We start from the raw sequence: 56,513 nt of genomic DNA on the forward strand, positions 1-56,513 counted from the left end.
AGAGCATAAATTCCATACGCGTCGAGCATCGACACGCAAACTTCGGCCTCGGGTCGATTGTCGTATATGACAGCCGTGACGAGTTTACCGCTCATTGCGCGGTATTGCCCTTTACGCCGCGCCGACCACTTTCGCCGACTTCTCAAAACGCTTGCGCTCATTCGGATCGAGATAGAGCTTGCGCAGGCGGATGGTCTTCGGCGTCACTTCGACCAGCTCGTCGTCCTGGATCCAGGCCAGCGCGCGTTCCAGCGTCATGCGGATCGGCGGTGTCAGCTTTACCGCCTCGTCCTTGCCGGCGGCGCGGATGTTGGTCAGCTTCTTGCCCTTGAGCACGTTGACTTCGAGGTCGTTGTCCCTGGAATGGATGCCGATGATCATGCCCTGATAGACCTTGACGCCCGGGTCGATGACCATCGGGCCACGGTCTTCCAGGTTCCACATGGCGTACGCCACCGATTCACCCTGTTCGTTGGAGATCAGCACGCCGTTGGTACGGCCCGGCAGCTCACCCTTGTAAGGTTCATAGGCATGGAACAGCCGGTTCATCACAGCGGTGCCGCGCGTGTCGGTCAACAGTTCCGACTGGTAGCCGATCAACCCGCGCGTCGGCGCGTGGAAGACGATGCGCTGGCGATTGCCGCCCGAAGGGCGAAGCTCGACCATCTCGGCCTTGCGCTCCGACATCTTCTGCACGACGACGCCGGCATGCTCCTCGTCGACGTCGATGACGACTTCCTCGACCGGCTCCAGCAATTCGCCGCTATCGCCCTTCTGCATGACGACGCGCGGCCGCGACACGGCGATCTCAAAACCTTCGCGGCGCATCGTCTCGATCAGCACGGCCAGCTGCAATTCGCCGCGGCCGGAAACGAAGAACGAATCCTTGTCAGGTGATTCCTCGATCTTCAGCGCGACATTGCCTTCGGCCTCGCGCAGCAGGCGGTCGCGGATGACGCGGCTGGTCACCTTGTCGCCTTCGGTACCGGCCAGCGGCGAATCGTTGACGAGGAAAGACATCGTCACAGTCGGCGGATCGATCGGCTGCGCGTGCAGCGGCTCGGTCACCGACAGGTCGCAGAAGGTGTCGGCGACAGTGCCTTTCGACAGGCCGGCGATGGCGACGATGTCGCCCGCCTGCGCCTCGTCAATGGGCTGGCGCTCGAGCCCGCGGAAAGCAAGGATTTTCGAGATTCGGCCGGTTTCGACCTGGGTGCCGTCATGGTGCAGCACCTTGACCGCCTGGTTGGATTTCAGCGTGCCGGATTCGATACGGCCGGTGATGATGCGGCCGAGGAAAGGATTGGCTTCCAGGATGGTGCCGATCATGCGGAATGGGCCGGGATGAACGGTCGGCGCCGGCACGTGCTTGATGACGAGGTCGAACAGCGGCGCCAGAGCCTGGTCCTTCGGACCTTCGGGGTTTTCCGAGACCCAGCCGTCGCGGCCTGAACCGTAAAGGATAGGGAAGTCGAGCTGCTCGTCGGTAGCGTCAAGTGCTGCAAAAAGATCGAACACCTCGTTCACCACTTCGACGTGGCGGGCATCTGGCCGGTCGATCTTGTTGATGACGACGATCGGCTTCAGTCCAACCTTGAGTGCCTTGCCGACCACGAATTTGGTCTGCGGCATCGGCCCCTCGGCGGCGTCGACCAGCACGATGGCCGAATCCACCATCGACAGAATGCGCTCGACCTCGCCGCCGAAGTCGGCGTGGCCGGGCGTGTCGACGATGTTGATGCGGGTGTCCTTCCAGTCGACCGAGGTCGCCTTGGCCAGGATGGTGATGCCGCGTTCCTTTTCGAGGTCGTTCGAATCCATGGCGCGCTCGGCGACGCGCTGGTTGTCGCGGAACGAGCCGGACTGTTTCAGAAGCTGGTCGACGAGGGTGGTTTTTCCATGGTCGACGTGCGCGATGATCGCGATATTGCGGATTTTCATGTTTTGGTCTCGGGAGCGTTGCAGGCAGCAGGCCAAAAGGCGCTGCCTCTTTCGGTTGGGCGGCTCATACAGGGTTTTTCGCAATTGCGAAAGAGGAGGCGAGCCACCAAATAAAGTCACCGAATCTTAAATGTCTTGGTGTGAAGTGGAATTATTAACCAAGGCGGAACCTTTCATGGTCCGGACAGTTCGAATTTCATGATCGAGATAGGCATCAAACTCCGGCCGATTTTGGCATGTACCGCGCTTGCCGTCCTCCTCGCGGCCGGCGCGGCGCAATCGGCGGCGTCGTTCAAGGAGACGCGGTCTGCTTTGCCGTCCGACAAGCCGTCGGCGGAGCAGCTTTTTGCCGATGCTCCCGATGGCGTCGATCCGGTGGTGACCGGGCCGGTCAGCGCCGCCTTCAAGCAGCGGCAGCAAAATGCCGGATGCGACAGCGCCGTCTGGCCCAACATTCCCGTCGTCTGCTATCCCGATTGATATACGTTCCTACCCTCGGGCTGGCCCGAGGGTAGTGGCGCCGTCGCTCACGCCGACCGCACCGGATCAAGCGTGACCTTGTAGAGTTCGCTGTCGTCGCGATCCATCAGCCGCACCGTCAACTGTTCGGTGGCGCCATCGATCTCGACGAGCCCGAAGAACTGCAGGCCGGCCGAAGGCGCCAGGTTTTGACCCTGTTCGGCAGTTGGTGCCTTTATGAACTTCAGCTCCGGGCCGAATGTCATATCGAAACCATTAGGCCCGAACGTCCCGGAATGGATCGGACCCGAAACGAATTCCCAAAACGGATCGAAGTCCTGGAACTGCGCCTTGTCCGGATTGTAGTAATGCGCGGCTGTGTAATGCACGTCTGCGGTGAGCCAGACAGTGTTGCTGATACCCGCATTCTTTATATAGCGAAGAAGGTCGGCAATTTCCAGCTCACGCCCTTTGGCCGGGCCATTGTCGCCATTGCTGACCGCCTCGGCCCCTACCTTCTTGGTGCCGTCGTTCCAGACGATGAGGCCGAGCGGCATGTCGGCGGCGATGATTTTCCAGGTTGCGTTGGAATTCGCCAATTCACGCTTCAGCCACTTGATCTGCTGTTCACCGAGGATGCGCGATTGCGGCGTCATCGTCTCCTGCATATCCGGACCGTTGGGGCCGCGGTAGGAACGCATGTCGAGGAAGAACACGTCGAGCAGCGGACCATAGGCGATCTTGCGGTAGACGCGGCCGGGCTCCGACGGCTCGTAACGGATCGTCGTCATTTCGTGGAAGGCGCGCGCCGCACGTGCCGCCAGCACATGGATGGATTTTTCAGTGTAGCGATCGTCGGCGCTCAGGTCCTTCGAGTCCGACCAGTTGTTCAGCACCTCGTGGTCATCCCACTGATAGAAGGTCGGACAGATGGCGCTGAGCGCCAGCACATGCCTGTCCATCATGTTGTATTTCCACTGCGCCCGGTATTCGTCCAGCGTCTCGGCAACCTTGCGCTTCTCGTCGATCAGCACTTTGTTTTCCACTTGCCGCCGTTGGGCAGGTCGACCTCGTCCTTCATCGCACCATCGGCATAGATCGTATCGCCCGAATGCAGGAAGAAGTCGGGCGTGTGCTTGGCAATGGTGGCGTAGGTCTTCATGCCGGTCTCGTCGATGCCCCAACCTTGGCCGGCGGTGTCGCCCGACCAGGCAAAGCGAATGTCGCGCTTCGACGCAGGTGCCGTGCGGAAGCGGCCGACGACCGGCTCGGAAACGGCGTTGATGTCGGCAAGATCGGCCGCGACCATGCGGTAGAAGATGTCCTGGTCGGAGGCGAGATCGGTAAGCAGCCGCTTCACCGTATAATCGCTGGCCGGCGAGCTATCGAGCGGCGCCAGGCGGACGGCATTGGTGAAGCTTTCGGTCGGCGACACCTCGAACATGACGCGCGACGGCCGGTCGGTGCGTGTCCAGACCATGCCGCTGGTGGCGTCGACGTCGCCGGACTGGATGCCATGGGTGAACGCCGGGCGCTGATTGGCGCGCGAGTAATAGGGAAGGGCGAGGCCCGAGGCGCCGACCAGGCCAACGGCGCTGGCCGACGTGACGAAAGCGCGCCGCGTCATCGAAATCTTGTTCATGGCTGTCTCCTGGATGGCATTGAACGTCGCCGCCAAGCTCCAGCTTCAATGTTTCAGGCACATTTCGAAACGATGAAGGTTTGATAACAGTGAACAGGCTGGCGAATCTCCCTCGTTGAGGGGGAGATGTCGCCGAAGGCGACAGAAGGGGGTCGTCTTGCGTGGAGCACCGACCTCTTGCATCGGCGATAAGGGGCCGAGCCCGGTTGGACCGACCCCCTCTGGCCGCTTCGCGGCCATCTCCCCCTCAAGGGGGGAGATTAGCACGGCCGATTGCGCCCTACGCCGCCTGCGGTTCCGGATCAAACGCCGGGCGGCTGGTGTTGATCAGCAGCGAGATGCAGGCGGCGGCTATTGCCGTCATACCGGCGATCAGGAAGGCAAGCTCGTAATTGCCTTGCAGCTCGCGCATGGTGCCGCCGAAGAAGGCCGCTGTCGCGGCGCCAACCTGATGGCCGGCGACGATCCAGCCGAAGACGATCGGTCCGCTGCAGTCGCCGAACGCCTCGTTGGAAAGCCTCAGCGTCGGCGGCACCGTGGCGATCCAGTCCAGTCCGTAAAACACCGCGAAGATGATCAGGCTGGTTGCCGAAAAGCCGGAATAGGGCAGATAGATCAGCGACAGGCCGCGAATGCCATAATAGACGCCGAGCAGCTTGCGCGGGTCGAAACGGTCGGTGAGCCAGCCGGACAGTGTCGTGCCGATAAGGTCGAAAATGCCCATCATCGAGAGCAGGCCTGCGGCCTGCACTTCGCCAATGCCCATATCGCCGCAAAAGGCGATCAGATGCGTGCCGACCAACCCGTTGGTGGTGAAGCCGCAAACGAAGAAGGTGGCGAACAGATACCAGAAGACGCGCGTGCCGGCGGCGCGGCGCAGCGTGCTCAATGTATGCGAAAGGAAATTGCCTTGCGAGGCTGACGGCACCGGCGGCACGTCGTCGGCATCGGCGCCATAGCGGACCATGCCGATCGACGCCGGGCGCTCCGGCACCAGCATATAGACCAGCGGCACCAGGCAGGCGGTGGCCACGGCAATGGCGATGGCGACCGGCTTCCAGCCGCCCGACTGGGCGAGCGAGGCGAGCAGCGGCAGGAAGACCAGCAGCCCGGTGGCACTGGACGCCGACATCAGTCCCATCACCAAGCCGCGATTGGTCTTGAACCAGCGGTTGACGATGGTCGCGCCGAGCACGGTGGCGACGGCGCCCGAACTGACGCCGGAAAACACGCCCCAGGTGAGGAGCAGATGCCACGGTTTGGTCATCAACAGGCTGAGCGCGGTCGATCCCGACATCAAGAGCAGCGCGGCAAGCAAGGTGCGGCGCAGCCCGATCCGCTCCATCAGCGCCGCGGCAAACGGCCCGGTCAGGCCATAGAGGAAGATGCCGGTGGCCGCCGCCAGCGACACCACGTCGCGCCGCCAGCCGAAACTGTTCTCCAGCGGCAGCATCATGACTGCCGGCGCCGAACGCAGGCCCGCTGCGATCAGCAGGCAAAGGAAGATGACGGCGACCACGACGAAAGCGTAGCGCTGGCCAAACGGGCGGGGTTGAGCTATCATGTTACTGACCGGTACGTTGCAGGAGCCCGAAACATACGTACCGACCGGTAACATTGTCAACCAGCTAATCGGCAGGCCAGGCATGAAAAGCATTGAACCAACGATCAAGGCCAATGACGCACCGCCGCCTCGCGCCGCCGAACGGATTCTCCAGGTGGCGCGAGACCTGTTCTACCGGCAAGGCATCAGGGCGATCGGCGTCGACGAGATCGTGCGGCGTGCCGGCGTCACCAAGCCCAGCCTCTACCGCAGCTTTCCGTCCAAGGATGAGCTGGCCGCATCCTACCTCCGGCACTATGACCTCGAATTCTGGGAGCGCTTCGACGAGGCGGTGAATGCCCATCCCGGCGATCCGCGCGCGCAGATCGTCGCCTTCCTGACGCGTGTCGGCAAGCGTACGCAAAGGCCCGATTATCGCGGCTGCGGCATGACCAATGCCGCGGTCGAATATCCCGAACATGGCCATCCGGCCCGCGTCGTGAGCGAAGCCAACAAGCAGGAACTGCGCCGCCGCCTGCGTGCCATGGCGGCAGAGATGGGCGCGGGCGATGCCGACACGCTGGGCGACGGGCTGCTGCTCCTGATCGAGGGCGCCTATATTAGCGGCCAGCTGTTCGGTGCCGGCGGGCCGGCGAAGTCGGTGGCCCGCAACGCCGATCTTCTGATAGAGGCAAGCTTGAAGAAATAGTGGTCCGTTTTACAAGACCACTGTGCGCAGCCTGACTTCCTCTAGGCTGCCGCTAAATTTGACGGTACGCTGCGCCCCCCGAACTGAGTTGTTCCGCCATGCGCGCTCTCTTGATCCCGCTTGCCCTCGCCGGTTTCTGCCAGGCGGCCCGGGCCGGCGACATATCCAGCGTCTATACCGATCTCGATTGGGAGAAGGACTGCGTCACCTATGCCCAAGCGGAAGAAGGCGACGGCGACTGGGCCGATCTCGCCTGTTCGGGCTACCGCGGCTACCCGGTGATGGTTTCCTATGACGACGCGCGGGAATCGCTGTTCTACGGCTTTCCACCTGGCGACATGACCACGGTCTGGGAAAGCTTTTCCGGTCTCAATTCGGCTGGACCCAAGGTCGAGTGGCGTATCGAAACCAACGGCAAAACTGCCATTCCTTTCGCCGTCATCCATCGTCGCTCGATCAGCGATAGCGAGGGCGAGAACAAGTCGACGGAAGTGCTGATTGTGGCCAAGGTTGCCCAGCCTGACGCCCACGAAGGCTGCACGATCGGCCTTGTGCTCGCCACCAGCAATCCCGCCGCCAACGATCAGGCGCGCAAGCTTGCCGACGAGAAGGCACGCACCTTCGCCTGCGGCAAGGACAAGCGTGAAGTGCTGGGCGACGCGCCCGCTTTCGGCCGCGTCGACAACTGATTATTTGCGCCCGATAATTACTTGCGCCTGGCCCGCTCGATTGCCTCGACGATCATCTTCTTGGCATAGGCCGCATCGTACCAGCCTTCGATCTTGACCCATTTGCCGGGTTCGAGATCCTTGTAGTGCTCGAAAAAGTGCTGCACTTGCTGGCGGGTGATGTCGGGCAATTGCGTGTATTCGTGGACGTCCTCGTAGCGCAAGGTCAGCTTGGGCGAAGGCACCGCGATCACCTTCTCGTCCTGGCCGGCATTGTCCTCCATCACCAGCACGCCGATCGGCCGGACATTGATGACGCAGCCTGGCACCAGCGCGCGCGTGTTGCAGACCAATACGTCGATCGGGTCACCGTCGCCCGACAGCGTGTGTGGTACGAAACCGTAATTGCCGGGATAGCGCATCGAAGTGTGCAGGAAGCGGTCGACGAACAGCGTGCCGGCCTCCTTGTCCATCTCGTACTTGATCGGCTCGCCGCCGATCGGCACCTCGATTATGACGTTGACGTCCTCGGGCGGGTTCTTTCCGCTGGCAATCGCTTCGATACGCATCGCTTTATCCCTCTCTCGATTGGAGATCGATAGCGGGCGACGGCGAATGGTGCAATGCGGCGAATGGTACGGGGAGATCGTCCGAACCGAAAACCGGCCGGATCATGCGCTGGCCGTCATTCCCAGACGAAAGCGACCTTCTTCAGCGCCTTCTGCTCGAATATCTCGACGCCTTCGGCAACATCGCGGCCACCGGCGCCGGCATAGAAGGCAAGTGCGTTCTGATTGTCTTCCAGCGCCCAGACCACCATGCCTTTCAGGCCATGGTCGGCCAGCCGTGCCCGCGCGGCCGAGAACAGCCGGCTGCCGAGCCCGATGCCTTGATATTCCGGCCGCAGGTAAAGTTCGTAGATCTCGCCCTGCTGCCTGAGTTCGCGGGCGCGGTTCTTGCCGATCGTCGCATAGCCGGCAATTTTGCCGCCGATTTCGACGACCAGGACGGTGGCAGCGCGGCGAATGGCATTCGCCCACCAGTCGGCGCCGCGGCGGTTGATCATCGATGTCAGCGTGCGGTGCGGGATGATGCCCGAATAGGCGCCGCGCCAGGCCTCGAGATGCACGTCGGCGATGGCGGCTGCATCGCGCGGTTCGGCTTTCCTGATGTCGATGCTCAGCGTATTCATGATTGGTTAACCATAAACCCGCCGCGCCCGATTGCAAGAGTCCGGTCAACCGCCGCGATGCTTTCACACAGCCGGACGGTGCGTTCTTGAGACGCTGCGAAACCGCTTTTGGCGAGATCAAATCTCGACCAGATGGTCGTCCAGTTCGTTGCTGTCGCCAGTCGAGACCGGAAAATGCTCGGCCAGTACCGCACCGACTGCTTGGATCGCCTTGACGAACCCGTCGGCAAGCCGATCGTCGCCGGCATGCGCCGTAAGGTCGCGGACGACACCGTCCCAGACATGCTGGCCGACACGAGAATCGATGCCGCTGTCGGCGACCACCTCGGCATAGCGCTCGGCAATCGAGACGAACACCAGCACGCCGGTGCGCGCCGTGGTGCGGTGGACGTTGCGGGCGAGGAACTGCTTCATCGCATTGGCGTGGGCGGCCTGGTAGCGCAGCCGCCTCGGCACCAAATGGATGCGCAATGCCGGCAAAGCCCACAACAGGATGAGCACACTGGCAAGCGCCAGAAGCTCTGCGATGACGAAATGCGGCAAGCGGATCGACAGCCACCAGGCTTCCAGCCCATAACCGACGGCGAGGCTGACGACGAGCATGCCGAGCATCGCCATGAAGGCGGCCGGGAAGAAATAGCCGTCGCTGGCATGCGCCACGACGCAGTAGATCTCGCCGTCGGTCTTTGATTCGGCAGCGCGGATCGCATCGGCGATGCGCTCATGATCCTCGGGGCTGATCGGTCGTGTTGCCATGATTGATGTCTCACCAGCTTCCTGAAGAACCGCCGCCGCCGGACGAGCCGCCGCCGCCTGAAAACCCGCCGCCCGAACTTCCGGACGACCAACCGCTGCCGGAACTTCCAGACGACCAGCCACTGCCTGACGAGGTCCCGGACGTCCAGCTACCGCCGCCGGAAGATGACGAAGCTGGCCCACGGCCGTAGCGGAACGTCATGCCCAGCCACTTGTACACGCCCGGCGACAGCTTCGTGCCGAAGATCGGCGGCAGGAACGCCATTGCCAAGCCGCCGAAGAACATCGTCGCCCACAGGACGATGAACAGCATGAAGATGGGATCGACAGGATTGTCATTCGCCGGATTGCGCTTGCCGCGCGCCTCCAGCTCTTCGGGATTGCCTTCCAGCACCATGATCATGTCGTCGACGGCCTTGCTGATGCCGCCTGAGAAATCGCCGGCACGGAAGGCCGGCACCATGTCGTTTTCGATGATCAGCTTGGTGTGCAGGTCGGTCAGCGTGCCTTCAAGCCCATAGCCGACCTCGATGCGCATCTTGCGGTCGTTCGGCGCCACCAGAAGCAGGACGCCGTTGTTCTCCTTCGCCTGGCCGAGTCTCCAGGCGCGAAACAGCCGGTTGGCGTAAGGCTCGATCTCCTCGCCGTCGAGGCTGGGAATGGTCGCGACGACGATCTGGTCGGACCCTTTGGTCTCGAACTCGGCAAGCTTCTGCGTCAGCGCCGTCTCGGTCGCGGCATCGATGATGCCGGCGTTGTCGACGACCCGTCCGGTCAGCGCCGGCAGTGCGGCGGCGAAGGCCGCGAAGCCGACCAGCAGCACCGCCATGGCCAACAGCGCGGTGCCGATCGTTTTGGTGAAACGGCCGGATTCCACCGGGCTGACGGCGTGTCTTGTCATCTCGTCACCAACTTCCCGAGGAGCCGCCGCCGCCGGACGAACCGCCGCCGCCGGAAAACCCGCCACCGCTTGAACCCGACGACCATCCCCCGCCGGAACCTCCCGACCAGCCGCCGGACGACCGCCGGTTTGGCTCGAAGGTCATGCCCAGCCAGCGATAGCGGCCGGGACCGATCTTCTGGCCGAAGATCGGCGGCAGGATGGAGGCTGCGAGGCCGCCGAAAAAGATGATTGCCCAGATGGCTATGAAGATCGTGAAGAACAGATCGTCGCTGTTGAACGGCGGCTGCTGGTTGCGTTCGCCGCGCGCCTCCAGTTCTTCGGGATTGCCTTCCAGCACCATGATCATGTCGTCGACGGCCTTGCTGATGCCGCCGGAGAAATCGCCGGCACGGAAGGCCGGCACCATGTCGTTTTCGATGATCAGCTTGGTGTGCAGGTCGGTCAGCGTGCCTTCCAGCCCATAGCCGACCTCGATGCGCATCTTGCGGTCGTTCGGCGCCACCAGAAGCAGGACGCCGTTGTTCTCCTTCGCCTGGCCCAGTTTCCAGGCGCGGAACAGCCGGTTGGCGTAAGGCTCGATCTCCTCGCCGTCGAGGCTGGGGATGGTCGCGACGACGATCTGGTCGGACCCTTTGGTCTCGAACTCGGCAAGCTTCTGCGTCAGCGCCGCCTCGGTCGCGGCATCGATGATGCCGGCATTGTCAACGACCCGTCCGGTCAGCGCCGGCAGTGCGGCGGCAAGGGCGGTGAGCGGGAGGAGGAGAAGGCTTTGGAAGACGAGCAGGAAGGCCAGGCTGGCGTTCTGTCGCGCCCCCCTCTGTCCTGCCGGACATCTCCCCCTCAAGGGGGGAGATCGGCTGTCAGGGCTGTTTTCGCCAATCTCCAACGATGCAGGATGGGCGGTGAAGCCAAAGCTGCCAATCTCCCCCCTGGAGGGGGAGATGCCCGGTAGGGCAGAGGGGGGCGCTACGGAGTGCAAGGCCAATAGGGACCACGCTCACCGGCTGTTCTTCACCCGCCTTGCGTGGTGTTGGTGCCGAAATCGACCTTTGGCGGCTGCATCTTGTCCTCTTCGATGGTGAAATTCGCAAACGGCTGGTTGCCGCGGAACCACAAGGTCGCCCAGATCACCGACGGGAAGGTCCTCAGCGTCAGATTGTACTCTCTCACTGCTTGGATATAGTCGCGGCGGGCGACCGTGATCCGGTTCTCGGTGCCTTCGAGTTGTGCTTGCAGCGCCAGAAAGTTCTGGTTGGCCTTGAGATCGGGATAGTTCTCCACCACCGCCAGCAGGCGCGACAGCGCGCTGGTCAGGCCGGCCTGGCTGTCCTGGAATTTCTTGAAGGCTTCCGGATTGTTCAGCGTTTCCGGCGTCACGGTCACCTGCGTCGCCTTGGCGCGCGCTTCGACCACGGCATCGAGCGTGTCCTTCTCGTGCGCCGCGTAGCCCTTGACCGTGTTGACCAGATTGGGGATGAGATCGGCGCGGCGCTGGTATTGATTCAACACCTCGCTCCATGCGGCCTTGGCGTTTTCCTCAGCTGTTGGAATGGTGTTGTAGCCGCAGCCGGCAAGCAGCGGCAGCATGACGGCCATAACTAGGAACGCAGCTAAATTACGGAAGATTGGCGGCGAAGAAAGGCGCTGGGCAAGCATGATAAGTCCCCTCGATAGCATTGGCAGGCGAAGCATTAGCACAATCCTTGCGTAAGAAAATGACTTCGGCCGAGAAGTGTTACTGGTTTCTGCCATTCGCCGTCGGGCCCTGTGACAGACGAGGCGAACGGGTTAAGCTCGGCATAAAACGGGACATCACCATGGCGAAACGCCACGACAGCGACGCGGAATCGCGCCGCATCATCGAACGGGTGGCGCGCGAGACCGACCCGGGGGGCACCTCGTTCCTTGCACGAACGACTAAAGGCGCGCGCGACCACGTCACTGCGGCCGATGCCGACCGGTCGGACCCGATCGAATATTGGGGCACCCGCATCGGTCGGGCAGCGGGCTTGCTTATTGCCATCGGCCTGTTGATCTGGCTCGTGCTTTTCGTCACCAGGGGCAGTTAGGAAAAATCAATGAGTGCCGAAAAAACCGACGCGCCGCGCGCGGTCATCGTCGTCTCCAGTCATGTCGCCCGTGGCTCGGTCGGCAACCGTGCAGCTGTCTTTGCGCTGGAGACACTCGGCTTTCCGGTTTGGGCGGTACCGACCGTCATCCTGCCCTGGCATCCGGGCCATGGCCGGGCCACCCGCATCGTGCCGCCGCTGGACCAGTTCAAGGCGCTGATGGCCGACCTCGAGCGCGCGCCGTGGCTGGGCGAGGTCGGCGCCGTGCTGTCCGGCTATCTCGGCGAGGCTGGCCAGGCCGAAGCCGTCGCTTCGCTGGTCGGCGCGGTCAAGGCGAAGACGCCGGACGCCCTCTATATCTGCGATCCGGTGATGGGCGATTCGGGCGGGCTCTACGTACCTGAGCCGACCGCAATCGCCATGCGCGACCGGCTGATGCCGATCGCCGATATCGCCACGCCCAACCGCTACGAGCTGGAATGGATGGCCGGAGCGCCGCTGCCCGACTTGAAATCGGCAATGGCTGCAGCCCTGCAGGCCGGCCCACCGGCCATGCTGGTCACATCGGCGCCGGCGATGATGGCCGGCGGCACCGGCAATTTGCTGCTCGCCGGCAGGGAGGCACTGCTTGCCGAACACCGGCTCATCGATAAGCCGCCGAATGGGCTCGGCGACCTGACGGCTGCCGTCTACCTGGCGCGGATCCTGTCCGGCCAGCCGGCCGCCAAGGCGCTGCAATCGACCACGGCGGCGGTCTACGAGATCCTGGCGCGGACCGCCAAGCGCGGCGGCGACGAGTTGCAGCTCGAGACCGATGCCCAGAGCCTGTCGCACCCGATGGCGATGGTGCAGCTTCGCCATCTCCTGCATCCGGAACGGGACCGCCGGGCGTGACGCAGGCCGAAGACGCCGTGCCCCAGGATGATGCGCCCGAGGATGTTGCGCCCGACGATGTTATGCCCTGGGGTGTTGTGCTTGTCGGCGTCGACGGTTGCAAGGCCGGCTGGATAGCCGTCCGCCGCGATCCCGGTGCGGCACCGTCGACAGCCGTTTTCCCGAGCTTCGCGGCGTTGCTCGACCGACTGCCCGCCGACTCGTTGGTAGCGGTCGATATGCCAATCGGCCTGCCCGATTTCTCGCAACGAGGCGGTCGCGGCCCGGAGGCGCTGGTGCGGCCGCTGCTCGGGGCCCGGCAGTCCAGTGTCTTTGCCATTCCCTCCCGCGCCGCGCTCTACGCGGAGGTCGAAGCCTTCACCACGGTCGATGCCTGGTACGCCGCACATCGCAAGGCAAGCGAGGTGGCCAGGACGACCTCAGATCCGCCGCGCGGCGTCTCGATCCAGGCCTTCGGCATCTTCGCCAAGATCCGCGAGATCGATTCGCTGCTGATCGCGCGGCCCGAACTGCGCAGCCGTGTCTTCGAATCGCATCCGGAAGTTGCCTTCTGCAAACTGAACGGCGACCGCGCTATGCGCTTGCCGAAGAAGATCAGGGGCAACATCAATCCGGCCGGCATGGCCGAACGCAAGGCGCTGCTTGCCCAGCATGGTTATAGCCAGGATTTTCTCGACCAGACGCCGCCGCGCGGCGCGGCCGCTGACGATTTCCTCGACGCCGCGGCGATGATGGTGGTTGCCGGACGCATCGTCAGAGGCGAGGCAATGCCGTTTCCGGATCCGCCGCTCGCCGATCGTTTCGGCATTCCGGTCGCCATTTGGGCCTGAGGACCGGGGCGTCAGGAGCGTGATCTGAGCGCCTCGTTGAGTGCCCACATATCCTTCTCCTCGGGCGCGGTCTCCAATCCGAGCACGGGAACTTGCTTACGCAAATGGTCGTGGTGGGTGCGCACGCCATATTCGAGATCGGAGAGGTAAAAACCTCCGAAGGCTTCGGACAGCATGGATTCGTTGGACCATATCGAAAGCTGTACATCCTCGGCCAGCGTGTCGCGGTCGATGCGGTAGGATAGGTAGCGGGCTGCCGCCTGTTCCCTGGTCTCGTCGCGATAGCGGTAGATGGCGCCGCGCAGCAGCGTCTCACCCGTCGACAGCGGAAATTCCTGATAGAACTGCACCGATTCCGGCATGAGCGACAGCACGTTGTTCGGGAAGATGCCGTAGTAGATCCAGGCCTTGCGCAGGTGTTCCGGCAGGTGCTTCGCCTCGGGTGCGAGCTTGATGTACTGCGCGACGCTCCAGCGCCGTCCGGCATGCGGATTGTAGGTGGCGAACGAGCGCGACACGCCGTTGACGAACGGCTCGTCGAAATAGGTCGCACCGTAAAGATCCTGCAGCGCCGGATGCGCCATGGCGACATGGTAGCCTTCATTGTCGACATCGCGCACCGATTTCCAGTTGACCGGCGTCTTTTGGGTCCAGATGCCCCAGGACGGCACCATCTCGGCGACGCCGTAATGGGCAATCTCGGCTTCGATCGGCTTCAACAGCTCGGCGACCGATGGCTGCGGCCCACCCTTGCGGAAACGGATGAAGATGAAGCCCATCCAGATTTCGAGCTCGAGCGGCATCAGGCCGAATTCGGTCTTGTCGAGGTCGGGGAAGGAACGGGGGCGGGCAGCACCGCGCAGCGTGCCGTCGAGATTGTAGACCCAGCCATGAAAGGGGCAGACCAGCGCATTCTTGCAAGTGCCCTGGCTGTCGGCAACGACGCGACTGCCGCGGTGGCGGCACATATTGTTGAAGGCGCGCACAACGCCATCCTTGCCGCGCACGATCAGCGCCCGCTCGCCGACCACATCCATCGTCAGATAGTCGCCGGCGTTCGGCACGTCGCAGACATGGCCGGCGATCTGCCAATGGTTGCGGAAGACGTGCTCTTTCTCGAGTTCGAGCAAGGCGTCGGAATGATAGCTCCAGCCCGGCAGCCCCCGCCGATCCCAATCGTTGGGGATTGCCACGTCACGCAGATGCGGGTTCATAAAGGCTCTTTATTTATTGAATGGTCGTTCAATAAAAGCATATTTTCCATTGAAATGCAATGGCTTGGAAAAATGGGGCGAAGTCTTGACGGGAAATCGAACGGGATTCGAGAGCCCGGTCCGAACGATCGAAGCCGGGAAAATCCCGGGAATTCCAGACGTTAATCCCCTTACACTTGTTGAGCGCCCGACGCTCCGTGGGCCTGGAAAGGCGACGTGGATCTGGTGCCGTGGGTAGCGCAAAACGAGCAGAGAATGCCACCGGTGCTGCCAGCTACGCCGGATCGGTTTGCCCAGGAATGGCCGCGGGCTTGGTTTCATGCCGGTTACACAATCGTTAATTCATCATCGTTGGCCGGTTACAAGGTGCGATTAGGTTCGTTTCAACAGAGAAAGAAGAAGACCGAAGGAAACGACGATGCGTACGAAAATCCAGATCACCGATACCGACCTTCGCCAGCAGGGTCCCCAGCGTAACGACCGGCGCCCGAAGCTGGCGCTGCGCCAGCGCGCCAGTGATCATCCAATGGCGATGTTCATGCTGCTGGCGGCTGCCGCATTTGCCGGCATGGCGTTGACGCCGACCGTCGGTCCGGCCTTCGCCTCACTGAACCCGCCGGCCAACCTCATCGATGGCGCGACGACCACCACCAAGACGGCGCGCCTGCCGATTCCGGAGATCGATTTTGCCTGCAAGGGGCAGGCCTGGGGCGCCGAGAGCCTGGACTGCCTGCGCGTCATCGCCGCCCAGTCGGGCAAGGCACGGCCGGTCCGCATGATCGCCAACGCCGCACCACTGGCCGATAGGCCGAACGTTTTTTGATTTTTTGCGAGCGCCCTCCAGCACTCCAGTCAGGCTCCCGCCGCAATGTCGGCCGGGAGCCTTTTTCTTCCGGGAGAGATCTCGGAGTCTAGCCGCCCAGAGCCGCCTGCTCGGCAATGGCCGAGAGCACGCCGCGCACATCCAGCGTGCTGAACGGCTTTTCGAGGATTGGCGGCCGCTGCGGCGCCGGCAGCGCCTCGATCTCGCCTTTCGCGCCGATCAGATCGCCGGTGACAAGCACGAAGCGCTGCGCCAGACCCGGCAATTCGGCGAGTAGCTCGCGATAGGCGGCTATGCCGCTGGTGCCGGGCATGCGCAAATCGGAAAACACGATGTCCGGCGGCACATGGCCGCTCAGCGTCGCGGCGGCCGAGACCCAGGCCGGCACGATCCGCGACTTGATGCCCATCAACTCCAGAATGTCGGACAGCGACGCGGCGACATCCGGCTCATCGTCTATGATCAGCGCGTGACGCAAGCCGCTCGACCGCGACGGAGCTTCGCCGGCGGCGGCCGCGCCGGCCGCGATCGCCGGCAGCTGCACGACAAAACGCACACCTCTCGGCGAAACCTCCTCGAACCAGATATTGCCATTGTGCCGCTCGATGATCGATTTCGAGATCGACAGGCCGATGCCGGTACCGACACCGACCGGCTTGGTGGTGAAATAGGATTCGAATATGCGTGAACGTATCGCTTCCGGCACGCCTGGTCCGTTGTCCTCGACCGAGAACCCGGGATTGCCGCGGTCGCTGCGAAACGTCCGGACCTTGATTCGGCGGTCGCCGGCAACGCCGGCCAAGGCGTGCTGGCTGTTGATGAGGAAGTTGGCGGCCACCTGCGTCACGTGGTCGGCATCTGCCATGGCCAGCAGCGGGCCGCTGGCGAAATCGGTGTCGATGATGATGCCGCTCGACCGTGCGCCATAGGCGGTCACTTCGAGTGCGGCGCGGATCACCTGGTTGAGGTCGGTTTCGGCCTGTGCGGCCGGGTGCAGGCGGACCATCGACAGGAAGCTCTTGACGATACGGCCGCAGCGCTCGGCAGCGGCACGCACCTTTTCGGCGCGCACCTTTGTCTGCGGATCGGCGGCGAATTCATGCAGCAGCGTCGACTGGGCGACGACCACGGCCAGCGGGTTGTTGAGCTCGTGCGAAACGCCGGCAAGCAGCGAGCCCATCGCCGCCATCTTCTCGTTCTGGTGCAGTTTTTCGCGCTGGCGGTTGATTTCCTCCTCGGCGCGCAATCTGTCGCGCAGGTCGCGGATAGAGCCGAAGATCAGCTGGCGATCGGCGACCCGCATCTCGGTTGCCGTCAGCTCGATCGGAAAAACCTCGCCGGCGGCGTTCTGGGTGACCGTTTCGAGCCGCTGGCCGACCATCGGCGCGCCGCGGCCCGACATATATTCGGCGCCGGACGCATAGCCCTTGCGGTAATATTCCGGCACGACCGTGTCGAGCAGGTCCTTGCCCAGGATATCGCTGCGCCGATAGCCGAACATCTTCTCGGCGGCCGGATTGAATTCGATGATCGAGCCGGTCTCGTCGATGACGATGATGGCGTCGAGCGAGGCCTGCAGCATGGTGCGGCGAATGACGTCGCTGGCATGCGCGTCGGAGGGCGATCGTTCGATGGCATCGCCGATGGCGAGTGCCACCATGTGCAGCGCCGCCTCTTCCTGGTCGGTCCATTCGCGTTCGTTGACGCAGTCGTTGACCGCCAGCGTGCCCCACAAATTGCCGTGCGAAAAGACCGACACCGACAGGAACGACTTGATGTTCTGCTTTTCGAAATCGGTCCGCAGAAAGCCTTCGAGATCGCGTGTGTGCCCGGCGAATATCTTGCCTTGGCGCTCGTCCTCCGCCAGCCGTTCCAGCAATGGGTCCGAATCGACGACCGACTGCACGATGACGGTAGGCGATGCCAGTTCGCCGCCAAACCGGGGGGCGATCCAATAAGCGGCGACCGACTGGGCGAAACCCTGGCCGGGCAGTTCGCGCAGGCGAAACAGGATGCCGCGGTGACAATCCATGGCTTCGCAAAGCGTCTGGAGGATACCTTCCATCTCGCGCTGCCAATCGCCGGCTTCGCGCAGCCGGCGAACCACATGCACGGCCACCATCGCCGCGCCCTGCCTGGCGCCCTGCGTGTCCGCGCGTGCTGTTTCAGCCGTCATGGTCATTTCCTGGCCTTGGCTTGCTCAAGCCGCCAGGCCTCAGTTATTTTCACCGGCCGGCAGCGAGAAGATATAGCCTTCGCCGCGCACCGTGCGCAGGAATTTCGGGTTGGCCGGGTCCGCTTCGATCTTCTTTCTCAGCCGCATGATGCGGATGTCGACCGCGCGGGACGATTCCGGGTCCTCGACGAAACCGATCGCCTCGGAGATCGCTGCCCGCGTCAACAGCCGGTTGGCGCGCGTCAGGAACACCTCCAGGACGTCGAACTCGCTCTTGGCCATGTCGATGACCGCACCGTTGGCGCCGGTGACGAGCCTGCCGTCGAGATCGGCGTGAAAGGGTCCGAAGCTCACGGACCGGCGGCCGCCGGATGTCTCAGCCTTGGCCTTTTGTGGCTCGGTCGGCTCAGGAACGCGACGCAGCACGCTGCGCACCCTGGCCAGCACTTCGCGCAATTCGTAAGGCTTGACGATGTAATCGTCAGCGCCGAGCTCCAGTCCGACGATGCGGTCGAGCGCGGTACCGGCGGCCGTCGCATAGATGATGCCGATCGGCATTTTCGACCGCATCCAGCGGCCGAGCGACAGGCCGTCCTCGCCCGGCATGGCGATGTCGAGAATGGCCAGATGGAAGGACTGGGTTTCCAAAAGGTCGCGCGCCGCCGCCGCACTTTCGGCCGTGGCCACATCATAGCCGCTGGCGCCGAGATACTCGGCGACCGCATCCCTCAGATCGGGCTCGTCCTCGACGATGACAATTCGTGCCCGCACGATGCTTTCGCTCCCGCTTTCAGTGGAAAGTAGATTGGGTATAAACATGATGTCCAGCACTCTTCTTGGGTTGCCGTATGCGGGGTAGAAAAACATGGCTGCACGATCCGTTATCGCGCTTGTTTCCGTCGCTGAAGTAATTGCGACCGATCTCGCCGATCATCTCGAGCGGCGCGGTCATGACGTCCGCGCGGCGCGACAGCCGTGGGAGGCCGAATCGCTGCTTTCGGAAAAGGGTATCGATGTCGTGGTTGTCGGCGACAGCGTCAGCCAGGCGGAGGGGCGCGACCTGCTCAGGCGACATGGCGGCGAAGGTGGACCGGATTTCATCCTGATCTGCCGCCCGGCCGATCTGGTCGACAAGGTTCTGGCGCTCGAACTCGGCGCCGCCGACGTCGTCGAAAGCCCGCTCAATGTCAGGGAGCTTGCTGCTCGCGTTGGCGGCCTTCTGGCTCGGCGCGGCAGGAGCGCCGGGGAACTGATCGTGCTGGAGAACGCGACCGTCGATCTCCGATCGGCCATCGTCATGCACCGCTCGGGCACGGAAGAACAGCTGTCCCCCGGGCAGGTGGCGCTGCTCAGGCTGTTCCTGGCCAGCCCGCGCAAGGTGCTGACGCGGGACGACATCATCGCCGCCGCGCCCGCCGAAAATGCCGAAGCCTTCGACCGGTCGATCGATTCGCGCATCGTGCGGCTGCGCCGCAAGCTCGATACCGAAACCATCACCACCATACGGGGTGCGGGTTACCGGTTCGATCCGCCGACGCAATTCGCCGATTGAAGGCAGGACGGCCACCCTCTTGTCTTGAGCATCGGATTTTCCCAAAACCGGTTTCCACCTTGGGGTCCGATGCTCTTCAGCGCACCACGAGAAGCGACGGGCCGGACAGCATGTCACCGTTCGTGCTGACCTCGCCGGCATGGGCACGTTCCTTCAGCAGCACGGTGGCGAGGCCGGCAATGCCGAGCAGCCCCTGGACGTAAAGCAGCGCGGAAAGCACGGAAGCGGCGAATTTCGTTTTCATCCTGTTCGTTCCTCAAAATTGGAATTTACGGGCACTTCAGGGGAACCCCCGAAGCGCCCGCGCCGCCAGCGGAGCCCCCCGTTGCGGCGCGGGCCTTCGGTCCTCTCGGCTGCAAGTTGCCGGAGGCGCCGCGCATCCTCAACGGCCCTAAGCCGCCCCCGCCAGAGGGGCTTGAGCCGGTCGACGCGCAGGCTGGAAACTGTCCAGACCAATCCAGACCGTAGCGAAAACAGTGTTGGCTTCCGATCGTTCGTTGACCGCTGTTTTCGTTAGGTCAACTTTGCCTGTTCGCTGTATCCGGATCATGCCGCCGAGGCTGCGCTTTGTTGCAGCTCGGTTTCGGAGTCAGGTGAATTCCTATCAAACGAAAGGCAATCGCGTATTCGTGCCGCGGTTTGGCCGATCCGCCTAGGCAAACACGCCACCGTCATGACGACGTCGTGCAACTGCAAGCTGCTTTGCATGGACCTTTCTGTTAACCAGGGGAAACAGAATCGAAACACAAACGAGCATCTAGCGAAATCGGCTTGAAACATGACGCCCCGATAAGCCGGTCATCGAATTGAGCCGGCCCCGACCGGCAGAATAGGGGAGACATCATGTACACTGCCATTTCCGCCAAGCTCATCAACATTGCCGCCGCCGTCATCACCGGTACTGCCTTGCTTGTCAGTGCCGGCAACGGCGCAGCCCACGCCGCCGCCAACAAGATCGTCGCGCGGGTATCACTGTCACAGCAGACCATGGAAATCCTGGTCGACGGCCGGCCGACATTCGCCTGGAAGGTCTCGACCGGCGACAGGACGCACGTCACGCCGACCGGTTCGTTCAAGCCGACCCGCATGCATGAAATTTGGTATTCGAAGAAATACGACAACGCCCCGATGCCGCATTCGGTGTTCTTCAGCGGCGGCTACGCCGTACATGCGACAAGCGCCATCAAGCGCCTCGGCCAGCCAGCCTCGCATGGCTGCGTGCGTCTGCATCCGGACAACGCCGCCGATTTCTACCAGCTCGTCGAGGTCTTCGGCCCAGCCAACACCAGCATCGTCATCGTTAAATGAGCGATGCTGCTCTCGTCGCTCTCAAAAAAGGCCGGAAATTAGCGCAGCCTAATCCGGCATTACCGGCATCAGCTTCGGATCCGGCTTTTCGGCGTGATGCGGCAGGTCCTTGCTGGCGATGAAGGTGTAGAACATCGGCACCACGAACAGCGTGAACATGGTTCCGACCAGGATGCCGGTGAAGATCACCAGGCCCATCGAATAGCGTGCCGCGGCACCCGCGCCGCTGGAGATGATCAGCGGCACCACGCCGAGCGCCATCGCCGCCGTCGTCATCAGGATCGGCCGCAGCCGCACCCTGGCCGACGCGATGATCGCATCGCGCCGCCGCATGCCGTGCATTTCACGCTGCTGGTTGGCGAACTCGACCAGAAGGATGCCGTGCTTGGTGATCAGGCCGATCAGCGTGATCAAGCCGACCTGGGTGTAGATGTTGAGCGTGCCGAGCCCGACATTAAGCGGCACGATTGCGCCGAAGATCGACAGCGGCACCGCCATCATGATGATCAGCGGATCGCGGAAACTTTCGAATTGCGCCGCCAGCACCAGATAGATGACGAGCACCGCCGCCGCGAAGGCGATGATGATCGTGTAGCCCTGTTCCTTCTCCTGCCGCGATTGACCGGTATAGTCGATGAAGAAGGTGTCGGGCAGGCTTTGCTTGGCAATGTCCTCGATCGCCTGTAGCCCATCCCCGGTGGTGATGCCGGGCCGCGGCAAGGCAGAGATCGTCGCCGAGTTGAGCTGGTTGAACTGCTCGATGGCGGCCGGCGACGCGTTGGTCGAGATCTTCACCACCGCCGAGAGCGGCACCATCTCGCCCGATACGCTGCGCACGAAATACTCGCCCAGTTTTTCAGGGTTGTCGCGAAAGCTCTGCGGCACCTGCGGGATGATGTCGTAGCTGTTGGATTCGCGGTCGAATTGCGCCACTTCGGCGCCACCGACCAGGAGCGTCAGCGTCCGGCCGATGTCGGCTATCGGCAGGTTGAGCGCGGCGGCGCGGTCGCGGTCGATCGTCACCGTCACTTGCGGCGCGTCGAAGGTCATCGAATTCTGCACGACGATGAAGCGGCCGGAGGCCTGCGCCTTGTTCTTGATGTCTTCGGCCGCCTCGTACACCTGCGAGGCGTCGCCGGTCGAGCGCACGACCATCGTTATCGGCAGGCCGCCGCCGGAGCCGGGCAGCGTCGGCGGCGCGAAGACGAAAGCTTCGACGCCCGCCACCTTGCTCAGGCGGCCCGTAATGTCTTGCTGGATTTCCTTCGAGTTGCGCGTGCGGTCAGCCCAGTCCTTGAACGCAAAGCCGACGAAAGCGCTGTTCGTCTGGCCACCACCGAAGGCGACCGCGGAGAACTGTGCCCGCGTCTCAGGCAGATCCTTGACCAGGCCGAGTATCTGATTGACGTAGGTTTCGGTATAGTCCGACGTCGCGTACCGCGGCGCGGTCACCAGCGAAAGCAGGAAACCCTGGTCCTCTTCCGGCGCCAGTTCGCTCGCGGTCTTGGTGAACATGAAACCGGTCGTGGCGACCAGCGCGAGGACGATCATCAGCGTCACCGGGCGATAGTTCAACGAACCGGTGACGAGCCGCTCATAGATGTGTTCGACGCGCCCGAACGTATTGTCGACAATGCGCTGGAAGCGGCTGTGCGAGCCGGACCTCAGGATACGTGCCGACATCATCGGTGTGATGGTGAGGGCGACGACACCCGAAAGCACCACCGAGCCGGCAAGCGTCACCGCGAATTCGCGAAATAGTGCGCCTGTCAGGCCGCCGGTGAAGGCCAGCGGCGCGAACACGGCGGCCAATGTTATCGTCATGGCGACGACGGCGGACGAGATCTCGCGCATGCCGTTGAACGCCGCCTGCATCGGCGACAAGCCGTCTTCCTCCATGTGGCGGTGGATGTTTTCCACCACCACGATGGCATCGTCGACGACAAGTCCGATCGCCAGCACCATGGCCAGCAGCGACAAAAGATTGATCGAATAGCCCACCGAAAACAGCAGGAAACAGACACCGATCAGCGACAGCGGAATGGTCACGATCGGCATCAGCACCGAGCGGAACGAGCCGAGGAAGAGCAGGATAACAACGATGACGATGGCGACCGCCTCGCCGATGGTCTTGAACACCTCCTCGATCGACGCACTGATCTGCTCGGTTGAATCGTAGACGATCTCCATCGTCATGCCGAGCGGCAGCGTCTCCTGGATGGTCGGCACAATCTTGTGGATTGCCGCCGCGGTGGTCAGCGGATTGGCGGCCGGCGTCGGAAAGATAGCGAGAAAGATGCCGGGCTTGCCGTTGAAGCTGACCCTGGTGTCGGTGTTCGCCGCGGCGAGTTCGACGCGGGCCACGTCGCGCAATCTCACCACATTGCCGTCCTTCGACCGGAGTGGAAGGGCGGCGAAAGCCTCCGGGGTCTGCAGCGTAGAGCGAACGGTGATCGAAGAAACCACATATTCGTTTTCGGTGTCGCCGGGCGCGGAAAGGAAATTCGATTCGTTGATGGCGGCCAGCACTTCCGCCGCGGTCACGCCGCGCGCCGCCAGTTTGATCGGGTCGATCCAGACCCGCATCGAATATTCGGCTGCGCCGAAGATCTGCACGTCGGCGACGCCTTCGACCGTCGAGATACGCGGCCGCACGACGCGCTCGATATATTCGGTGAGCTGTTCCGGCGTCATGTTCGGGTTCTGCATCGAGATGTACATCATCGCGAACTGCTGGCCGGTGCCCTTGACGATCACCGGGTCTTTGGTTTCGTCCGGTAGATCGCCGCGAACGCTCTGAACCTTCGACAAGACTTCGTTCAGCGCGACGTCGGGGTCGGAGCCGAGCTTCATCTGCACTGTCACGGTGCTGGAGGACGGCCGGCTCGACGACGTGACATAATCGATGTTTTCGGTCGAAGCGACGGCACGCGCGATCGGCGCGGAAATGAACCCCTGGATCAGGTCGGCACTGGCGCCGGGATAGGCCGTGGTGATGGTGATGGCCGTTTCTTCAACCTCTGGATACTGCCGGATCGAAAGGTTGAAGATTCCCTGAAAACCCAGAAGCAGGATCATGCAGGCAAGCACGGTCGAAAGGACCAGGCGGCGGATGAAGAGGTCGGAAAAGCTCATTGCTGGGCTGCCTGCTGGTTCCCTGGCTTGCTCGGATCGATCGTGTTGTCGACGGCAACGGACATTCCGTTGGAGAGCCGGTTCTGGCCGGCGGTAACGACTTCGTCGCCGGGCGCGATGCCCTCCAGAATCTCGACCAGGCCGGCGTTGCGGCGGCCTGGCTTGACGAACACCTGGGCTAGCACGAGCTGCGGCTTCTGTTTTTCCGCTGCCGGCTTGGCTTCCTCTGCCGGTTTGGCTGGGGTAGCAGCCGGCTTTTCGTCGGGTTTTGCCGCGGGTGCTTCGGCTGCGGGCTTGGCAGCATCTGCAGCCGGCTTTTCTTCCGGCTTTGCCTCGGGCGCCGCGCCGTTGGCTTCGGCGGATTTGGCCGGCCGCACCACGAAGACGAAGTCGCCGTACAGGCTGGAAGTCAGCGCTGTCTGCGGCAGCGCCAGCACGTCGTTCTCCTCGGGCAGTTCGACGCGCACCTGGACGAACTGGCCGGGCGTCAGCTTGCCTTCGGGATTGCCGACCTCCGCCCTCACGGTCACCAGCCGGCTGGTCGGGTCGATCTTCGGATCGATGCCGCGGATGCTGCCGGTGAACGGCATGTCGCCGCCGCCGACGCCCAACCGCACCGTCTGTCCGATCTTCAGCTGCGGAAGCTGCTGCTCCGGCACGGTGAAATCGACACGCATCGTGTCCATGTCCTGCAAGGTCACCACGGCGGTGCCGGGTGTGAGATACTGGCCAAGGTCGATTTTCGGAATGCCGACGGTACCCTTGAAAGGGGCCGTCAACTGCTTTTGGTCGAGCACCGCTTGTAGCTTGTTTACCTGCGCGGCGGAGACCGATGCTGCTGCCTGCGCCGTGTCGAGCGTAGCATCGGTGCCGACCCCGCGCTTCTGCAGCTCAAGAGCGCGCATCAGCGTGGTCTGGTCGGATGTGGCTTGCGCCTTCGACGCCACGAGGTCGGCTCGCTCGACTTCATCGTCGAGCTGCAGCAGCACGGCGTTGGCGGCGACCTTTTGATTGGCATGGAACAGGATGTCCTTGACGATGCCCGCGGTTTCGACGGTGAGGTCGACACCGCGTACGGCACTGACAGTGCCGATCGCCTCGATGCCGGGCGTCCATGACATCGGTTTGACGATGACCGTCGACACGGTCGCGGCCGGCGGCTTCATGGTGGCGAAGAACTGTTTGATCGCATTGTCGCGAAACAGGTTGAAGCCGACGATGCCGCCGCACACCAGCACGAGCAGAATGAAGGCGATGATGAAGCGCTTGATCACGAACAGTCCCTCGGCCACGGCCCAGCATAACGGTCGGATGACCGGAACACATACCTGTGCCTGGTCCCAATTTCAAATGACGGCGATCTTACTGTACCGTCTGGACGGTCTTGTCAATTCCGCCTAAGCTGATGAATGGGGAACGCTTGATGAAGGCCCGCAGAGCAAATTCGCGCGAGAAGATCCTCGCCGCCGCCGCCGCCGTGGCGCGCGAGACGGGTCCTGGCAGCCTGTCGCTGGATGCGGTCGCCAGCCGTGCCGGCGTGTCGAAGGGCGGTCTTCTCTACAATTTCCCGACCAAGGCGAAATTGATGCAGGCGCTGGTGGAGGATTACCTGCGCGCCTTCGAGCAGGCCCTGGAGTCCGCCCGCACGGCCGGCGTCAACGGCGAAAGCCCGCTTGCAACTTACATCAAGCTGTCGGCCGAGCATGCCGAGGAATCGAAACCGTCGGCATCCTGGATATTTTCGGCGATTGCCGAGGATCCCGATTTCCTGACACCGATAAAATCGTTCAGGCGGCAGCTGTTCGAGCGGCTGAAGCAGGAGACGCCGAACCTCAAAGCGCTACTGGTCTGCTATCTCGCCATCGAAGGGCTTCGCAGCATGAACCTGTTCGATTCGGACATTCTCTCCGCCGAAGAGCGCCGGCTGCTGATATCGACCCTGCTGGACATCGCGGAATAGTCGAACCGCCAATCTGCGGTTCTGAGGCCGATTAATGGCGGCGTTCGTTCACCTGTGTCAAAATACGGGCTAGCACGTCGAAACCACGCCATCCCGCTTTCCGAAAATCGGTTCCGATTTTCGGGCCGATGCGCTAGAGCCTTTCGGGATTGAACCGAGCTGCCTTCAACCCGGAAAGGCTCCCACCGCTGCCCATGCCCCATCTTCCCGAGCATCTTCTCACCGGCTACCGCAGTTTCATGAGCGGCCGCTATCTCACCGAAAGCGGCCGTTATCGCTCGCTGGCGCGAGAGGGCCAGGCACCGGAAACGATGATCGTCGCCTGCTGCGATTCGCGGGCCGCGCCCGAAGCGATCTTCGATGCCGGGCCGGGCGAGCTGTTCGTGCTGCGCAATGTCGGCAATCTGGTGCCACCCTATGCGCCAGACGATCAGTTCCACTCGACATCGGCGGCGCTCGAATTTGCCGTGCAGAGCCTCAAGGTCAAGAACATCGTGGTGATGGGCCACGGCCGCTGCGGCGGCATCCGCGCGGCACTCGACACCACGGCCGCACCCTTGTCGCCGGGCGATTTCATCGGCAAGTGGATGAGCCTGATCGCGCCCGCGGCCGAGACCGTATCGTCCAGCACCTTCATGACCGCGACCGAGCGCCAGACGGCGCTGGAGCGCATCTCGATCCGGTATTCCATCGCCAATCTGCGTACCTTCCCTTGTGTTTCGATCCTCGAAGGCAAGGGGCGACTGTCGCTGCACGGTGCCTGGTTCGACATTTCGACCGGCGAGCTTTGGGTGATGAACAAGGAAACCGGCGATTTCGAGCGGCCGGAGACGGAGTAGGAGACGAGGCATGGTGCGAGCTCGGATCGCGTTCGCGGCGGCGGCACTGCTGTGCCCGATAACTGTCGCCCGCGCCGACGATAGCGCGATCATCGACCGCTGGTATTCGGCACTGCTGATCGCCGACCGCACCGAATTGTCGGACCTGCTCGCCGACAACGTCCGCATCAAGCTCGACGACCTCGGCGTCGTGCAAAGCAAGCAGGAATTCATCGCCTCGATCGCCGAGTGGCAGGGCGCCGTCGCCGGGGCCGAAATCCGCCATCGGATCGAGAAATCGGAGGGTGGCGTCACCACTGTGATCGCATGCTATGATTTTCCCAGCAACGACATGCTGATGCAGGAGACCTTTGCAGTCGCCAACGACCAGATCACCGCCAGTTCGCAAGCCGCGATCGCCGAAAACTGCGACGGCTACTGACGGAACCATGAACGGGACCCGCTGTTGCGCGCAACGGGCCGGCGCCTTACATCGGTGACGATCCGCTTCTCCCGCCTTCCTCAGCGAAAGTTTGCCCATGCCGTCCACCGTCGACCTCGCCGCCCATCCGCTGACCGCATGGCAAGGGCCGCTCGGCCTGCCCGATTTCACGCGCATCGGCGACGGCGATTTTTCTCCGGTCTTCGACGCGGCCCTGAAGGCGCATGAGGCCGAGATCGAGGCGATTGCCGGCAACACCGGGACGCCGACGATCGAAAACACGCTTGCCTCGCTCGAGCTTGCCGGCGAGGCGCTCGACCATGTCTCCTCGATCTTCTGGTGCCGCGCCGGCGCCCACACCAATGAGGCGATCCAGGCGCTGGAGCGCGACATCTCGCCAAAAATGTCGCGGCATTACTCGGCGATTTCGATGAACGAGCGACTGTTTGCCCGCATCGACGATCTCTATCAGCGCCGCGAGGCTTTGAAGCTCGATGCCGAAACGCTGCGGGTGCTGGAAAAGACCTGGAAAAACTTCGTCCGCTCCGGCGCCAGGCTCGACGCCGAAGGCAAGAAGCGGCTGGCCTCGATCAACGAGGAATTGTCGTCGCTCGGCACCAATTTCGGCCAGAACGTGCTTGCCGACGAGCGCGACTGGGCGTTGTTCCTCGACGAGGCCGACCTGGCCGGCCTGCCGGAATTCCTGAAAAGCTCGATGGCGGAAGCCGCCGAGATGCGCGGCCAGAAGGGCCGCTACGCCGTCACTTTGTCGCGTTCGATCTACGAGCCGTTCTCGACCTTCTCAGAACGCCGCGACCTGCGCGAGACGGCGTTCCGCGCCTTCATCATGCGTGGTCAGAATGGCGGCGCTACCGACAACACGGAAGTGGTGCGCGACATGCTGCGCCTGCGCGCCGAGAAGGCGAAGCTGCTCGGCTATGCTTCCTACGCCGCATTGAAGCTCGACGACACCATGGCCAAGACGCCGGAGGCGGTGCACGCGCTGCTCGATCCGGTCTGGGAAAAGGCGGTGGAAAAGGCCGCAAGCGACCAGGCCGAATTGCAGCGGCTGGCGGTCGAGGCCGGCAGCAACGAGAAATTCGCTGCCTGGGACTGGCGCTTCTATCAGGAGAAGCTGCGTGCAGAGAAATTCGCCTTCGACGAGGCCGAGCTGAAGCCGTATCTGCAGCTAGACCGCATCATCGACGCCTGTTTCGACGTGGCAACACGATTGTTCGGCATTTCTTTCGAAGAAAAGAAGGGCATTGCCACCTGGCATCCGGACGCTCGCGTTTTCGTCGTGAAGAATGCCGACGGCAGCGAGCGCGGCCTGTTCCTCGCCGACTATTTCGCGCGGCCTTCGAAGCGCTCCGGCGCCTGGATGAGCGCGCTGAAATCCGGCTACAAGCTTGGCGATGGCTCCAAGCCGGTCATCTACAACATCATGAATTTCGCCAAGCCGCCGGCCGGCGAGGCAGCCTTGCTGTCGGTCGACGAGGCCAAGACCCTGTTCCACGAATTCGGTCACGCGCTGCACGGCATGCTGACCGACGTTACCTGGCCATCGGTCGCTGGCACCTCGGTCAGCCGCGATTTCGTCGAGCTGCCCTCGCAGCTCTACGAACACTGGCTGACGGTGCCGGCGGTACTGGAAAAGCATGCGCTGCATATTAAGACCGGCAAGCCGATGCCAAAGGCGCTGGTCGACAAGATGCTGGCGGCGCGCACCTTCGGCGCCGGCTTCGCCACCGTCGAGTTCACCGCCTCGGCCTTGGTCGACATGGCCTACCACGCCCGGCCGGATGCACCGGAACAGGCGCTTCGTTTCGAAGCCGAGACGCTCGAAAAGCTCGACATGCCTGACACCATTGCCATGCGTCACCGCACCCCGCATTTCGGCCATATCTTCGCCGGCGATGGCTATTCTGCCGGCTATTACTCCTACATGTGGTCGGAAGTGCTCGACGCCGACGCGTTCGCCGCCTTCGAGGAAACAGGCGATCCCTTCAATCCGGCGCTGGCCGAGCGGCTGCGCAAGAACATCTACGCCGCCGGCGGTTCAAAGGACCCGGAAGAACTCTACACCGCCTTCCGCGGCAAGATGCCTTCCCCGGAAGCGATGATGGCCAAGCGCGGGCTGGTGTGATGCATGCCCGCTCTTGTCACCGTTCTCTTTCCATCCTGATTGATCTCGGCTGTCATGGCGGCGGGTTGCGCACCGCCTGATCCGGTTTCCGCCGGTCCCGTTCGGCCTCGTTGGCTGCGGCCGCGTCGTTGAGGTGACCGCACTTAATGCGGTCTCCATCGTTCCGGCCGAAGGAGCCGCGTTCATGGCGGCGCTACGGGCTGTGCGGGGTTAGGCAACGACAGCTTGCCCGCTATGCTGATCGGCCGCTGCCGCATCCGGACCGCGCCTTGCGACGACCGCTACGGAAACTCTCTGTCGCGAACTGGCAGCCCCGCCAATGGAAGGCGGGGCTGGTAAGTTTGATTGTCCCGGCAAGCTTTTTTGCCAGGGCGATTGGCCTAGGCAGGCACAAAGCCAAAATAGGCTTTGTAGGAAGCCCCATCGCCGGAAATCAGGGGCGTTTCCACCTTGAACCCAATCCCGCTGAAGGTGGTATTGTTCGTGCGTGCCGCGAGCAACACCATCTGTTTTGCGGAGATGGTTACTGTCGCGCTCCCGATCCTGTCATCGCCCCAATCGAAGAGATCGCTGATGGCGCCGCCGATCGATGGCATCAAGGATCCCAGGGCCGGGCCGGCTATCGCGGCAATGATAGGTCCTGCCACCGGAATGAGGCCCAAAGCGAGCGTGCCCGCCGTATGGACGCCCATGACGATCTTCTGCACCTCGTCCTTGTATTTGTTGGGGTCGCCGAAATCGTTTTCCATCAGCACCGTGCCGATATTGATGCCGTAAGGCTTGCCTCGATAGATTTCCATAAGGTCGGGTCTTGTATCTCCGGCATCGACGTCGCCATAGACCTGGCTGCGCTTGGTGTCGGCGATCTGCGGCGTTGTCACGCTGACGATGACATAGGGTTCGTCCGCACTCGATCCCTGATCCCAGTCGGTCTCGCCGAAGCAATGGAGGCCGGTATAGTGGACGACGACATCTCGAAGGTCGATCGCGCCGGTGTCGGGCCACCAGTATATGCCGCCGTTTTCAAACAGATTGGCCCGGCCACCATCGGCAAATTCGGTCTCGTCGGTCGTGGGATATCCCAGATATGACTGTTCCCAGCCCAGGCTCTCCCACTTCTTGCGGATGTCACCGTACACCACGTTGGCTCCTGTGTTCGGTGTCCAGTAGATCGAGCCGGCATTGGCAAAATGGTTGTAGCGCCCGACGCCGTCGGGAGTTCCGGTTTCGTCGGTGACCGGATAGCCGAGAACCGAGCGCTCCCAGCCCATTGCTGCCCATTTGCCGCGAATTGCCCCCCAAATCGCTTGAGCACCGGTATTCGGTGTCCAGTAGATCGAAGCGGTATTGTTGTTGAAGTGATTGTATCGGCCGACGCCGTCGGGAGTTCCGGTTTCGTCGGTGCAGGGAATGCCCCATGCGAGACCGCCAAGCGCAATCCACTTCCTGTAGATTTCGCCATGGATCTCAAAGGCGTCGTGCATGGCATCGTTGTAACAAATGCATGAGCCGTTCTTGAGATACCAGGCTTTTCCAGTGTCCTTCCTGTCGATCTCGGCGAAGCCGGCGCCTCCAAGGGAGTTGTACTTTTGCTGTATGACAGCTTCGGGCGAGAGGAGCGACCAAGGCCCGATCCTGAGCTGGTCGGAAAGTCTTGTGGCTCCAGCGCGGATGGTGCCGGCACGCACTCTCGAAGTTGCTCTGGCAGTATACGGCATGACCTTTTCCTTCCTGTGAGTGTTGGTATCGGGGGCTTCAGGCCTCCGGCGATCGGTTTTGATCGACGGGCCGAGATTCCCAGACCGCGACTTACGGACGGCTTACAGAGTTCCGAGCTGCGCCAGAGCAATTCCAGGAAAAGTGTGGAACGGTTTTCCGTCCGGAATTGCGCAAAAATAAAGAGATAGAGCGGTTCGGCGTTTCGGTGAAACGATGGCCGGTCTAGAGAAGCGGGCGCACGAGCGAACGCAGCAAAGGCGAGGGCTCGTCATCGCCGGTCGAAGCGAGCGCGCGTTCATAGCGCCGGTAATCCTCGATGGCGCCGGCATGGTCGTTTCTGGAGAGGCTCTCCTGGATGAGCGTGCCATGGAGTTTGGCCGATTCCGGGTAGAAATCGAGCGCACGCCGGCACGCTTGGCGTGCCCGATCTGCGTTGCCTTGGCTCTGCCAGTGTTTGGCGACCCGCACGGCAAGCTCGACCAACCCGTCCCGCACCCGGTCGGCCGCGGCGTTCGACCAGGCGGGCGTCGGGCCATTCGAGAAAAGCGGGCCGACAAAGCCTTCCAGCAGTCTCTCCTGCTCCTCGATTGCGCTGTCTCTTTGGCCCGACAGAACGGGTTTCAGCCGGTCTTCCCAATCCTGCAGATCGATCCAGACCTTGTCGGCAGCGAGCCGCAAAGGGCCCTCTCTCAGCGTTACGAGCTCGCCTTGCCCGAGCAATTTGCGCAGACGATGCAGCGCCTGCTCCAAGGCCGCTTTGGCCTGGTCGCCGTCGAGGTCGGGCCAGAGCCAATCCTGCAGGGTTTCCACCGAACAGACCTGATCCCTCGACAGGCAGATAATGCGCAATATGTCGAGAGCGCGGGTAGGTTTGGCACCGGGCGCGACCTCGGCACCATCGATCTCGAGGCGGAAGCCTCCCATCAAGTGGATCCTGAGCGGCCAAGGCCACTGGACGGGTCGGCCAGCGGGCGGGACCAGATATCGCGCCCGAACGACGCGGCGGCAGAGATCGACGTCGATCTTTCGCTCCAGCGCATCGGCGACCAGATCGGCCAATAGGTCCGGCAGGTTGAGCAGGATTGCGGAGGGGTTGACCTGGCGCAACACCTCCATGAATTCAGCCAGACGAGTGCCATAGGACGCGCCGCCTTTCCACTTCTGCTCCAGGGCCCGAGCGGCCAGAATGTTGAGTTCGACCCGCTGGCGAGGGCCGCCGCTCAGCCTTTCGACGATCTCCTGGAGTAGCGCAATGGCCTCCGCTGGACGCCGATCGGCCAGCAGGACCTGGTATTTGGTGACGTAATGCGGCCAGCGTTCGATCATCGGCTCATTCGCCCGCTCGATCGCATCCATGAAGGCATCGCAGTCGAGATAAGCCTTGACGAAGTCGCCGTTGCGCGTGTGCATCGCCGCGTGGCAGTCGGCGACTACAGCGACCTGGGTTGTGAACCTGCTGTCCGCGATCTCGCCCAGCCGGGAGACGAGCGCATTGAATTCCGAGAACCTGTTGTGGAGCTTCATCAGCAATTGAAGCTGATAGAGGGCGCTGAACTCGACGCCCCGCAAGGCGTGCTGCTCGCCTATCGCCGTTGCGCGTCGCAACGCATCCTCGGCCGAGGCATAGACAAATCCGCGCCGCGAATAGGGGAAGTAACGGCCGCTGGCCGAGCCAAAGGACACCAGCCACATGCCGAGCACTAGCGGCGGGATATCCGGATGTTCGAGATCGGCGGCAACGCTGTCCACGGCATTGGCAAAAATGTCGCGCTGCCCCGACGAGGTCGCGTAGTCGATGAGCGCTTCGCTTGCCAGCAGGCGCAACTCGACCGAATCCTCGATCGGCAGATGTGTCAGGCGCTGCTGGATATCATTCACGAGGCGCTTCGCGTCATGGGCGTCGAATTCGCCAGGTTCGGCGAAATCGACGGCCCGCAGGATGCCGAGCCTGACCATCATGAGTTCCTCCGGATCCAACTCCGGCAATCCCCTGGCAAGAAGCTGTGAGGCTCGGCGCGTCCAATCCGCCAGCCCCTCATGCGTACGCCAACTGGCGGTCTTGACTACGACCGCTCGCGCGACCGTCAGGCATTGGCCGCGCATGTCGGTGTTCTCGAATGCTTGCCATGCCTTGGAGAAGTGCGGTTCGGCCTTCGCATCGTCCGATGCGAAGGCGACGCCCAGCCAATAATGGACCCACCCGTCCATCTGCTCGGGGGGCAGCCTGTTGCACCATTCGACGAAGCTGGCCCTGCGCCCTTGCGTGAGAACGCCGTTAGCGCACTCCAGAATGAGCTGGCGTGCCAGCGGCCAGGCGCCCGCCTGCAACGCCAGCACGATTGCCGCGTCGGTTTTGTCTGCCTCGTGCAGGACCTTTGCTGCCTGCTCGCGCAGCCTGGAACGGTCCGCTTCCGTCACGCGCCGGTCCAGTAGGCCGGCAAGGTATTCGCGCAACAAGTCATGCAGCTGGAAGGCGGCGCCGCCCGGACCGTCGCGCGTGATCAGCAGCTGGCGATGCTGCAGCCGCACCAGCAGGCGAGCAGCCTGCGGCGAGCCCAGGAACGCATCGGCAAGCTCCGTGCTGATCTCCGGCAGAACGTTGAGCCTGATAAGCAGATCCTGGTCCTCCGGCGCGATGTCGCGCAGGAAATAACGTCCGACAATCTCCCGAAGGCCGGCGCCCCCGGCAAGGCCGGTCTGCGAAAGCGGGTAGTACATTCCGGCGTTGGCCAGCAGGAGAAGGCCCACCGCCCAGCCGCGCGCCTCCGAAATGTCGCCGACCTCGGACGGCGATTGCGAGCGGGCGGTGACGAGGTTGCGAGCCTCCCCAGGCGAAAACTCCAGCAGCGTTTGGTTGAGCACCGGCAACTGTCCCGACAGCACGAGGTCGGCGACGTCGCCCTCAGGCAGCATCCGCGATGTGCAGATGCAGCGGACAGTGTTGGGGCGTTCGCGCAACAGGATCGCCAGCGTCCGGCGAAAGCCTGGCGCATCGGCACGATGCAGATCGTCGAGGACCAGGATCGTGCCCGGATCAAGCCGCGAGAAATAGGTGCGGAAGAACAGCCGCGCGAAATCGTCGGAATTGTCGGCATATTCCGGACCAAAGACCGGCATGCCGGCATGCCTGCCGTCGAGCGACAGCGTCAGATAGTGGAAAAGGCGCGCAACGTCCTGGTCCTCGGTGTCGACCCGATACCAGTTGTACGCCGATTCGCCTTGCTTCAGCCCGCCTTGTTCCAGCCCGCCGTGTTCCAGCCCGCCGTGTTCCAGAAAGTCGATCACCGCGGTGGTCTTGCCGTATCCACCAGGCGCCGCCAGCCAGCATGCACCGCTGTCGAGGGCCTGCGAAAGCAGCGCCACTACGCGCGCACGGCTGACAATTCCCACTGGCCGGGGTGCCGAGAGCTTTGCTATCTCGCGCGGCGCGTCCCGGAAGTATTTATCCATTGTGAGGACTCTCGCAGCGCAGTCGCCTCGCCAAAACAGGTAATCGGTTCGCCCGCAACAACAAATCGCCGGCCGGCGTTGTGCTCGCCTGACGTGCCGTTCTCGCCGGCAAGGTCGCGGTTATCCCTTGTGCGACATGATATGCGAAACCCCGACACTCACGTCGGCGGTGTGTCTTGCCATCACTGCGTTCATTCGCATTGCAATCGCCGCATAGCCGTTTCGTTCGTGGTCGGTAACTTCCGAGGGCTTGAAGAGCCAAGGAAGGGGTGCAACCTGCGCGTCGGCGAAATTGGCCGGCAGGTTCGATGGCAAGGCCTTTTTCCCTAAAGGCAGCTCTAGCCCAAGGTCGCTAAATTCCTCCTCGAGACTGGCGTGCAGATGAGAAAGGACCACATAGATCGCCAGCTTTGATCTAGTCCTTTCTGTGTTGTTTTGGTTGTACTCTTGAAGAACCTCATCGAACGATGGCGCTACGTCGCTTTCCGCAGCGGTAGCTCGTGTTGCAACAGCACCGGCCAGGGCAGTCGCTGCCATTCCTGTAAGACCTACAAAATCACGCCTTGTCGTGCTGGTCATGGTGAATTCCCCTCGGTTTTGAAGACGGACCAAGTCTGGCAAGGACGAGGCGCAGTGGCAATAGGCCGCATACGCTACTGGTGTAGAGGGTCTTTACGTCGCCGATGTGAATCCACCCGGCAACGATAGTGCCAAGCCGCCAGCAGGCCTGCAATGCGTTCGCGAGCTTCGTCTGAGAGACGCCGCGAATCCAAGGAGGATTTCCTTGGAATTCATCCAGGCAAAGGGTCGGAAAAAATCCGCTGGTGGAGCTGAGGAGGATCGAACTCCTGACCTCGTCATTGCGAACGACGCGCTCTCCCAGCTGAGCTACAGCCCCGTCCAGCGGATGGGGCTTTTATCGGCCGCTGCGGTTTCCTGTCAAGGCTGCGCTTGCTGCCGAAATGCCGCTCGGCCGTTCGTGCGCCCTCGCCCATGCGGCAGAAGGCGGCTCTTGCCGCTTTCACCTACAGTGGCTACATGTCGGCAACAATCGGAGACCGGCATGATCGCCCTCATTCAGACCATTGTCATGGCGCTTGACCTTTACTGGTGGATCATCATCGCCTCGGCGATATTTTCCTGGCTCTACGCCTTCAACGTCGTCAACTCCCGCAACCAGTTCGTCGACACCATCAGCAACATGCTCTATCGGCTGACCGAGCCGGCGCTGCGGCCGATCCGCCGCTTCATGCCCGACCTCGGCGGCATCGACATCTCGCCGATCATCCTGCTGCTGATCCTGTTCTTCATCCGGCAGTTCCTGCTCACCACCGTGCTTTCGCTGGTCGTCTGAGCCCAGGGCGTCGATGAGTGCGCCGTTCCGCACGCGCGCCGACGGCATCGACCTGTTTGTCCGGCTGACGCCGAAATCAGCGATGGACAGGCTGGAAGGCATCGAAACATCGGCGGATGGACGAAGCCATCTGAAGGCTCGCGTCCGCGCCGTGCCGGAAAACGGAGCCGCCAATCGAGCGCTGGAAAGGCTGGTAGCCAAGGCGCTTGGCGTGCCGGCATCGGGCGTCTCGATCGCTGCCGGCGGCACAGCTCGGCTGAAGACGCTGCGCGTGCTTGGCGATCCCGCGGCGCTGGCGAAACGCATCGATACGCTGGGCACACCTGCGCCATGATCTCGGCTGGCTCACTTACCCGCAAAAAAAGGCCGGGCTGCAAAGCCCGGCCAGATGTGAAGGTCGAAAACCTTCAGAGGGGAACGCGCCGGACGAATGGGAGGAAACATCCGACGCGCATTGCATATGGGTTGGCGTCGGCGACGTTTCAATGAGGTCGGAGGAAAGCTCAATGACCACTACTCGAGTTCTATTCTTCGATGTTCTGGGAACCGTCGTTGACTGGCGCAGCGGTATCGCAAGAGAGGCCGGCGCCTTCCTCGCGCGAGTTGGTGCAGAGCAGGTCGATCCCGGTGAATTCGCCGATGCGTGGGCGTCGCGCTATGACGCCTCGACCGAGGCGGTGCGGACGGGGCACCGGCCTTTCGTGTCACTTGACGTGATCAACAGGGAGAATCTGGACGCCACCCTCGTCCAGTTCGGGCTGGCCCCGTCCGAGCTGCCGACCGCCGAACTTGAGGAACTCAACCTCGCCTGGCACCGGCTGGAGCCGTGGCCCGATTCGCTGAAAGGCCTTGCGAGGCTAAGGGAGCGCTTCATCATCGCGCCCTTGTCGGGAGGCAATACCCGGCTGTTGCTGGATATGGCCAAGCGCGCCGGCCTGCCTTGGGACACCGTCCTTGGCTCGGATGTGTTCGGCACCTACAAGCCTGCGCCGCAGGCTTATCTCCGCGCAGTGGAGATCCTGGGGGTGCGACCTGCGGAGGCCGTGTTAATCGCCGCGCACAATGACGACCTGGCCGCGGCACGAAGGTGCGGTATCGGAACCGCCTTTGTTGCTCGGCCAAAAGAGCATGGCCCGGCGCAGACGACCGATCTCTCGCCTCTTGAGAGCTGGGACTTTGTGGCCGACGACCTTGTCCATCTCGCCCAAGTTCTCCCGTAGGCCGAGGGCAGAAAACCTAAGCGATGTCGTCGCGAATGCAGGCCTTCAGATGGCCCTCGGCTGTCGCCCTCAGCGGCGGTACAGCCCCGGCGCAAGCTTCCAGCGCGAACGGGCAACGGGTTCGGAAAACGCAGCCCGACGGCGGGTTTGCCGGGCTTGGAATATCGCCTTTGAGCACCTGCCGGCTTTGCCTGGCCAGCGGATCGAGCGACGGAATGGCTGACAGCAGCGCGCGCGTGTAGGGATGCTGCGGCCGGGCATAAAGCTCGGCCGCCGGCGCAACCTCCATGATGCGCCCGAGATAGAGCACGATGACCATGTCGCAGATGTACTCGACGACAGCCAGATCGTGCGAAATGAACAGCATGGTCAGGCCGAGCCGGAGCTGCAGGTCGCGCAACAAATTGATGATTTGCGCCTGGATCGAGACGTCGAGTGCCGAGACCGGCTCGTCGGCAACGATGAATTCCGGCTCGAGCGTCAGCGCCCGGGCGATGCCGATGCGCTGGCGCTGGCCGCCCGAAAATTCATGGGCGTAACGGTCATAGGCGTCGACCGGCAATTCGACCGCGGCAAGTGCCTTCTCGGCCTTCGCCCGCCGCTCGGACTTCTTGCCGATGCCTTGAATGTCCAGGCCCTCGGTGAGGATCTGCCCGATCGTCATGCGCGGCGACAGGCTGGCGAAGGGATCCTGGAAAATATACTGCATCTTGCGGCGCTGGCGGCGCAACTGGGCGGCACCCAGCCTGGTGATGTCGGTGCCGTTATAGTTGATTTGGCCGGATGTCGGCTCGATCAGACGCAGCACCGAGCGGCCGATCGTCGTCTTGCCGGAGCCGGATTCGCCGACCAGGCCGACCACCTGCCCACGCCCGATATCGAAGGAAATATCCTCCAACGCCCTTACGACGGGTCCGCGCGAGAACGCTGTCGGCGCAAAATGCTTGGTCAGGTTTTTGACCGAAAGGAAAGGGGCGTCGGCCATCAGAGCTCCTCCCAGCGCAGGCAGCGGCTTTGCTGGGTCGGCGTCGCCCCAAACAATGGCGGGACCGCGGCGCGGCAGGCAGCGATAGCCATCGGGCAACGCGGCGCGAAGGAACAGCCCTTGGGCAGCAAGGCGAGCGACGGAACATTTCCGGCAATGGTCGGCAGCGGCGTTCCCGCCGCCTTCAGCGCCGTGGCCTGGCCGAGCCGCGGCACCGAGCGCATCAACCCTGCCGTATAGGGATGACGCGGACGGGCGAACACTTCGCTCACCGGACCTGTTTCGACGATACGCCCGGCATACATCACCACCACCCGGTCGGCGATTTCGGCGACGACGCCGAGATTGTGGGTGACGAACAGGATGCCCATGCCGCGCTGCGCCTGCAGGTCGGCCAAAAGATCGAGGATCTGGGCCTGGATGGTGACGTCCAATGCGGTTGTCGGCTCGTCGGCGATCAGCAAACCAGGATCGCAGGACAGGGCCATGGCAATGGTGGCGCGCTGGCGCATCCCGCCCGAAAGTTCGTGCGGATATTGCCGCGCCCGCCGCTTCGGATCGGGAATGCCGACCTGTTCCAGCAGCCGCACCGCATCTGCTTCTGCCTCGCGGTGCGATTTGCCGAGATGGATGCGGATCGGTTCGGCGATCTGCTCGCCAATCGTGTAGACCGGGTTGAGGCTGGTCATCGGCTCCTGGAACACCATGCCGATCTCGTTGCCGCGTATCTTGCGCAGCGACTCGGCATCGAGGCTGGTCAGCTCGGTGACCGTGCCGTTCTTGCGCCGCAGCGCGATCGACCCCTCGGCGATATGTCCGACCCTCTTCGGCAACAGGCCGATGATCGACAGGCTAGTGACGGATTTGCCGGATCCGGATTCGCCGACAAGCGCCACCGTCTCGCCGGAGCCGATCGTCAGGTCGACATCCCTTACCGCCGCGATGTCGCGCCCCGCGATGCGGAACACCGCGCGCAGGCCGGAAATCGAGAGGATCGGCATGGCGCTCAGCGGAGCAGCCCCACATCGCGAAGGATCATGTCGATCTTTGCGGTTTCCTCGTCGTTCAGGCTGCGTTGCGGCCGCGCCATGGTGTTCGAGGCGATGATGCCGAGGCTCTTCATCGCCGCCTTGAAGGCGCCGACGCCGGCCGAGCCGGCGCTTGTCCTGCCGAGCGAGATCCAGACGATCTCGAACAGTTTCAGCAACCGCTCCTGCTCGAGGCGGGCTTCGGCATGCTGGCCCGCCTGCGTCAGCTTCCACAGCCTGACATAACCATGCGGGTCGACATTGGCGAGCCCCGGCACGACGCCGTGCGCACCCATCGCCAGCACGCTGTCGACCAGGATCTCGGAGCCGGTCATGCCGAAGAAGCCGGGGTCGTCGGCCATGTCCTTGAGTACGTAACGCAGATTGCCGTCATCGCCGCTGGAATCCTTGATACCCGCGATGGCGCCTTCCCTGGCGAGGCCGACCGTGGTCTTGCGCTCCAGCTTGACGTGGACACAGACCGGGATGTCGTAGGCGATGACCGGAATGTCGAGCGCATCCTTGATATAGCGGAAGTGGTCGCCGATCTCCGGCTGGCTGGTGCGGGTATAAAACGGCGCGGTGACGACGATGGCGTCGGCGCCGGCCGATCTGGCGATGCGGGCGTGGTTGATGACGCGGTCGGTCGTCGGGTCGATGACCCCGGCGAAGATCGGAACCCGGCCGTTATTGACCTTGACCGCGTGCTCGAGGACGGCCCTGCGGCCCGCCTCGTCGTGGAAGACCACCTCGCTGGTCGAGCCGAGCACGAACAGCCCGTGAACACCACCGTCGAGCAGGTTCTCGATGGTGCGGGTGAACGACGGAAAGTCGATGCTGAAATCGGCATTGAGCGGGGTGACGACAGGTGGCACGACGCCGGTAAACAGGGGCATTTTGATGAACCTTTGAGGTCAGTTGAGATCGGAGCGGGGGTCGAATGCGTCGCGCAGGCCGTCGCCGATGAAATTGATGGCGAGCACGGTGAGCACCAGTGCGGCGCCCGGGAACATCCATTGCCAGGGGTAATTTTCAAGCACCACGGTGGAGCGGGCGAGATTGAGCATGTTGCCCCAGCTGGCTTCGGGCGGTGCGATGCCGAGGCCGAGGAAGGACAGGCCGGCCTCGAGCAGGATGGCGTTGGCGATCTGCAAGGTGGCGTAGACGACCAGGATATCGATGCAATTGGGCAGGCCATGCCGGAACAGCAGATGCGGCAGCCCCGCGCCCATGCCGCGGGCGGCAACGACGAAATCGCGCTCGCGCAGTTCGAGCAGCCGGGCGCGCACCATGCGCGACAGCACCGGCCAGGAGAGCAGCGAGATCACCAGGATGGTCGGGGCGATGCCGGTGCCGGCGATCGAAGCCAGCACCAGCAGGAAGATCACCGGCGGCAGCGTCATCGCCAGGTCGACCAGGCGCATCACCGTGCCGTCGACAAGACGCCCGCCAAAGCTGGCGACGGCACCGACCAGGAAGCCGATGACCGTGGAGATGGCGACCGAGTTGACGGCAACCAGCAATGAGATCCGCCCGCCTTGCAGCAGCCGGGCCATGACGTCGCGCCCGACGCCGTCGCTGCCCAGCCAATGAATGGCCGACGGCGCCTTGTTCATTGCTCGGAGGTCGATGGTGTTAGGACCGAACGGCCACCACAAAGGATACGTCGAAACCGCCAGCAGGATCGGGATGACGATCAAAAGCCCGGCACGCGCCGCGCGGTTTTCAAAAAAGCGGTCGAGCGCGCGGCGAAGCGGGCCTTTGGTTTGCGGCACGGCTGTCGGGTCAACTGTAGGATCTGGCGCCGTGATTGCCATCATGCCACCTGAATGCGCGGGTCGACGACGGCATAGACAACGTCGGTCAAGAGGTTGACCAGGATGACGCAAACGCCGATCACCAGGGTAGCGCCCATGATCACCGGGTAATCGCGGGTGCCGACGGCGTTGACCAGAAGCAGTCCCATGCCCGGCCAGTTGAACACGCTTTCCAGGAAGATGGCGCCGCCGATGGCGATGCCGACAGTTGAGCCGATCAAGGTAATGACCGGCAAGAGCGCGTTGCGGGTTGCATGCTTGATGATAACCCAGAACTCGCGCACGCCCTTGGCGCGCGCCGTCCGCACGTAATCCTGGTTGAGCACTTCCAGCAGCGAGGCGCGCATGTAACGCATAATCAGCGCGGCATGGCCGACGGACAGCAGGCAGGCGGGCAGGACGAGGTGCGCAAGCACATCCGTCGCCGAGAACGGCGCACCCGCGGTCTGCATGCCGCCGGACGGCGCCCAGCGCAGCAGCACCGAGAAGAAATAGAGACCGAGCAGCGCTGTCAGAAAAGCCGGGCTGGAGATACCGATAAACGACAGCACCGACAGCGCGATGTCGGATGGTTCGTTACGGCGCACCGCGCTGAAAATGCCGGCGGAAATGCCGAGCACGATGGCGATCGCCAGGCCCGTACCCATCAGCAGCGCCGTCGGGCCGATGCGTTTCATGACCAGTGGCAGCACGGCAACGCCGCTGCGCTGGATCGAATAGCCGAAGTCACCGCTCAGCGCCGCGCGCAGCCAGGCGAGATATTGCACGGGAAGCGGCCGATCGAGCCCGAGCCGTTCGCGCAGGCCCTCGAGGTCGGAAGCCGACATGGGGACCGATGGGTTGATATAGGCGTCGATCGGATCGCCCGGCGCCAGCCGCAACAGGATGAAGATGAGGACGCTGAGCGCGACCAGCATCAGCAGTCCTGTGGCGCTGCGGCGGGCGATGAAGCTCAACATGGGCTTTCCGTGGCGGTGGCAGGCGGCGCCAAAGTGGTCCCGCCTGCTCGCTTGCTTGCGGGTTTCTTACTGGATGTCCCAGCGCTCGGGGTGAGCTGCGTAGGGGCCGCCGCCCGGCGCCGGCGTCCAAACGAAGTCATGCAGCTTGTTGGAGGCTACGCCATAGCGGTTGGCCACCCACAACGTCGCCCAGGGCAGGTCCTTGTTCATGACCTTGCAGACCCCCTGCCAGGATTGATCGAGCTTGGCCGGATCGGTTTGGCCTAGCGCGGCGTCCAATGCGGTGCTCAGATCGTCGAACTCGATGCGCATGGTGTTGAAGCCTGCCGGCGGGATCTGCGACTTGTTGAGGCCGGGATTGAGGCCGGCCGGGTTAGGGCCGTTCTGCAGGCCGGCATAGACCATCGGAAAGGCGTTCCAGTCCGGCGTGCCTTGCTTGTAGACGATGCCGTTATAGGTCGGCGTATCGACGACCCGCGGCACCACGTTGATGCCGACTTCGGCCAGCATCGACTGGATGGCGGCCATCACGTTGGCCGCTTGCGGCGAGCCGTAATAGGTCAGCAGGGTGATCGGTTTGTCGCCGTTGATCTTGTCCCAGCCCGCCTCGCTCAGCAGCGCCTTGGCCTTTGCCGGATCGTAGGCATAGGGTTCGAGGCCTGCGGGAACGAGATGCGGCGCGACATAGCCGCAATTGGCTGGCTCGGCGGCACCGCCGTAGAGGCTGTCGATGATGGCGTTGCGATCGATCGCGTACATGATCGCCTGGCGGACACGGATATCCCTAAACAGGTCGACCTTCTGGTTCAGGCCGATATAGTTGACCACGTACGAGGCACCTTCGATCACCTTGAAATTGCTGTCGCTCTTGAACGATGCCGCATCGTCGGGCTCGACATAGGTGAACTGGATTTCGCCGGCACGGAGCGCGGCAACGGCCGCCGCCGGCGACTCGAAATAGCGGTTGATGAGCACGTCTACCTTCGGCTTGCCGCCGCGATAATCGTCATCGGCTGCCAGCTCGACATATTGGTCGCTCACGTAGCGCTTGAACTTGAACGGGCCGGTGCCGACCGGAGTGGTCGACCACCAGGTGCTTGTCGCCAGCGATTCCGGCGGCAGGGCGGCCAGGGCATGCTCCGGCAGGATCATCAGCTGCGAGAGGATGGATAGAAACGAGCCGTTCGGTTTCGATAGCTTCACCACTGCGGTGTGGTCATCCGGCGCATCGACCGAGGCGATGTTGGCGAGGCGGGCGGCAAACAGGCTGCCGGAGGCCTTGTTCCTGGCAAGCTCGAGGGTGAACTTGACGTCCTTCGAGGTGAACGGCTTGCCGTCGTGCCAAGTCTCGTTGACCAGGTTGAACGTATAGCTCAGCTGGTCGTCGCTGATCTTGTAGTCCTTGGCGAGGTCGCCTTCGATCTCGGTCAGTCCGGCATTGTAGATGACCAGCGGTTCAAAATAGGTGCTGAGCCAGGTGTAGCCGCCGGTCGCGACCAGCGGGTTGAAGTTCTTGGGAAAACCGCCCGGGCCGACGTCGAAGCCGCCCGCAATGGTCTTGGCGCTTTGTGCCTGGACACTGGTCAATGGGGCAATGCTGGCGAGCAGTAGCCCGGCGACTGAGAATGCGATGGTCCTGATGCGCATGGTTTCCTCCCTTGGCATAGTCAGGTTGTTCTTCAGCTTGTTCGGTTTTTGGCGATAACCTGCTGGATCCCCCGGTAATGGTCGTCGAGCCGCCGACGCGCCTGGTCGACATCCTTGGCGGCGACAGCCTCGACGATCTCGTGATGGTCGCGCCATGTCGCCAGCGGCGTCGGATTGTCGAGATTGGTGAAATTCGAGGCCTTGTTGAACGCCATCCAGAAGATGTCGATCAGCGCGCTCAGCATGCGATTGTTCTGGCAGCGGAACAGCAGCTGATGGAATTGCTGGTCCTCTTCGGCGAAGCTCTCATGGCGCTCGGCACGTTGCCGCATGCGCTCGGTCAACTGGCGCAGCGCTTCGATATCTTCGGCGCTGATCATCTCGATCGTCTTGGCGATGAGGCCGGTTTCCAGCACGCGGCGGATTTCGCGCAGCTCTTCGACATCGCGCAGCGAATCCTGCAAACCGTAGGCCAGGTTGTCCAGCAGCGGCTTGAACGAGAACTCCTTGACGAACACGCCGATGCCGCGCCGTGTCTCCAGGATGCCAATCGATTCCAGCGCCTTGATGGCCTCCCGCACGGAGTTGCGGCCGACGCCGAGCCGCTGCGCCAGGAACGTCTCCGGCGGCAAGGGATCGCCGGCCTTGAGCTGGTTGCTTTCGATATAGGCCCGGAGGCTTTCCTGCACGGTGACGTGCAGCAGCGGTGGTCTGCTCAACGGTTCGATCGACTTCAGTTCCGCCATCCCACTGCTTTCATCATCCGCTGAAGCTTGCCCGCCGCTTGTCGTATAGCCACTTGTAGGATATCCTGCAAGCCCATAGCAACGTGTTACTCCCGAATGAAGATAATCCTCGCCGGCTCGAGCCACTGGCACGCCGAAATGCACCTCGACGCCGCACGCTTTTCCGGTGCGGAGATCGCCGGTATCTGGGACGAGAATCCTGGCCAAGCCCATGCGTTCGCCGCGCACCACGACCTGCCGTTTATCGAAGATTTCAAGGAGATACTCTCCAGCCCGCCGGATGTGATCCTGTTGATGGGGCACCCTTCGATGGTGCCGGCGCGGGCACGTGCGATCATCGCGGCAAGGATACCGCTGATCCTGGAGAAGCCGGCGGCCAGCCATACGAGGGAACTGATGGCGCTGCGCGACCTTGCCAGGCAGTACCAGGCTTTTGTCGCTGTTCCCCTGCCCAACCGTTTCGGGCCGGCCGTTGCCGGCCTTGAACGGCTGCGCCGGCAAGGTCGCGCCGGCCCCGTGGCGCATTGCCAGTTCCGGCTGGTCAACGGCCCGCCTGGGCGCTACATCGCCGACGGTGTCGCCTGGGTGCTCGACCCGGCGGTTGGTGGCGGGGGTGCGTTGAGGAATCTCGGCATACACGGCGTCGACGCGGCACTCAGCCTGGCAACCGGCAAGCTCGGCCTGAAAAGCGTTTCGATCGCGAACCGCATCCATCCCGGCCCGGTCGAGGATCACGCACTTCTGGTGCTGGAGGACGAGGCCGGCGCGCTGTTCATCGTCGAGGCCGGTTACACCTTTGCTTCGATGCGCCCTGGCGGTGACTTCGAGTGGCGCATCGTCAGTGCCAATGCCACCCTCATCGATCATGGCGACCATGTTATCTGCGCAACGCTCGACGACGCGGCAATCGTCGACTTGCCGGTCGAACTGCCGGCGACGCGCTATCGTCTGTTCATGCGCGATACGCTTGACCGGCTGGCCAGAAAGGCGCCTCCGCCGGTGTCCATCGAAGATTATGTTGCGGCGATGTCGCTGATCGACGCCGCCTATCAAAAGGCAGGACCATGATTGGAATAGGAATTATCGGCGCCGGCGATTTCGGCGCAGCCCATGCGCGGGCAATCCCTGAGGCTGGCGGCATTCGCCTCGTCGCCGCCTCTCGAGGAAATGCCGACGCACTGCAGCAATTCACCGCTGAACATGGCGGCCGCGGCTACGCGGACTGGCGAAGGCTGCTGGACGACAAGGAGGTCGATGCGGTCCTCATTGCCAGCCCGCACCATCTCCATGCCGAAATGGCCATCGGCGCGGCAAAGGCCGGCAAGCATATCCTGCTCGAAAAACCGATGGCGCCGACGGTGGCTGCCTGCGATGCGATCAACGCCGCCGTGGCCAAGGATGGCGTCAAGCTGATGGTCGCCCACCTCATGCATTTCGCCCTGCCCTGCATGGCGGCCAGGCAAATTCTGGAGGAAGGCGAGCTCGGCCGGCCGCTCGCCGGATCGAGCTGGATCATCAAGCTGTGGATGGAGCACAATCGCCGCGACTGGCATCTGCGCAAGGCGACCGGCGGCGGCATGCTGTTGACGGCCGGCATCCACGCGGTCGATCGTCTGGTCTGGCTGATGGATGACGATGTCGTGTCGGTGAGCGGCATGCTCGGCGCCAAGTTCCATGACCAGGAAGCAGACGACAGCGCTCTGCTCGGATTGCGCTTCGCCGGCGGCGGCATCGGCCAGGTGCAGAGCGTCGGCTATCGCACCGGCGCCACCACCTATGCCATGGATCTGGTCTGCGAGCGGGGAACGCTGCGCATCGACATGGACCGCGGCACCATGCTTGGCCGCGAGACGGTCTGGACCGAGCTGCCCGGTTCCTTTGAGCCGAACTGGATGCATAACGCGCTGGTGCGCGAATGGAGCGCAATGCGCGATGCCATTGCCGATGACACGCCGGTGCCGGTCGACGGCATCTATGCGCGCAAGATCATCGCCATTATCGAGGCTGCCTTCGCGTCGAACGAAACCCGCCGCGAACACGAGATCGCCGGTGGACGCTGACCTCGACGACCATCTGGCCCGCTTGCCCGCACACGCACCGCGCGGCATCTGGGGCGCGGTGATGCTGGCCATCGACGATCGCGGAGCGATCGACTGGCAGGCGACGGAAGAGACGATCGCCCGGCTCTGCGCCTCAGGCGTCGACGGCGTCTATTCCAATGGCACGGCCTGCGAATTCCATTGCCAGACCGAGCCCGAATTCGACCGGCTTTGTGAGTTGGTCGCAACCATAGCCGGCCGCGCGCGCCTTCCTTTCCAGATCGGCATCAGCCAGTCCAATCCGCGCGTCGCGCTGGAGCGACTGACGCGGGTCGCCGGACTTCGCCCGACGGCGGCTCAATTCACCTTGCCCGACTGGTGGCCGCCCAGTGACGACGAGATCATGCGTTTTGCCGGCGGCCTCTGCGAGGCCGCGCCCGAAACGCCGCTGGTGCTCTACAACCCGCCGCACGCCAAGCGCCGCCTGACGCTCGACGGCATCGCCAGTCTGCGTGCGGCCGTGCCATCGCTGGTCGGCGCCAAGCTGCCGGGCGGCGACGCCGGCTGGTATGCCGACACGCGCCGCAGACTGGACGGATTTTCCGTCTTCGTCCCCGGCCACACGCTGGCAACAGGCTATGCCGGGGGAGCCCATGGCAGCTACTCCAACGTTGCCTGCCTCAACCCGAAGGGCGCGGTGCAGTGGTGGCAGATGATCCGCACCGACATGGCCGCAGCTGCCGAACTCGAGGCCCGCATACAGGCCTTCCTGGCCGTACATGTCCTACCGTTTCGCACCCGTTACAATGTCGGTGATGCAGCACTCGATAAGGCGATGGCGGCGGCTGGCGGCTGGGCGCCGCTCGGGCCGCGATTGCTCTGGCCCTACAGCTCCGTTCCCGATCAGGAAATACCGACGCTGGCCAGGGCGGCTCACGCGGCTTTCCCGGAATGGTGGTAGACCCGTCACCAAGGCGCGGGACGACGGTTCAGCAGCCGGCTCGCGCGCCCTGTGTCGCGCGTGACACAAACGCCCCCGGCTGAGGGACATCGGCCTCGCGCCGTGCCAGTGAATTGCGCAAGAGCGCGATCGCCTCGCGGCCGGCGGTCGCAATCTCGCGTGGCCTGTCGACGCCGACGATCATGAACTCCTTGATCCCCAAAGCGGCGTAGGAAAGCAGCGACAGCGCGACCTGCGCCGGCGGCCCGGCAAGTTCGAGCGCCTTCTGGCAGGAAGCGGCCGATTTGTCTTCCGAACGGATTCGGACGGGAAGCGCGAAACGCAGCTTGCCGGCCCGGCCGTGTTCGGCAGCAGCGCCGCGTACGCGCTCCATTGACTGGTGAATTTCTGCAAGCGAGCCAGGCGCCAGCTCGAACACGTCCGCATGCCTGCCCGCGACCCTGAGCGCAGTGCCCGACTGCCCGCCCATGCGGATGGTCACATCGGCACCATGCGGCCCCTTGCGCGGCACATAGCCGCCTTTGATGCTGTAAAAGGTGCCTTCATGGTCGAACGGCCTGTCGTTCGACCACAACCGCTTCAGCAGCACCAGATATTCATCAATGCGTTGCCAGACCACTGTGTGGCCGGCCGGACGTGCCTCGGCATCGTCGTCGCTCAGCGGCTCGCTGAGCATCCTGAGCGACAGCCGGCCACCGCTTCTCGCGTCGAGGGCAGCGAGTTGTCGCGCCGCCACGGTTGGTTCGATCACGCCTGCCCAATGCGTGAGCACGACCTCCAGGGACGAGGTCCGGTCCAGCGTCTGGGCGGCAAGGTCCATATTGGTCAGCAGCCCGGCCTGGTCGTCGATGACGATCCTCTGGAATCCAGCATCCTCGATCAGTGACAGCTTCGTCGCGGTCTCGACAAAGTCATAGAAAAAGCTGGCGTCGGCAGCGTGGATCTTACCGGGAACATGCGTGAACTCGATCGGCATTGCCATCTCCTCCATCACGTTGGAATCAGGGCGCGCAAATGCACACCGGCATTCGGTTCATCAACTCCGGAATTTCTGCAAACGGCAGGCCGCTATCCCGAGGAAGCCTCGATGATCAGAGCCTTGACAATCAGGGGATCAGCCCCAGTACCACTGCCCCGGTGAATACAAACGCCAGGGCAAAGACGAGATAGGCGAAAGCACCGGCATAGGCCGGCCGCCACACCTGGTCGGAACCCAGCCTTTGGCCTTTGCGGGCAGTCTGAGCGTTCTGGCTATAGGACATATCGACCTCCGTCTCGGCGCTTAATCTATAAAATCAGTAGACTTTGTCGAGTGCTATTTTCGCGCGATCCTTAGAACAATTTTCTCCAAACGGCGGACAAGTTAGTGCTTTTACTGCTTAGCGCTGCCTTTTGCGGCATGCCGGGGTGACGGCAGGAAACGTCAGGTCCATGTGTCTGTGGCTCCTTGGCCATCCAATGGATGAGGGATAGCATCGCTTCAGCGGAAAGCCGCGACGTCACGGCAAGGCAGCAGGGAGCAAACCATGGGGACAAGACTGGCCGGCAAGGTCGCCATCATTTCGGGTGGCGCGACAGGAATGGGCGGTGCGGCCTCGGAGCTTTTCGCGGCCGAGGGCGCCAAGGTGGCGATCGTCGACCGCAACGGCGAAGCGGCGGCGGCCACCGCAGCGGCAATCAGGCAACGCGGCCATGTCGCCGAACACTGGGTCGCCGACGTATCGGATGAGGCGCAGGTCGAAGCGGCGGTGAAGGGCGCGACGGAAAAATTCGGCCCGGTCACGGTTCTGTTCAACCATGCCGGCACCCTCGTCATCAAACCCTTCCTGGAGACCACGCTGCAGGAATGGGACTGGCTGCATGCCGTCAATGTGCGTTCGATGTTCCTGATGACGCGTGCTGTGCTGCCCGGCATGATCGCCGCCGGCGGCGGTTCCATCGTCTGCACCTCGTCGATCTCGGCGGTGGCGGCGACGCCGATGGAGGTGCTTTACGACACCACCAAGGGCGCCTGCCATATGTTCGCGCGTGCCATCGCCGTCGAGTTCCGCGACCGCAACATCCGCTGCAATGCGGTCTGTCCAGGCTTCATCAGGACACCGCATGGCCTGCGCGAGGTCGCCGATCTCGACAAACTCGGCGTCGATGTCTCCGACGCGGCAATGGCGGCGCAGCAAGGGCGGATCGGCGAGCCGGAAGAGGTCGCGAAGGCAGCCCTGTTCCTGGCCAGCGACGAGGCCAGCTTCGTCAACGGCGCCCATCTGTTCGTCGATAACGGCTTCACCGCGATGTGAAAGGCGAAGCGCCGCTACCGCTCTTCGCGCCGGAACGGCTTGAGCAGCGCCGACGGGGCCACCGCATTGCGCGACATCACCGCCATAGCGACGATGGTGAAGATGAACGGCAGCATCAGGAAGGCCTCGTAGGGGATATGGCCAAGCCCGCTCGCCTGCATACGCAACTGCAAGGCGTCAACGAAGGCAAACAGCAGTGCCGCGCCTGCCGATCGCCACGGATCCCAGCGGCCGAAAACGACGAGCGCGATTGCCACCCAGCCACGCCCCGAAACCACGCCGAAGGTGAAGGCGTTGAATTGCGCCATCGACAGGAAGGCACCGGCCAGTCCCATCAAGGCACCGCCGAGGATCACCGCCTGGAAGCGTGTTGCAATGACGCTGACGCCGGCAGAATCGGCGGCACGCGGGTTTTCGCCGACCATGCGCACCGCTAGGCCCCAAGGCGTGCGGTAGAGCACGAAGGCGGCCAGCGGTATGGCCAGCATCGCCATGTAGACCAGCGAAAACTGATTGAACACCGCCGGCCCAAGCACCGGTATGTCGGACAGGATCGGGATCGGCAGCGTCTCGAACCCCTTGATGTTCGGTGGCACCGATTGCTGTCCGAAGATCAGCCGGTAGAGGAAATAGGCAAGGCCCGACGAGAACAGCGTCACGCCGATGCCGCAGACATGCTGGCTGAGGCCGAGCGCTACAGTGAACAGCGCGTGCACGGCGCCCATCAGCGCCCCGGTCAGCACCGCCGCGAGCACGCCAAGCCAAAGGCTGCCGCTGAGGCTCGCCGCGGTGAAGCCGGTCATCGCCGACAGAAGCATGATGCCTTCGATGCCGAGATTGAGCACCCCGGCGCGCTCGGAGAACATCTCGCCCAGCGTCGCAAAGGCCAACGGCGTGGCGATGCGGATGATGGCGGCCAGGAAGCCGACCTGGAATATCTGCTCCAGCACCACGCTCATTTGGCTATTCCCACGCGACGGAGGCGATAGGCGGTGAACAGCAGCGCCACCAGCATGGCAAGCAATGCGGTTCCCTGAATAACATCGCTGAGGAAGGCCGGAACGCCGGTGGCCCTCGACATCGCCTCGGCGCCGGTCATGACGGCGGCAAGGAAGATCGCCGCCGGCACCACGCCGAGCGGATTGAGCCTCGCCAGCATGGCGACGACGATGCCGGAATAGCCATAGCCCGGCGAGATGTCGCTCATCACCTGGAAATGCACGCCGCCGACCTCGCCGACGCCGGCAAGGCCGGCCAATGCGCCAGACAGCAGCGCCGTCGAAATCAGCACCCGCTCGACATTGATGCCGCCATAGCGCGCCGCTTCCGGGTTTTCGCCGGTGACCCTGATGCGGAAGCCGAGCGTGGTGCGCGCGACCACGAACCAGATGACCGGTGCCGCGACCAGCGCCGCGACGACGCCGAGATGCAGCCGTGTGCCTTCGAGCAGCACCGGAAAATTGGCCGTATCCTCGATCGGCGGCGAGATCGGGTAGCCGCTGAAACTGTCCTTCCATGGCCCCTCGATCAGCGCCATCAGTGCATAGAAAATGACCGAGTTGAGCAGCAGTGAGCTGACCACGTCATCGACCCTGAATTTTACCCTCAGCGTGGCGGGGATCAGGGCGACGGCCGCGCCGGCGGCAGCGCCCGCCAGCGCCATCAGCAGCATGGCGAGCGGCCCCGGCATCGGGATTGCACCGACGGCACAGCTCGCCGCCGCACCAGCCAGCAATTGCCCTTCGGCGCCGATGTTCCAGAATTTGGCGCGGAAGGCGACTGCCACGGCCAGCCCGGTGAAGATCATCGGCGCGGCACGCACCAGCGTTTCGGTGATGGCGTAGCTGTCGCCCAAAGACGCCGAAAACATAACGCCATAAGCCTCGACGACGCCGGCGCCGGCCAGTGCGATGAGGCCGCTGCACAGGATCAGCGTCGCGCCGATAGCGAGCAGCGGCAGCGCCAGATTGAACCAGGCGGGCGTTGAGGTGCGGGCCTCGAGACGGAACATCAGGCATGGCCCTCCGCTCCGGTCATCATCAACCCGAGTCTGGCGATGCTGGCGTCGGCGCTGTTCAGCGTGCCGACGATGCGGCCTTCATACATCACCGCGATACGATCCGAGAGCATCAGCAACTCTTCCAGATCCTCGCCGATGACGATGATGCCGCAGCCCTTGGCGCGCATGTCGAGGAATTTTTCGTGGATGAAGCGCGCGGCGCCGATGTCGAGGCCGCGAGTCGGCTGCGAAACGATCAGCACCTTCGGATCGAAGGCGAGTTCGCGCGCCAAAAGCGCCTTCTGCAGATTGCCGCCGGAAAGCGCCCCGGCGCGCGTCATCGGCCCGGGGCAACGTATATCGTAGGCTTTGATCTGTGCCTCGGCGAAGGCGCGGATCCCATCCGGCTTGAGCAGGCCGTTGCGGCTGAACGCCGCCGTGCCGATGCGCGGCAGCACCATCGAATCGGCGAGCGGCAGATTGGTGACCAGCCCTGTCGTCATACGGTCTTCCGGGATGCGGCCGAGGCCGAGCGCCTGCACTGTGCTCGGCGAGAACCGCGAAACCGTTTTGCCGGCTATGGTCATCTTCCCGGCATCGGGCGCACGCACGCCGGAGATGACCTCGGCAAGCGCGCGCTGGCCATTGCCGGAGACGCCGGCGATGCCGAGGATCTCGCCGCCACGAACCGACAGCGAAACATCGCGCAGCGCCATGCCGGAATGATGCGATGTCGAGATACCGTCGAGGGTCAGCACGGCCGCACCCGGCATCGACGGTCCTCTGGCCGGAGGCACGATCTCGTGGCCGCACATCAGCCGCGCCATCTCCGAGGACGTGGTGCTGGCCGGCGCATCGACGCGGCCGGCAACGCGCCCATGCCGGAGCACGACGCAGCGATGCGTCAGCGCTCGCACCTCGTTGAGCTTATGCGAGATGAAAATGATGCCGAGCCCTTGTGCCGCCATCGAGCGCAGCGCCGAAAACAGCCCGTCGACCTCGGTTGGTGCCAACACCGCCGTCGGCTCGTCGAGGATCAGCAGCCTTGCGCCGCGAAACAGCGCCTTGACGATTTCGAGCCGCTGTTGCTCGCCGACCGACAGCGCCGAGACGGGGAGGTCCGGGTCGAGCGTCAGCCCGTGCTGGCGGCCGATCTCGGCGAGCCGCGCCAGCCCGCCGGCGCGGTCGATCCGGCCCGATCTGCCGGGAATGCCGATCAAGAGGTTCTCCAGCACCGAAAGCCGTGGTGCGAGATGAAAATGCTGGTGCACCATGCCGATGCCGACGGCCAGCGCATCGGCCGAACTGTTGATCGCCACCGACCGGCCCTGCACCAGGATCTCGCCGGCATCGGGCGCATAGGCGCCGAACAGCACGTTCATCAGCGTCGTCTTGCCGGCGCCGTTTTCGCCGAGCAGCCCGAGGATTTCACCCGGCGCGACGCTGAGATCGACGGCCTCGTTCGCCTTGACGGCGCCAAAGCTCTTGGAGATGCCGCGCATTTCGATGAGAGGGGCAGGCGTTGACAAGGCGGGATCCTGGTGGCGTTGACGCCGATATCCCTCCCCCTTGAGGGGAGGGTGCCGAGCGAAGCGAGGCGGGAGGGGTCCCCTCAGCTGCCTCGACGTTTAGACCGAAAAAGATGGAGCGCGTCGCCGAGGACCCCACCCGGCCCTGCGGGCCACCCTCCCCTCAAGGGGGAGGGATGCGCCGCTCAGTCCGAGACCGGCGTATTCTCATCGACGTCGACGCGGAAATTGCCGTCGAGGATCTCGGCCTTCTTCTTCTCGACCAGTTCCTTGACCTCGGCCGGCAGCGTCTTGTCGAACTTGTGATAGGGCGCGAGGTAGGAGCCGCCCTTGGCCATGCGCGAGAAATCGCCGTAATCCTGCGCGGTGAAGACGCCGGCCTTGACCAGCTTGATCGCCTGCTCGACGGTCGGATACATGTCCCAGACCGGCCCGGTGATCACGGTGTCGGGGCCGAGGCTCGACTGGTCCGACATGTTGGAGATAGCGAGGATCTTCTTCTCCGCCGCCGCTTCGATGACGCCGAAGCGCTCGGCATAGATGACGTCGACGCCGGCATCGATCTGGGCGACGGCCGCTTCCTTTGCTTTTGGCGGATCGAAGAACGAACCGATGAAGGCGACCTTCTTCTTGATGTCGGGATTGACCTCCCTGGCGCCGGCAAAGAAGGCGTTGACCAGCCGGTTCACTTCCGGAATGCCCATCGCCGCGACGGCGCCGATCGTGCCTGACTTCGACATCTTTCCGGCGATCATGCCGGAGAGATAGGCCGGCTCGTGGATCCAGTTGTCGAACACGCCGAAATTCGGCTCGGCCGGCCCGGCGCCGGAGCCGAACAGGAAGGCGGTCTTCGGGAACTGCTTGGCGGTCCTGCGCGATTCGCGCTCGGCGGCGAAGGCATCGCCCAGCACCAGCTCATAGCCGCCCTGCGCATATTCGCGCATGACGCGGCTGAAATCGGCCGTCTGCACCTTCTCCGACCATTTGTATTCGATGCCGAGTTCCTTCTCGGCCTTCTGCAGGGCAACATGGATCTGGTTGTCCCACGGCTCCTCGATCGGCGTGGCGAAGATAGCCGCCACTTTCAGCTTCTTGGTCTTGGCAAAGGCGCTGCCCGGCAGCATCGCCGCCGCCAGGCCGAGCGCGCCCAGCTCCAGCACGTTGCGGCGCGAAAGCTCTTCGCGTTTCGATTGGATTCTGCTCTTCCCGTTGTCCATTGCATGCCCCTCTGATTGGCGCCGTGTCGAGCCGGCTCTCTTCTCTGGAATATCAGCGAAGGAACTATGGAACGGTGCCCGGCTTTTGTCCACATGGTCAAATTTGAGTGGGCGGAACGCGCCATTAAATGGTCCGGCAAATCGACGCTTGCTCACAATCTCTCCAGCGCCACCGCGATCCCCTGGCCGACCCCGATGCACATGGTGGCAAGTGCATAGCGGGCGCTACGTTCGCGCAGCTCCAGCGCCGCCGTGCCTGATATGCGCGCGCCGGACATGCCGAGCGGATGGCCGAGCGCGATGGCACCGCCATTCGGGTTGACGTGCTCCGCATCCTCGGCAATGCCGAGCTGGCGCAGCACGGCGATGCCTTGCGAGGCGAAGGCCTCGTTGAGCTCGACGACATCGAACTGTTGTGGCTTCAGGCCGAGCCGGGCACACAGCTTCTGCGTGGCCGGCACCGGACCGATGCCCATGATGCGCGGAGCGACGCCGGCGGTGGCACCGCCGAGGATACGGGCGATCGGCGTCAGCCCATATCTTTTCGCGGCTGCTTCCGAGGCGACGATCAGCGCCGCCGCGCCGTCATTGACGCCCGAGGCATTGCCGGCCGTAACCGTGCCGCCTTGCCGGAACGGCGTCGGCAACTTGGCCAACGCGTCGATCGACGTGCCCCCGCGGGGATGCTCATCTCTGTCGACAACGACCGGATCGCCCTTGCGCTGCGCGATCGTCACCGGCGTGATTTCCTTTGCCAGCCGGCCATTGGCTTGTGCGGCTACAGCCTTGTCCTGGCTGCGCACGGCAAATGCGTCCTGGTCGGCGCGGGAGACAGCGAACTCTTCCGCCACGTTCTCGCCGGTCTCCGGCATCGAATCGACGCCGTATTGCTTCTTCATCAGCGGATTGATGAAGCGCCAGCCGATCGTGGTGTCGTAAATCTCGGCATTGCGCGAAAAGGCGGTCTCTGCCTTCGGCAGCACGAACGGAGCGCGGCTCATCGATTCGACGCCGCCTGATATCATCAGCTCCGCCTCGCCGGCCTTGATGGCGCGGGCAGCAATTATCACCGCATCCATGCCCGAACCGCAGAGACGGTTGACGGTCGAGCCCGAAACCTCCTTGGGCAGGCCGGCCAGCAGCAGCGCCATGCGCGCCACATTGCGGTTGTCCTCGCCGGCCTGGTTGGCGCAGCCATAGACGACATCGTCGATGGCGGCCCAGTCGATGCCCGAATTACGCTCGACCAGCGCCCTCAGAGGGATAGCGCCGAGATCGTCGGCACGGACCGCCGACAACGAACCGCCGAAGCGCCCGATCGGCGTGCGGATGTAGTCGCAGATATACGCCTCGGCCATTATGCCGCCTCTCTCTTGCACTGACGATTTCTGCTCCCGGCCCGCCATCTTGGCCGCATTCTCCTTGAGACGAAAGCACATCTCGCTGCCGGCCGTTAGGCCAAAGAGAATTTCAGCTGCCGCCCGCCGGGAGCGGCGGATCAGCCGATGCTTTCTCCACCGTCGATCACCAGCGCCTGGCCGGTCATGAAGGACGAGCGGTCGGAGACGAGGAACAGGATCGCTTCGGCGATTTCCTCCGCGCTGGCCCAGCGCTGCATGGGAATTTTGGTGCGGACATAGTTCTCGATCGCTGCCCGCCCGCCCATCTGCGCGATGAACGGCTCGTTGAAGGGCGTATCGACCCAGCCGGGGCACAGCGCGTTGATGCGGACATTGTGTTTGGCATAGTCGAGCGACATCTGCTGGGTCATCGCCACCACTGCATGTTTTGACGTTGCGTAGGCGATCATTTCGCGGTCGTAGAACACACCCGAATTCGAGGCGGTATTCAGGATCACCCCGCCGCCTTGCGCGATCATCGACGGCATGACCAGCCTGGCCGCCAGGAACTGCGCCCGCACATTGATCCGCCAGGAGGCATCCATGCCGTCGGCGCCGACTTCGGTCAGCGTGCCGCCGACCTGGATCCCGGCATGATTGTGCAGGATGTCGATCCGCCGATGCCGGCCCAGCGTTCTCGCGATGAGCCGCTCGACCGCCGCATCCTCGCCGACGTCGGTGGCGACGGCCTCGGCCCGACCGCCGGCCGCACGAATGTCGGAAGCGGTTGCTTCCCCCGCCGCCTGGTCCCTGTCGGCGATCACCACGAGCGCACCTTCCCTGGCCATCATCATGGCGCCGGCACGCCCGATCCCCGACCCGGCACCCGTCACCACTGCGATGCGATCTCTCAGAATCATGTTTTTTATCTTTCAGTGTGATGGTTTTCGTTGCCGCAGTTGCCATTGGGCAAGCACCACGAGCAGAACGGAGGCGACGAGCACGATCGTCGCGATGGCATTGATCTC

Annotated in this window: 53 protein-coding genes, 1 tRNA gene and 1 pseudogene (1 of these 55 only partly in view); 20 read left to right on the top strand and 35 right to left on the bottom strand. The window is 63.3% G+C overall.

What is annotated here, in order from left to right:
- Positions 1-111: 111 nt before the first annotated feature.
- Complete coding sequence (typA, locus tag NKI41_RS14665; protein ID WP_352451241.1) at positions 112-1,941, bottom strand: translational GTPase TypA; 1,830 nt, start codon at positions 1,939-1,941, stop codon at positions 112-114.
- Positions 1,942-2,139: 198 nt separating this feature from the next.
- Between typA and NKI41_RS14670 the strand changes: the two genes are divergently transcribed.
- Positions 2,140-2,421, top strand: coding sequence for a hypothetical protein (locus NKI41_RS14670; protein ID WP_352451242.1), 282 nt, complete (start codon positions 2,140-2,142; stop codon positions 2,419-2,421).
- A gap of 47 nt (positions 2,422-2,468) precedes the next feature.
- On the opposite strand, the pseudogene NKI41_RS14675 reads toward NKI41_RS14670, so the two are convergent.
- Both NKI41_RS14675 and NKI41_RS14680 read right to left on the bottom strand, forming a co-directional pair.
- A pseudogene (locus tag NKI41_RS14675) lies at positions 2,469-4,042 on the bottom strand (alkaline phosphatase D family protein).
- Between the two features lie 280 nt (positions 4,043-4,322).
- The gene (locus NKI41_RS14680; protein ID WP_352683684.1) at positions 4,323-5,606 is read right to left on the bottom strand and encodes an MFS transporter; all 1,284 of its coding nucleotides are present in this window, start codon (positions 5,604-5,606) and stop codon (positions 4,323-4,325) included.
- An 82-nt stretch (positions 5,607-5,688) separates the two neighbouring features.
- Between NKI41_RS14680 and NKI41_RS14685 the strand changes: the two genes are divergently transcribed.
- Positions 5,689-6,294 (top strand): TetR/AcrR family transcriptional regulator, encoded by a 606-nt coding sequence (locus NKI41_RS14685; protein WP_352683686.1) that lies wholly within the window; start codon positions 5,689-5,691, stop codon positions 6,292-6,294.
- Between the two features lie 98 nt (positions 6,295-6,392).
- Positions 6,393-6,983: a hypothetical protein gene (locus tag NKI41_RS14690; protein ID WP_352683688.1), complete on the top strand. Its 591-nt coding sequence runs from the start codon at positions 6,393-6,395 to the stop codon at positions 6,981-6,983.
- Between the two features lie 17 nt (positions 6,984-7,000).
- Here the strand turns inward: NKI41_RS14690 and ppa are convergent, their stop codons facing one another.
- The 6 genes from ppa to NKI41_RS14720 all read right to left on the bottom strand — a co-directional run bounded on the left by ppa (position 7,001) and on the right by NKI41_RS14720 (position 11,470).
- On the bottom strand, positions 7,001-7,531 hold the full coding sequence (ppa, locus tag NKI41_RS14695) for an inorganic diphosphatase (protein WP_352451245.1): 531 nt from the start codon (positions 7,529-7,531) through the stop codon (positions 7,001-7,003).
- A 116-nt stretch (positions 7,532-7,647) separates the two neighbouring features.
- Positions 7,648-8,154 (bottom strand): GNAT family N-acetyltransferase, encoded by a 507-nt coding sequence (locus tag NKI41_RS14700; protein ID WP_023678138.1) that lies wholly within the window; start codon positions 8,152-8,154, stop codon positions 7,648-7,650.
- Between the two features lie 117 nt (positions 8,155-8,271).
- On the bottom strand, positions 8,272-8,910 hold the full coding sequence (locus NKI41_RS14705) for a TPM domain-containing protein (RefSeq protein ID WP_352683690.1): 639 nt from the start codon (positions 8,908-8,910) through the stop codon (positions 8,272-8,274).
- Positions 8,911-8,920: 10 nt separating this feature from the next.
- Positions 8,921-9,739, bottom strand: a complete 819-nt coding sequence (locus NKI41_RS14710) for a TPM domain-containing protein (RefSeq protein WP_352683761.1) — start codon at positions 9,737-9,739, stop codon at positions 8,921-8,923.
- 76 nt (positions 9,740-9,815) lie between these two features.
- Entirely contained in the window at positions 9,816-10,658 is an 843-nt protein-coding gene (locus tag NKI41_RS14715; RefSeq protein ID WP_352613230.1) for a TPM domain-containing protein, read from the bottom strand.
- A gap of 167 nt (positions 10,659-10,825) precedes the next feature.
- The gene (locus NKI41_RS14720) at positions 10,826-11,470 is read right to left on the bottom strand and encodes a LemA family protein (protein WP_352470713.1); all 645 of its coding nucleotides are present in this window, start codon (positions 11,468-11,470) and stop codon (positions 10,826-10,828) included.
- Positions 11,471-11,631: 161 nt separating this feature from the next.
- Here NKI41_RS14720 and NKI41_RS14725 point away from each other — a divergent pair, with 161 nt between their 5' ends.
- The 3 genes from NKI41_RS14725 (at position 11,632) to NKI41_RS14735 (ending at position 13,607) form a co-directional block, all read left to right on the top strand.
- Complete coding sequence (locus NKI41_RS14725) at positions 11,632-11,883, top strand: hypothetical protein (protein ID WP_023678142.1); 252 nt, start codon at positions 11,632-11,634, stop codon at positions 11,881-11,883.
- Between the two features lie 9 nt (positions 11,884-11,892).
- Positions 11,893-12,777, top strand: a complete 885-nt coding sequence (pdxY, locus tag NKI41_RS14730; RefSeq protein WP_352470715.1) for a pyridoxal kinase PdxY — start codon at positions 11,893-11,895, stop codon at positions 12,775-12,777.
- A gap of 62 nt (positions 12,778-12,839) precedes the next feature.
- Positions 12,840-13,607 (top strand): DUF429 domain-containing protein, encoded by a 768-nt coding sequence (locus NKI41_RS14735; protein WP_352683763.1) that lies wholly within the window; start codon positions 12,840-12,842, stop codon positions 13,605-13,607.
- An 11-nt stretch (positions 13,608-13,618) separates the two neighbouring features.
- On the opposite strand, the gene NKI41_RS14740 is transcribed toward NKI41_RS14735, so the two are convergent.
- Positions 13,619-14,821 (bottom strand): aromatic ring-hydroxylating oxygenase subunit alpha, encoded by a 1,203-nt coding sequence (locus tag NKI41_RS14740; protein ID WP_352683691.1) that lies wholly within the window; start codon positions 14,819-14,821, stop codon positions 13,619-13,621.
- Positions 14,822-15,239: 418 nt separating this feature from the next.
- On the opposite strand from NKI41_RS14740, the gene NKI41_RS14745 reads away from it, so the two are divergent.
- The gene (locus NKI41_RS14745) at positions 15,240-15,644 is read left to right on the top strand and encodes a hypothetical protein (RefSeq protein ID WP_352683693.1); all 405 of its coding nucleotides are present in this window, start codon (positions 15,240-15,242) and stop codon (positions 15,642-15,644) included.
- An 88-nt stretch (positions 15,645-15,732) separates the two neighbouring features.
- Here the strand turns inward: NKI41_RS14745 and NKI41_RS14750 are convergent, their stop codons facing one another.
- Positions 15,733-17,820 carry a PAS domain S-box protein gene (locus tag NKI41_RS14750; RefSeq protein WP_352683696.1) on the bottom strand — a complete coding sequence of 696 codons (2,088 nt, stop codon included), beginning with the start codon at positions 17,818-17,820 and terminating at the stop codon, positions 15,733-15,735.
- A 39-nt stretch (positions 17,821-17,859) separates the two neighbouring features.
- A complete protein-coding gene (locus tag NKI41_RS14755; protein ID WP_352470719.1) occupies positions 17,860-18,639 on the bottom strand; it encodes a response regulator in 780 nt (259 codons plus the stop codon).
- Positions 18,640-18,685: 46 nt separating this feature from the next.
- Here NKI41_RS14755 and NKI41_RS14760 point away from each other — a divergent pair, with 46 nt between their 5' ends.
- Positions 18,686-19,372, top strand: a complete 687-nt coding sequence (locus tag NKI41_RS14760; RefSeq protein WP_292663715.1) for a response regulator transcription factor — start codon at positions 18,686-18,688, stop codon at positions 19,370-19,372.
- A gap of 76 nt (positions 19,373-19,448) precedes the next feature.
- On the opposite strand, the gene NKI41_RS14765 is transcribed toward NKI41_RS14760, so the two are convergent.
- A complete protein-coding gene (locus NKI41_RS14765) occupies positions 19,449-19,616 on the bottom strand; it encodes a hypothetical protein (RefSeq protein WP_352470720.1) in 168 nt (55 codons plus the stop codon).
- A gap of 599 nt (positions 19,617-20,215) precedes the next feature.
- Between NKI41_RS14765 and NKI41_RS14770 the strand changes: the two genes are divergently transcribed.
- Positions 20,216-20,680, top strand: a complete 465-nt coding sequence (locus NKI41_RS14770; protein ID WP_352470721.1) for a L,D-transpeptidase — start codon at positions 20,216-20,218, stop codon at positions 20,678-20,680.
- A gap of 48 nt (positions 20,681-20,728) precedes the next feature.
- Here NKI41_RS14770 and NKI41_RS14775 read toward each other — a convergent pair whose 3' ends face one another.
- Positions 20,729-23,815 carry an efflux RND transporter permease subunit gene (locus tag NKI41_RS14775; RefSeq protein ID WP_352683699.1) on the bottom strand — a complete coding sequence of 1,029 codons (3,087 nt, stop codon included), beginning with the start codon at positions 23,813-23,815 and terminating at the stop codon, positions 20,729-20,731.
- Complete coding sequence (locus NKI41_RS14780) at positions 23,812-25,089, bottom strand: efflux RND transporter periplasmic adaptor subunit (protein WP_502895634.1); 1,278 nt, start codon at positions 25,087-25,089, stop codon at positions 23,812-23,814. The genes NKI41_RS14775 and NKI41_RS14780 overlap by 4 nt, the downstream gene beginning before the upstream one ends.
- Positions 25,090-25,238: 149 nt before the next feature.
- On the opposite strand from NKI41_RS14780, the gene NKI41_RS14785 reads away from it, so the two are divergent.
- The 4 genes from NKI41_RS14785 to NKI41_RS14800 all read left to right on the top strand — a co-directional run bounded on the left by NKI41_RS14785 (position 25,239) and on the right by NKI41_RS14800 (position 29,181).
- Positions 25,239-25,775 carry a TetR/AcrR family transcriptional regulator gene (locus NKI41_RS14785; protein WP_352683701.1) on the top strand — a complete coding sequence of 179 codons (537 nt, stop codon included), beginning with the start codon at positions 25,239-25,241 and terminating at the stop codon, positions 25,773-25,775.
- A 194-nt stretch (positions 25,776-25,969) separates the two neighbouring features.
- The gene (locus tag NKI41_RS14790) at positions 25,970-26,614 is read left to right on the top strand and encodes a carbonic anhydrase (protein WP_352451260.1); all 645 of its coding nucleotides are present in this window, start codon (positions 25,970-25,972) and stop codon (positions 26,612-26,614) included.
- A 10-nt stretch (positions 26,615-26,624) separates the two neighbouring features.
- The gene (locus NKI41_RS14795) at positions 26,625-27,035 is read left to right on the top strand and encodes a nuclear transport factor 2 family protein (RefSeq protein ID WP_352683703.1); all 411 of its coding nucleotides are present in this window, start codon (positions 26,625-26,627) and stop codon (positions 27,033-27,035) included.
- Positions 27,036-27,126: 91 nt separating this feature from the next.
- Entirely contained in the window at positions 27,127-29,181 is a 2,055-nt protein-coding gene (locus tag NKI41_RS14800; RefSeq protein ID WP_352683705.1) for a M3 family metallopeptidase, read from the top strand.
- A 380-nt stretch (positions 29,182-29,561) separates the two neighbouring features.
- Here the strand turns inward: NKI41_RS14800 and NKI41_RS14805 are convergent, their stop codons facing one another.
- From NKI41_RS14805 to NKI41_RS14820, 4 genes are all read right to left on the bottom strand, one after another.
- Entirely contained in the window at positions 29,562-30,899 is a 1,338-nt protein-coding gene (locus tag NKI41_RS14805) for an LGFP repeat-containing protein (RefSeq protein ID WP_352540887.1), read from the bottom strand.
- Between the two features lie 223 nt (positions 30,900-31,122).
- Entirely contained in the window at positions 31,123-34,350 is a 3,228-nt protein-coding gene (locus NKI41_RS14810) for an AfsR/SARP family transcriptional regulator (protein ID WP_352683708.1), read from the bottom strand.
- Between the two features lie 120 nt (positions 34,351-34,470).
- Positions 34,471-34,929: a hypothetical protein gene (locus NKI41_RS14815; protein ID WP_352683710.1), complete on the bottom strand. Its 459-nt coding sequence runs from the start codon at positions 34,927-34,929 to the stop codon at positions 34,471-34,473.
- Positions 34,930-35,172: 243 nt separating this feature from the next.
- Positions 35,173-35,248, bottom strand: a tRNA-Ala gene (locus NKI41_RS14820).
- A gap of 165 nt (positions 35,249-35,413) precedes the next feature.
- On the opposite strand from NKI41_RS14820, the gene NKI41_RS14825 reads away from it, so the two are divergent.
- From NKI41_RS14825 to NKI41_RS14835, 3 genes are all read left to right on the top strand, one after another.
- Positions 35,414-35,704 carry a YggT family protein gene (locus NKI41_RS14825; RefSeq protein WP_023678162.1) on the top strand — a complete coding sequence of 97 codons (291 nt, stop codon included), beginning with the start codon at positions 35,414-35,416 and terminating at the stop codon, positions 35,702-35,704.
- Positions 35,705-35,717: 13 nt separating this feature from the next.
- A complete protein-coding gene (locus tag NKI41_RS14830; RefSeq protein ID WP_352470731.1) occupies positions 35,718-36,038 on the top strand; it encodes a DUF167 family protein in 321 nt (106 codons plus the stop codon).
- 172 nt (positions 36,039-36,210) lie between these two features.
- Positions 36,211-36,924, top strand: a complete 714-nt coding sequence (locus NKI41_RS14835; RefSeq protein ID WP_352683712.1) for a haloacid dehalogenase type II — start codon at positions 36,211-36,213, stop codon at positions 36,922-36,924.
- Positions 36,925-36,940: 16 nt separating this feature from the next.
- Here NKI41_RS14835 and NKI41_RS14840 read toward each other — a convergent pair whose 3' ends face one another.
- From NKI41_RS14840 to NKI41_RS14870, 7 genes are all read right to left on the bottom strand, one after another.
- The gene (locus NKI41_RS14840) at positions 36,941-37,909 is read right to left on the bottom strand and encodes an ABC transporter ATP-binding protein (protein WP_352683714.1); all 969 of its coding nucleotides are present in this window, start codon (positions 37,907-37,909) and stop codon (positions 36,941-36,943) included.
- On the bottom strand, positions 37,909-38,919 hold the full coding sequence (locus NKI41_RS14845) for an ABC transporter ATP-binding protein (protein ID WP_352683765.1): 1,011 nt from the start codon (positions 38,917-38,919) through the stop codon (positions 37,909-37,911). The genes NKI41_RS14840 and NKI41_RS14845 overlap by 1 nt, the downstream gene beginning before the upstream one ends.
- On the bottom strand, positions 38,916-39,833 hold the full coding sequence (locus NKI41_RS14850; RefSeq protein ID WP_352683716.1) for a dihydrodipicolinate synthase family protein: 918 nt from the start codon (positions 39,831-39,833) through the stop codon (positions 38,916-38,918). The genes NKI41_RS14845 and NKI41_RS14850 overlap by 4 nt, the downstream gene beginning before the upstream one ends.
- An 18-nt stretch (positions 39,834-39,851) precedes the next feature.
- Positions 39,852-40,757, bottom strand: a complete 906-nt coding sequence (locus NKI41_RS14855; protein ID WP_502901208.1) for an ABC transporter permease — start codon at positions 40,755-40,757, stop codon at positions 39,852-39,854.
- Entirely contained in the window at positions 40,754-41,713 is a 960-nt protein-coding gene (locus tag NKI41_RS14860) for an ABC transporter permease (RefSeq protein WP_352683720.1), read from the bottom strand. Before NKI41_RS14860 ends, NKI41_RS14855 begins: the two co-directional genes overlap by 4 nt.
- A 66-nt stretch (positions 41,714-41,779) precedes the next feature.
- Complete coding sequence (locus NKI41_RS14865; RefSeq protein ID WP_352683722.1) at positions 41,780-43,360, bottom strand: ABC transporter substrate-binding protein; 1,581 nt, start codon at positions 43,358-43,360, stop codon at positions 41,780-41,782.
- A gap of 32 nt (positions 43,361-43,392) precedes the next feature.
- Positions 43,393-44,106, bottom strand: a complete 714-nt coding sequence (locus NKI41_RS14870; protein ID WP_352683724.1) for a FadR/GntR family transcriptional regulator — start codon at positions 44,104-44,106, stop codon at positions 43,393-43,395.
- 96 nt (positions 44,107-44,202) lie between these two features.
- Between NKI41_RS14870 and NKI41_RS14875 the strand changes: the two genes are divergently transcribed.
- Genes NKI41_RS14875 through NKI41_RS14885 form a run of 3 tightly spaced genes read left to right on the top strand, consistent with a single transcriptional unit; the run spans position 44,203 to position 47,106 of the window.
- Positions 44,203-45,174, top strand: a complete 972-nt coding sequence (locus NKI41_RS14875) for a Gfo/Idh/MocA family protein (RefSeq protein ID WP_352683726.1) — start codon at positions 44,203-44,205, stop codon at positions 45,172-45,174.
- On the top strand, positions 45,171-46,166 hold the full coding sequence (locus NKI41_RS14880) for a Gfo/Idh/MocA family protein (RefSeq protein ID WP_352683728.1): 996 nt from the start codon (positions 45,171-45,173) through the stop codon (positions 46,164-46,166). Before NKI41_RS14875 ends, NKI41_RS14880 begins: the two co-directional genes overlap by 4 nt.
- Entirely contained in the window at positions 46,156-47,106 is a 951-nt protein-coding gene (locus tag NKI41_RS14885; RefSeq protein ID WP_352683730.1) for a dihydrodipicolinate synthase family protein, read from the top strand. The genes NKI41_RS14880 and NKI41_RS14885 overlap by 11 nt, the downstream gene beginning before the upstream one ends.
- Before the next feature lie 28 nt (positions 47,107-47,134).
- Here NKI41_RS14885 and NKI41_RS14890 read toward each other — a convergent pair whose 3' ends face one another.
- Both NKI41_RS14890 and NKI41_RS14895 read right to left on the bottom strand, forming a co-directional pair.
- Positions 47,135-48,082, bottom strand: coding sequence for an LLM class flavin-dependent oxidoreductase (locus NKI41_RS14890; protein ID WP_352681878.1), 948 nt, complete (start codon positions 48,080-48,082; stop codon positions 47,135-47,137).
- Between the two features lie 130 nt (positions 48,083-48,212).
- Entirely contained in the window at positions 48,213-48,368 is a 156-nt protein-coding gene (locus tag NKI41_RS14895; RefSeq protein ID WP_023678176.1) for a hypothetical protein, read from the bottom strand.
- 264 nt (positions 48,369-48,632) lie between these two features.
- On the opposite strand from NKI41_RS14895, the gene NKI41_RS14900 reads away from it, so the two are divergent.
- Positions 48,633-49,400 (top strand): SDR family NAD(P)-dependent oxidoreductase, encoded by a 768-nt coding sequence (locus NKI41_RS14900; RefSeq protein ID WP_352470743.1) that lies wholly within the window; start codon positions 48,633-48,635, stop codon positions 49,398-49,400.
- A 14-nt stretch (positions 49,401-49,414) separates the two neighbouring features.
- On the opposite strand, the gene NKI41_RS14905 is transcribed toward NKI41_RS14900, so the two are convergent.
- The 7 genes from NKI41_RS14905 to NKI41_RS14935 all read right to left on the bottom strand — a co-directional run.
- Complete coding sequence (locus NKI41_RS14905; protein ID WP_023678177.1) at positions 49,415-50,359, bottom strand: ABC transporter permease; 945 nt, start codon at positions 50,357-50,359, stop codon at positions 49,415-49,417.
- The gene (locus NKI41_RS14910; RefSeq protein ID WP_352540873.1) at positions 50,356-51,411 is read right to left on the bottom strand and encodes an ABC transporter permease; all 1,056 of its coding nucleotides are present in this window, start codon (positions 51,409-51,411) and stop codon (positions 50,356-50,358) included. The genes NKI41_RS14905 and NKI41_RS14910 overlap by 4 nt, the downstream gene beginning before the upstream one ends.
- Positions 51,411-52,901 (bottom strand): ABC transporter ATP-binding protein, encoded by a 1,491-nt coding sequence (locus tag NKI41_RS14915; RefSeq protein ID WP_502900019.1) that lies wholly within the window; start codon positions 52,899-52,901, stop codon positions 51,411-51,413. The genes NKI41_RS14910 and NKI41_RS14915 overlap by 1 nt, the downstream gene beginning before the upstream one ends.
- Before the next feature lie 212 nt (positions 52,902-53,113).
- Positions 53,114-54,145 carry a BMP family protein gene (locus NKI41_RS14920; protein WP_352683733.1) on the bottom strand — a complete coding sequence of 344 codons (1,032 nt, stop codon included), beginning with the start codon at positions 54,143-54,145 and terminating at the stop codon, positions 53,114-53,116.
- 152 nt (positions 54,146-54,297) lie between these two features.
- Positions 54,298-55,503 carry a 3-oxoadipyl-CoA thiolase gene (gene pcaF, locus NKI41_RS14925; protein ID WP_352470747.1) on the bottom strand — a complete coding sequence of 402 codons (1,206 nt, stop codon included), beginning with the start codon at positions 55,501-55,503 and terminating at the stop codon, positions 54,298-54,300.
- Positions 55,504-55,643: 140 nt separating this feature from the next.
- A complete protein-coding gene (locus NKI41_RS14930) occupies positions 55,644-56,405 on the bottom strand; it encodes an SDR family NAD(P)-dependent oxidoreductase (RefSeq protein WP_352470748.1) in 762 nt (253 codons plus the stop codon).
- Between the two features lie 12 nt (positions 56,406-56,417).
- Positions 56,418-56,513: the end of an ABC transporter permease gene (locus NKI41_RS14935; protein ID WP_352470749.1), read on the bottom strand. Its footprint extends 717 nt past the window's final position; the window shows 96 of its 813 coding nt (coding positions 718-813); its start codon lies beyond the right edge, outside the window; the stop codon is at positions 56,418-56,420.

Source organism: Mesorhizobium sp. M0601 (assembly GCF_040320845.1).
Lineage (GTDB): Bacteria > Pseudomonadota > Alphaproteobacteria > Rhizobiales > Rhizobiaceae > Mesorhizobium.

Bases quoted from the DNA above. Each gene is read 5' to 3' on its own strand.
- typA (WP_352451241.1), bottom strand. From the start codon at position 1,941: ATGAAAATCCGCAATATCGCGATCATCGCGCACGTCGACCATGGAAAA.
- NKI41_RS14670 (WP_352451242.1), top strand. From the start codon at position 2,140: ATGATCGAGATAGGCATCAAACTCCGGCCGATTTTGGCATGTACCGCG.
- NKI41_RS14680 (WP_352683684.1), bottom strand. From the start codon at position 5,606: ATGATAGCTCAACCCCGCCCGTTTGGCCAGCGCTACGCTTTCGTCGTG.
- NKI41_RS14685 (WP_352683686.1), top strand. From the start codon at position 5,689: ATGAAAAGCATTGAACCAACGATCAAGGCCAATGACGCACCGCCGCCT.
- NKI41_RS14690 (WP_352683688.1), top strand. From the start codon at position 6,393: ATGCGCGCTCTCTTGATCCCGCTTGCCCTCGCCGGTTTCTGCCAGGCG.
- ppa (WP_352451245.1), bottom strand. From the start codon at position 7,531: ATGCGTATCGAAGCGATTGCCAGCGGAAAGAACCCGCCCGAGGACGTC.
- NKI41_RS14700 (WP_023678138.1), bottom strand. From the start codon at position 8,154: ATGAATACGCTGAGCATCGACATCAGGAAAGCCGAACCGCGCGATGCA.
- NKI41_RS14705 (WP_352683690.1), bottom strand. From the start codon at position 8,910: ATGGCAACACGACCGATCAGCCCCGAGGATCATGAGCGCATCGCCGAT.
- NKI41_RS14710 (WP_352683761.1), bottom strand. From the start codon at position 9,739: ATGGCGGTGCTGCTGGTCGGCTTCGCGGCCTTCGCCGCCGCACTGCCG.
- NKI41_RS14720 (WP_352470713.1), bottom strand. From the start codon at position 11,470: ATGCTTGCCCAGCGCCTTTCTTCGCCGCCAATCTTCCGTAATTTAGCT.
- NKI41_RS14725 (WP_023678142.1), top strand. From the start codon at position 11,632: ATGGCGAAACGCCACGACAGCGACGCGGAATCGCGCCGCATCATCGAA.
- pdxY (WP_352470715.1), top strand. From the start codon at position 11,893: ATGAGTGCCGAAAAAACCGACGCGCCGCGCGCGGTCATCGTCGTCTCC.
- NKI41_RS14735 (WP_352683763.1), top strand. From the start codon at position 12,840: ATGCCCTGGGGTGTTGTGCTTGTCGGCGTCGACGGTTGCAAGGCCGGC.
- NKI41_RS14740 (WP_352683691.1), bottom strand. From the start codon at position 14,821: ATGAACCCGCATCTGCGTGACGTGGCAATCCCCAACGATTGGGATCGG.
- NKI41_RS14745 (WP_352683693.1), top strand. From the start codon at position 15,240: ATGCGTACGAAAATCCAGATCACCGATACCGACCTTCGCCAGCAGGGT.
- NKI41_RS14750 (WP_352683696.1), bottom strand. From the start codon at position 17,820: ATGACGGCTGAAACAGCACGCGCGGACACGCAGGGCGCCAGGCAGGGC.
- NKI41_RS14755 (WP_352470719.1), bottom strand. From the start codon at position 18,639: ATGTTTATACCCAATCTACTTTCCACTGAAAGCGGGAGCGAAAGCATC.
- NKI41_RS14760 (WP_292663715.1), top strand. From the start codon at position 18,686: ATGGCTGCACGATCCGTTATCGCGCTTGTTTCCGTCGCTGAAGTAATT.
- NKI41_RS14765 (WP_352470720.1), bottom strand. From the start codon at position 19,616: ATGAAAACGAAATTCGCCGCTTCCGTGCTTTCCGCGCTGCTTTACGTC.
- NKI41_RS14770 (WP_352470721.1), top strand. From the start codon at position 20,216: ATGTACACTGCCATTTCCGCCAAGCTCATCAACATTGCCGCCGCCGTC.
- NKI41_RS14775 (WP_352683699.1), bottom strand. From the start codon at position 23,815: ATGAGCTTTTCCGACCTCTTCATCCGCCGCCTGGTCCTTTCGACCGTG.
- NKI41_RS14785 (WP_352683701.1), top strand. From the start codon at position 25,239: ATGAAGGCCCGCAGAGCAAATTCGCGCGAGAAGATCCTCGCCGCCGCC.
- NKI41_RS14790 (WP_352451260.1), top strand. From the start codon at position 25,970: ATGCCCCATCTTCCCGAGCATCTTCTCACCGGCTACCGCAGTTTCATG.
- NKI41_RS14795 (WP_352683703.1), top strand. From the start codon at position 26,625: ATGGTGCGAGCTCGGATCGCGTTCGCGGCGGCGGCACTGCTGTGCCCG.
- NKI41_RS14805 (WP_352540887.1), bottom strand. From the start codon at position 30,899: ATGCCGTATACTGCCAGAGCAACTTCGAGAGTGCGTGCCGGCACCATC.
- NKI41_RS14810 (WP_352683708.1), bottom strand. From the start codon at position 34,350: ATGGATAAATACTTCCGGGACGCGCCGCGCGAGATAGCAAAGCTCTCG.
- NKI41_RS14815 (WP_352683710.1), bottom strand. From the start codon at position 34,929: ATGACCAGCACGACAAGGCGTGATTTTGTAGGTCTTACAGGAATGGCA.
- NKI41_RS14825 (WP_023678162.1), top strand. From the start codon at position 35,414: ATGATCGCCCTCATTCAGACCATTGTCATGGCGCTTGACCTTTACTGG.
- NKI41_RS14830 (WP_352470731.1), top strand. From the start codon at position 35,718: ATGAGTGCGCCGTTCCGCACGCGCGCCGACGGCATCGACCTGTTTGTC.
- NKI41_RS14835 (WP_352683712.1), top strand. From the start codon at position 36,211: ATGACCACTACTCGAGTTCTATTCTTCGATGTTCTGGGAACCGTCGTT.
- NKI41_RS14840 (WP_352683714.1), bottom strand. From the start codon at position 37,909: ATGGCCGACGCCCCTTTCCTTTCGGTCAAAAACCTGACCAAGCATTTT.
- NKI41_RS14850 (WP_352683716.1), bottom strand. From the start codon at position 39,833: ATGCCCCTGTTTACCGGCGTCGTGCCACCTGTCGTCACCCCGCTCAAT.
- NKI41_RS14855 (WP_502901208.1), bottom strand. From the start codon at position 40,757: ATGATGGCAATCACGGCGCCAGATCCTACAGTTGACCCGACAGCCGTG.
- NKI41_RS14860 (WP_352683720.1), bottom strand. From the start codon at position 41,713: ATGTTGAGCTTCATCGCCCGCCGCAGCGCCACAGGACTGCTGATGCTG.
- NKI41_RS14865 (WP_352683722.1), bottom strand. From the start codon at position 43,360: ATGCGCATCAGGACCATCGCATTCTCAGTCGCCGGGCTACTGCTCGCC.
- NKI41_RS14870 (WP_352683724.1), bottom strand. From the start codon at position 44,106: ATGGCGGAACTGAAGTCGATCGAACCGTTGAGCAGACCACCGCTGCTG.
- NKI41_RS14875 (WP_352683726.1), top strand. From the start codon at position 44,203: ATGAAGATAATCCTCGCCGGCTCGAGCCACTGGCACGCCGAAATGCAC.
- NKI41_RS14880 (WP_352683728.1), top strand. From the start codon at position 45,171: ATGATTGGAATAGGAATTATCGGCGCCGGCGATTTCGGCGCAGCCCAT.
- NKI41_RS14890 (WP_352681878.1), bottom strand. From the start codon at position 48,082: ATGCCGATCGAGTTCACGCATGTTCCCGGTAAGATCCACGCTGCCGAC.
- NKI41_RS14895 (WP_023678176.1), bottom strand. From the start codon at position 48,368: ATGTCCTATAGCCAGAACGCTCAGACTGCCCGCAAAGGCCAAAGGCTG.
- NKI41_RS14900 (WP_352470743.1), top strand. From the start codon at position 48,633: ATGGGGACAAGACTGGCCGGCAAGGTCGCCATCATTTCGGGTGGCGCG.
- NKI41_RS14905 (WP_023678177.1), bottom strand. From the start codon at position 50,359: ATGAGCGTGGTGCTGGAGCAGATATTCCAGGTCGGCTTCCTGGCCGCC.
- NKI41_RS14910 (WP_352540873.1), bottom strand. From the start codon at position 51,411: ATGTTCCGTCTCGAGGCCCGCACCTCAACGCCCGCCTGGTTCAATCTG.
- NKI41_RS14915 (WP_502900019.1), bottom strand. From the start codon at position 52,901: ATGCGCGGCATCTCCAAGAGCTTTGGCGCCGTCAAGGCGAACGAGGCC.
- NKI41_RS14920 (WP_352683733.1), bottom strand. From the start codon at position 54,145: ATGGACAACGGGAAGAGCAGAATCCAATCGAAACGCGAAGAGCTTTCG.
- pcaF (WP_352470747.1), bottom strand. From the start codon at position 55,503: ATGGCCGAGGCGTATATCTGCGACTACATCCGCACGCCGATCGGGCGC.
- NKI41_RS14930 (WP_352470748.1), bottom strand. From the start codon at position 56,405: ATGATTCTGAGAGATCGCATCGCAGTGGTGACGGGTGCCGGGTCGGGG.